This window comes from Stenotrophomonas sp. Ste86, assembly GCF_024519465.1.
In the GTDB taxonomy this organism is placed as follows: Bacteria; Pseudomonadota; Gammaproteobacteria; order Xanthomonadales; family Xanthomonadaceae; genus Stenotrophomonas.
Genome location: NZ_JALJRW010000004.1, coordinates 228,759 through 269,989 on the forward strand (window position 1 = coordinate 228,759; position 41,231 = coordinate 269,989).

The 41,231-nt window shown below is 67.0% G+C and carries 35 protein-coding genes and 1 tRNA gene (1 of these 36 only partly in view); 3 read left to right on the top strand and 33 right to left on the bottom strand.

What is annotated here, in order from left to right:
• The 16 genes from nuoL to NR101_RS06370 form a co-directional block, all read right to left on the bottom strand.
• Positions 1-990 carry the beginning of an NADH-quinone oxidoreductase subunit L gene (nuoL, locus tag NR101_RS06295; protein ID WP_256774640.1) on the bottom strand. 1,200 nt of this gene lie to the left of the window's left edge, so 990 of the gene's 2,190 nt are visible here — the first part of the coding sequence; the start codon lies at positions 988-990; the stop codon falls past the left edge of the window.
• A 7-nt stretch (positions 991-997) separates the two neighbouring features.
• Entirely contained in the window at positions 998-1,303 is a 306-nt protein-coding gene (gene nuoK, locus NR101_RS06300) for an NADH-quinone oxidoreductase subunit NuoK (RefSeq protein ID WP_256774639.1), read from the bottom strand.
• A complete protein-coding gene (locus NR101_RS06305) occupies positions 1,300-1,959 on the bottom strand; it encodes an NADH-quinone oxidoreductase subunit J (RefSeq protein ID WP_256774638.1) in 660 nt (219 codons plus the stop codon). The genes nuoK and NR101_RS06305 overlap by 4 nt, the downstream gene beginning before the upstream one ends.
• A gap of 6 nt (positions 1,960-1,965) precedes the next feature.
• Positions 1,966-2,454, bottom strand: coding sequence for an NADH-quinone oxidoreductase subunit NuoI (gene nuoI, locus NR101_RS06310; protein WP_038687244.1), 489 nt, complete (start codon positions 2,452-2,454; stop codon positions 1,966-1,968).
• A gap of 3 nt (positions 2,455-2,457) precedes the next feature.
• Entirely contained in the window at positions 2,458-3,549 is a 1,092-nt protein-coding gene (gene nuoH, locus NR101_RS06315) for an NADH-quinone oxidoreductase subunit NuoH (protein WP_256774637.1), read from the bottom strand.
• The gene (gene nuoG, locus NR101_RS06320) at positions 3,546-5,792 is read right to left on the bottom strand and encodes an NADH-quinone oxidoreductase subunit NuoG (RefSeq protein ID WP_256774636.1); all 2,247 of its coding nucleotides are present in this window, start codon (positions 5,790-5,792) and stop codon (positions 3,546-3,548) included. The genes nuoH and nuoG overlap by 4 nt, the downstream gene beginning before the upstream one ends.
• The gene (gene nuoF, locus NR101_RS06325; protein ID WP_123730636.1) at positions 5,789-7,129 is read right to left on the bottom strand and encodes an NADH-quinone oxidoreductase subunit NuoF; all 1,341 of its coding nucleotides are present in this window, start codon (positions 7,127-7,129) and stop codon (positions 5,789-5,791) included. Before nuoF ends, nuoG begins: the two co-directional genes overlap by 4 nt.
• A 3-nt stretch (positions 7,130-7,132) precedes the next feature.
• Entirely contained in the window at positions 7,133-7,660 is a 528-nt protein-coding gene (gene nuoE, locus NR101_RS06330; RefSeq protein WP_121038421.1) for an NADH-quinone oxidoreductase subunit NuoE, read from the bottom strand.
• A gap of 94 nt (positions 7,661-7,754) precedes the next feature.
• On the bottom strand, positions 7,755-9,062 hold the full coding sequence (locus NR101_RS06335; RefSeq protein ID WP_256774635.1) for an NADH-quinone oxidoreductase subunit D: 1,308 nt from the start codon (positions 9,060-9,062) through the stop codon (positions 7,755-7,757).
• Positions 9,059-9,811 (bottom strand): NADH-quinone oxidoreductase subunit C, encoded by a 753-nt coding sequence (locus NR101_RS06340; RefSeq protein WP_256774634.1) that lies wholly within the window; start codon positions 9,809-9,811, stop codon positions 9,059-9,061. Before NR101_RS06340 ends, NR101_RS06335 begins: the two co-directional genes overlap by 4 nt.
• Positions 9,812-9,843: 32 nt before the next feature.
• Entirely contained in the window at positions 9,844-10,398 is a 555-nt protein-coding gene (locus tag NR101_RS06345; RefSeq protein ID WP_038687233.1) for an NADH-quinone oxidoreductase subunit B, read from the bottom strand.
• Positions 10,389-10,745, bottom strand: coding sequence for an NADH-quinone oxidoreductase subunit A (locus NR101_RS06350; RefSeq protein WP_038691968.1), 357 nt, complete (start codon positions 10,743-10,745; stop codon positions 10,389-10,391). The genes NR101_RS06345 and NR101_RS06350 overlap by 10 nt, the downstream gene beginning before the upstream one ends.
• 112 nt (positions 10,746-10,857) lie before the next feature.
• A tRNA-Leu gene (locus NR101_RS06355) sits at positions 10,858-10,942 on the bottom strand.
• Positions 10,943-11,006: 64 nt separating this feature from the next.
• Positions 11,007-11,447 carry a preprotein translocase subunit SecG gene (secG, locus tag NR101_RS06360; RefSeq protein WP_256774730.1) on the bottom strand — a complete coding sequence of 147 codons (441 nt, stop codon included), beginning with the start codon at positions 11,445-11,447 and terminating at the stop codon, positions 11,007-11,009.
• A 54-nt stretch (positions 11,448-11,501) separates the two neighbouring features.
• Positions 11,502-12,257, bottom strand: a complete 756-nt coding sequence (tpiA, locus tag NR101_RS06365) for a triose-phosphate isomerase (RefSeq protein ID WP_256774633.1) — start codon at positions 12,255-12,257, stop codon at positions 11,502-11,504.
• A 701-nt stretch (positions 12,258-12,958) separates the two neighbouring features.
• Positions 12,959-13,894 carry a 2-oxoglutarate and iron-dependent oxygenase domain-containing protein gene (locus tag NR101_RS06370; RefSeq protein WP_256774632.1) on the bottom strand — a complete coding sequence of 312 codons (936 nt, stop codon included), beginning with the start codon at positions 13,892-13,894 and terminating at the stop codon, positions 12,959-12,961.
• A gap of 323 nt (positions 13,895-14,217) precedes the next feature.
• Here NR101_RS06370 and NR101_RS06375 point away from each other — a divergent pair, with 323 nt between their 5' ends.
• Together NR101_RS06375 and NR101_RS06380 are read left to right on the top strand one after the other, a co-directional pair.
• On the top strand, positions 14,218-15,384 hold the full coding sequence (locus NR101_RS06375) for a glycosyltransferase family 4 protein (RefSeq protein WP_256774631.1): 1,167 nt from the start codon (positions 14,218-14,220) through the stop codon (positions 15,382-15,384).
• Positions 15,371-16,225: a polysaccharide deacetylase family protein gene (locus NR101_RS06380; RefSeq protein ID WP_256774630.1), complete on the top strand. Its 855-nt coding sequence runs from the start codon at positions 15,371-15,373 to the stop codon at positions 16,223-16,225. The genes NR101_RS06375 and NR101_RS06380 overlap by 14 nt, the downstream gene beginning before the upstream one ends.
• 78 nt (positions 16,226-16,303) lie before the next feature.
• Here the strand turns inward: NR101_RS06380 and glmM are convergent, their stop codons facing one another.
• The 5 genes from glmM to trpB form a co-directional block, all read right to left on the bottom strand.
• Positions 16,304-17,671, bottom strand: coding sequence for a phosphoglucosamine mutase (glmM, locus tag NR101_RS06385; protein ID WP_256774629.1), 1,368 nt, complete (start codon positions 17,669-17,671; stop codon positions 16,304-16,306).
• Complete coding sequence (accD, locus tag NR101_RS06390; protein WP_256774628.1) at positions 17,671-18,555, bottom strand: acetyl-CoA carboxylase, carboxyltransferase subunit beta; 885 nt, start codon at positions 18,553-18,555, stop codon at positions 17,671-17,673. The genes glmM and accD overlap by 1 nt, the downstream gene beginning before the upstream one ends.
• A gap of 436 nt (positions 18,556-18,991) precedes the next feature.
• On the bottom strand, positions 18,992-19,798 hold the full coding sequence (gene trpA, locus NR101_RS06395) for a tryptophan synthase subunit alpha (RefSeq protein ID WP_256774729.1): 807 nt from the start codon (positions 19,796-19,798) through the stop codon (positions 18,992-18,994).
• A gap of 7 nt (positions 19,799-19,805) precedes the next feature.
• On the bottom strand, positions 19,806-20,495 hold the full coding sequence (locus NR101_RS06400; protein WP_256774627.1) for a hypothetical protein: 690 nt from the start codon (positions 20,493-20,495) through the stop codon (positions 19,806-19,808).
• Entirely contained in the window at positions 20,492-21,709 is a 1,218-nt protein-coding gene (gene trpB / locus NR101_RS06405) for a tryptophan synthase subunit beta (protein WP_256774626.1), read from the bottom strand. The genes NR101_RS06400 and trpB overlap by 4 nt, the downstream gene beginning before the upstream one ends.
• Before the next feature lie 95 nt (positions 21,710-21,804).
• On the opposite strand from trpB, the gene NR101_RS06410 reads away from it, so the two are divergent.
• Complete coding sequence (locus tag NR101_RS06410) at positions 21,805-22,698, top strand: LysR family transcriptional regulator (protein WP_256774625.1); 894 nt, start codon at positions 21,805-21,807, stop codon at positions 22,696-22,698.
• Between the two features lie 140 nt (positions 22,699-22,838).
• On the opposite strand, the gene NR101_RS06415 is transcribed toward NR101_RS06410, so the two are convergent.
• From NR101_RS06415 to prmB, 12 genes are all read right to left on the bottom strand, one after another.
• Positions 22,839-23,942 carry a toxic anion resistance protein gene (locus NR101_RS06415; RefSeq protein WP_256774624.1) on the bottom strand — a complete coding sequence of 368 codons (1,104 nt, stop codon included), beginning with the start codon at positions 23,940-23,942 and terminating at the stop codon, positions 22,839-22,841.
• 58 nt (positions 23,943-24,000) lie between these two features.
• Entirely contained in the window at positions 24,001-24,723 is a 723-nt protein-coding gene (locus NR101_RS06420) for a hypothetical protein (protein WP_256774623.1), read from the bottom strand.
• Positions 24,720-30,074, bottom strand: coding sequence for a DNA repair ATPase (locus NR101_RS06425; protein WP_256774622.1), 5,355 nt, complete (start codon positions 30,072-30,074; stop codon positions 24,720-24,722). The genes NR101_RS06420 and NR101_RS06425 overlap by 4 nt, the downstream gene beginning before the upstream one ends.
• Before the next feature lie 124 nt (positions 30,075-30,198).
• Entirely contained in the window at positions 30,199-32,220 is a 2,022-nt protein-coding gene (locus tag NR101_RS06430; protein ID WP_256774621.1) for a hypothetical protein, read from the bottom strand.
• Positions 32,217-32,897, bottom strand: a complete 681-nt coding sequence (locus NR101_RS06435; protein WP_256774620.1) for a hypothetical protein — start codon at positions 32,895-32,897, stop codon at positions 32,217-32,219. Before NR101_RS06435 ends, NR101_RS06430 begins: the two co-directional genes overlap by 4 nt.
• Positions 32,898-33,119: 222 nt before the next feature.
• Positions 33,120-33,776: a phosphoribosylanthranilate isomerase gene (locus tag NR101_RS06440; RefSeq protein WP_256774619.1), complete on the bottom strand. Its 657-nt coding sequence runs from the start codon at positions 33,774-33,776 to the stop codon at positions 33,120-33,122.
• On the bottom strand, positions 33,773-34,546 hold the full coding sequence (gene truA, locus NR101_RS06445) for a tRNA pseudouridine(38-40) synthase TruA (RefSeq protein WP_256774618.1): 774 nt from the start codon (positions 34,544-34,546) through the stop codon (positions 33,773-33,775). Before truA ends, NR101_RS06440 begins: the two co-directional genes overlap by 4 nt.
• A 103-nt stretch (positions 34,547-34,649) precedes the next feature.
• Positions 34,650-36,674: a FimV/HubP family polar landmark protein gene (locus NR101_RS06450; protein ID WP_256774617.1), complete on the bottom strand. Its 2,025-nt coding sequence runs from the start codon at positions 36,672-36,674 to the stop codon at positions 34,650-34,652.
• 87 nt (positions 36,675-36,761) lie between these two features.
• Positions 36,762-37,787: an aspartate-semialdehyde dehydrogenase gene (locus NR101_RS06455; RefSeq protein ID WP_256774616.1), complete on the bottom strand. Its 1,026-nt coding sequence runs from the start codon at positions 37,785-37,787 to the stop codon at positions 36,762-36,764.
• Between the two features lie 171 nt (positions 37,788-37,958).
• On the bottom strand, positions 37,959-39,014 hold the full coding sequence (locus tag NR101_RS06460; RefSeq protein ID WP_256774615.1) for a D-glycerate dehydrogenase: 1,056 nt from the start codon (positions 39,012-39,014) through the stop codon (positions 37,959-37,961).
• A complete protein-coding gene (gene aroC, locus NR101_RS06465; protein WP_256774614.1) occupies positions 39,007-40,110 on the bottom strand; it encodes a chorismate synthase in 1,104 nt (367 codons plus the stop codon). The genes NR101_RS06460 and aroC overlap by 8 nt, the downstream gene beginning before the upstream one ends.
• Positions 40,107-41,036, bottom strand: a complete 930-nt coding sequence (prmB, locus tag NR101_RS06470) for a 50S ribosomal protein L3 N(5)-glutamine methyltransferase (RefSeq protein ID WP_256774613.1) — start codon at positions 41,034-41,036, stop codon at positions 40,107-40,109. The genes aroC and prmB overlap by 4 nt, the downstream gene beginning before the upstream one ends.
• Positions 41,037-41,231: the final 195 nt, after the last annotated feature.

Sequence of the window (41,231 nt, forward strand, 5' to 3'; positions counted from 1 at the left end):
GATGCCGATCAGGCCGGTGAAGAACGCGGTGGTCGCACCGATGAACAGCACGAAGTTCAGGGCGGTCTGCGACAGCTCGAACAGCGGCGACATGCGGGTGACCATGAAGATGCCCGCGGTGACCATGGTCGCGGCGTGGATCAGGGCCGAGATCGGGGTCGGGCCTTCCATCGAGTCCGGCAGCCACACGTGCAGCGGGACCTGGGCGGACTTGCCCATGGCGCCGATGAACAGGCAGATGCAGATGATGGTGGCGATCGACCAGATCACCGGCTCGTTGAACACCTGGAAGGACGTGCCGAACAGGTTGATCGCACCGGACCAGACCTGCAGCTGTGCCTGCGGGCTGCCCAGGATCGGCGCATTGGCGAACACGGTGGCGTAGTCCAGGGTGCCGAACACCCACAACACGCCGGCGATGCCGAGGATGAAGCCGAAGTCGCCCACGCGGTTGACCAGGAAGGCCTTCATGTTGGCGAAGATCGCGGTCGGGCGCTTGAACCAGAAACCGATCAGCAGGTACGACACCAGGCCCACCGCTTCCCAGCCGAAGAACAGCTGCAGGAAGTTGTTGCTCATCACCAGCGTGAGCATGGAGAAGGTGAACAGCGAGATGTAGCTGAAGAACCGCTGGTAGCCCGGGTCATCCTGCATGTAGCCGATGGTGTACACGTGCACCAGGAACGACACGAAGGTGACCACGACCATCATCATCGCGGTGAGCTTGTCGATCATGAAACCGACATGCGCCGAGTACTGGCCGACTTCAAAGAACGTGTAGATGTTCTCGTTGTACGGCTGCGCGCCACCCCACAGCAGCATGTACAGCACGTAGCTGGACATGATGCAGCTGGCGGCGACGCCCAGGATGGTGACCGTCTGTGCGCCGATGCGACCGACCTGCCGGCCGAACAGCCCGGCAATGATGCTGCCGATCAGCGGTGCAAGCACCACTGCGATCAACAGACTCTTGGAGAGAGTGATTTCCATCTACGGATCAGCCCTTCAGCGAATCGATTTCGCCGACATTGATGGTGCGGCGGTTACGGAACAGGGTTACCAGGATCGCGAGGCCAATGGCGGCCTCGGCCGCGGCCACGGTCAGGATGAAGAAGACGAACAGCTGTCCGGCCGTATCACCCAGTTCACGCGAGAACCCGACGAAATTGATGTTGACCGACAGCAGCATCAACTCGACGGACATCAGCAGCACGATGATGTTCTTGCGGTTGAGGAAGATGCCGGCGAGGCTGATGCAGAACAGCAGCGCGCCCAGCGCCAGGATATGGCCGAGGGTGATCATGGCGTTGCCTCCTCGTCGGTGGACGGACGGGTACGGGTGTGGACCACCGGGGTTTCGGCATCCATCTTGACCACGCGCAGGCGATCGCTGCCCTTGACCATGGTCTGCTCGGACGGGTTCTGGGTCTTCAGGCCGGTGCGGCGACGCAGGGTCAGCATCACGGCGGCAACCACGGCCACGGTCAGGATGACGGCGGCGAACTCGAACGGCAGCAGGTATTCGGTGAACAGGCTGCGCGCCAGCCAGGTGATGTTGGAGCTGTCGGCGGCCAGCGCGGCGGCGTTGTCGGCCGGGAACGGATTGACCGCCCTGCCCTTCACCCCGATCAGCACCAGCATCTGGACCAGCATGGTGACGGCCACCACCAGCCCGACCGGCAGGTAGCGCACCCAGCCCTCGCGCAGGTTGGAGGCGTCGATGTCGAGCATCATCACCACGAACAGGAACAGCACCATGACCGCGCCCACGTACACCAGCACCAGGGCCACGCCGAGGAACTCAGCGCCGACCAGGATCCAGATGCAGGCCACGGAGAAGAAGGTCAGGATCAGGCACAACACGGCATAGACCGGATTGCGCACGCTGATCACCGCCGCGGCGGAAATGCCCGCCACGATGGAGAAGACCCAGAAACTGATATTTACCCAATCCATCATTGAACCTCAGCGGAAAGCGGCATCGGCGGCGCGACGCTCGGCGATTTCGGCTTCAAGCCGATCCCCGATGGCCAGCAGCTGCGGCTTGGTGACGATGTTCTCGCCACGATTCTCGAAGTGGTACTCGAGGATGTGGGTCTCCACGATCGAGTCCACCGGGCAGCTTTCTTCGCAGAAGCCGCAGAAGATGCACTTGAACAGATCGATGTCGTAACGGGTGGTACGACGGCTGCCGTCCTCGCGCTTGGCCGAATCGATGGTGATCGCCAGCGCCGGGCACACCGCTTCGCACAGTTTGCATGCGATGCAGCGTTCCTCGCCGTTGGGATACCGGCGAAGCGCATGCAGGCCGCGGAAACGCGGCGACTGCGGGAACTTCTCCATCGGGTACATCAGCGTGTACTTGGGCTTGAAGGCGTACTTCAGGGTCAGCCACAGACCGCCGAGCAGCTCAAGGAGCAGCAGGCTTTTGAAGTAATGGGTAATTCTGTTCATCACTTAGACGCCCTTCTGGATCACGCCGTAAAACACCATCACCGCCGTCACTGCAATCCAGAAGATGGTGAGCGGGATGAAGACCTTCCAGCCCAGACGCATGATCTGGTCGTAGCGGAAGCGCGGGAAGCTGGCACGGAACCAGATGTAGGAGCTGGCGAAGAAGAAGACCTTCAGCAGCAGCCACGGCCAGCCGCCCTTCCAGATCCAGTCGATCCACGGCGAGACATCGGCCGTGATCCAGCCCTGGAGCGGGCTCAGCCAGCCGCCGAGGAAGAAGATCGAGATCAGGAAGCTGATCAGGATCATGTTGGCGTATTCGGCCAGGAAGAACAGCGCGAACGCACCACCGGAGTATTCGACCATGTGGCCGGCAACGATTTCCGATTCACCTTCCACCACGTCGAACGGCGCGCGGTTGGTTTCGGCGACGCCGGACACCCAGTACACGATGAACAGCGGGAACAGCGGCAGCAGGAACCAGTCGAACAGACCGGAGTTGCCCGCCTGCGCCATCACGATGCTGCTCAGGTTGAGGCTGCCCGAGGCGATCATCACGCCGACCAGGGCAAAGCCCATCGCGATTTCGTAGCTGATCATCTGCGCCGAGGCGCGCATCGCACCGAGGAAGGCGTACTTGGAGTTGGAGGCCCAACCGGCCAGGATGATGCCGTACACGCCCAGCGAGGTCATCGCCAGCAGGTACAGCAGGCCAGCGTTGGCGTTGGACAGCACCAGCCGGGCATCGAAGGGAATCACCGACCAGGCCGCGAAGGCCGGGGCCAACGTGATCAGCGGCGCCAGGATGAACATCGCCTTGTGCGAGCTGCTGGGCTGGATGATTTCCTTGAACAACAGCTTGAAGACGTCGGCGAAGGCCTGGAAGATGCCCATGCCGACATACATCGGGCCGTGGCGGACGTGCATCCAGCCGATCAGCTTGCGCTCCCAGACCACGTAGAAGGCCACCGAGATGATCACCGGCATGGCGATCACCAGGATCTTCAGGATGATCCAGAGCAGCGCACCGATGTCGCCCAGTGACAGCAGCCACTGGTGCAGCGGGTCGACCGCGTTCAACAGCAATTCGTTCATGCAGCCACCACCGTTACGCGTGCGGCACCCAGCGGTGCGGTTGCACCGTGGCCCGATTCAATCCAGACCGAGCCCGCGGCGACGCGGGTGTCGACCACCACCGGCAGCGTGGCACGGCCGGCGTCGGTGCCGACCTTGGCCATCTGCCCTTCCACCAACTGCAGGCGGGCGGCATCGTCGGCATTGAGCACGATGCGCGGGGCGTTGTTGAGCGGATGCGACTGCAGCGCCTGGGCGCGGCGGACCACCGCATCGGTGCGGTAGATCGCGGCGGTGGAGGTCACTTCCAGGCCCTCGCCCGCGCCCGACACAGCCGCCGGCGCGGCCGCCGAGGACGAAACGGTGACGCTGACCGGGGCCAGGCTGGCACGCAGGCCGGCCAGGTCGGTGAACTCGAAACCGGCCAGCGACAGCTCGCCGCCCAGTGCACGCAGCACACGCCAGCCTTCACGCGCCTCGCCCGGCAGCTTGCCGCCGGCACGGGCCGACTGCTCGCGACCATCGAGGTTGGTCAGGGTGGCATCCACTTCCGGCAGTGCGCCGATCGGCAGGATCACGTCGGCGACGTCGCGGGTCGAGGCACAGGCGAACTGGCTGAAAGCCACCACCTGGGCACCGGCCAACGCCTTGCGGGCAGCGGCGGCGTCGGCGAAGTCCAGGCCCGGCTCGATGCCGTAGATGGCATAGGCCTTGCGCGGCTGGGCCAACATGGCATTGACGTCCTTGCCGGCCGGCAGCACGCCGGCACGGGTCAGGCCCACGGCATTGGCGCCCTGCGGGATGCGGCACAGCCTGGCACCGGTGGCGGCGGCGAAATCACGCGCGGCGGCGCGGATCGCGGCCGCCTGCGGGTGGTTTTCAGCGATGCCACCGACGATCAGCACGGCGTTGCTGGCGCCCTTGACCGCATCGCGCAGGTCGGCGTTGCCGAGCGCATCGATGAAGGCCGACGGAGCGACGATCTGCTTGCTGGCCAGCTTGAACGCGAAATCGAAGTCCACCGGGTTGACGGCGTGGATCTTCGCGTTGCGCGTGGTCTGCGCCTTGCGCAGGCGGGCGTGCAGCAGCGGCAGTTCGTGGCGGATGTTGCTGCCGAGCACGACGATGCTGTCGGCGCCTTCGATCTCGGCCAGCGGCAGGCCGAACACTTCGGCGGTGGCGGCGTCGGAGAAGTCGCGGTTGTAGATGCGGTGATCGATATTGGTGGTGCCCAGGCCGGCAGCAAGACGGGCCAGCAGCGCGCCCTCCTCGTTGGAGGCCGACGGGTGCACCAGCACGCCGAGGTCATCGCCCTGGTGGGCGGTCAGGATGTCCTTGGCCGCGGCCAGGCCTTCGGCCCAGCTCACTTCCCTCCACTCGCCATTGACCTTGCGCAGCGGCTTGACCGCGCGGTCTTCGCTGTACAGGCCCTGGTGCGAATAGCGGTCGCGATCGGACAGCCAGCATTCGTTGACCGCTTCGTTGTCGCGCGGCACCGCGCGCAGCACTTCGCCGCGACGCACGTGCAGGAACAGGTTCGAGCCCATCGCGTCGTGGTAACCCAGCGACTCGCGTGCGGTCAGTTCCCACGGACGGGCGCGGAACTGGAACACCTTGTTGGTCAACGCGCCGACCGGGCAGACGTCCACGACGTTGCCGGACAGTTCGGTGGTCAGCGGCTTGCCGTCGTAGGTGCCGATCTGCAGGTTTTCACCGCGGTACATGCCACCCAGCTCGTAGGTACCGGCGACGTCGGCGGTGAAGCGGACGCAGCGGGTGCACTGGATGCAGCGGGTCATTTCGGTGGCGACCAGCGGACCGATGTCCTCATCGGGCACCACGCGCTTGCGCTCGTTGAAACGGCTGACCGAACGGCCATAGCCCAGCGAGACGTCCTGCAGTTCGCACTCGCCGCCCTGATCGCAGATCGGGCAGTCCAGCGGGTGGTTGATCAGCAGGAATTCCATCACCGAGCGCTGGAACTTCAGCGCCTTTTCACTGCGGGTGGCGACCTTCATGCCATCCATGACCGGCGTGGCGCAGGCCGGTGCCGGCTTGGGCGACTTTTCCACGTCGACCAGGCACATGCGGCAGTTGGCGGCGATCGGCAGCTTCTCGTGGTAGCAGAAGCGCGGGATCGGAATGCCGGCCTTGTCGGCGGCCTGGATGATCATCGAGCCCTTCGGCACGACCAGCGACTGGCCGTCGATTTCGACGGTCACGTGGTCCGGTGGCACGCTCGGGTTCACGGGTTGCGCGCTCATGCGGCGGCTGCCTCCACCTTCTTGCCGTCAACCATCGAATGACCGTTGACGATGTAATACTCGAATTCGTCCCAGAACTGGCGCAGGAAGCCCTGGATGGGCCATGCCGCCGCTTCACCGAACGCGCAGATGGTGTGGCCTTCGATCTGGCCGGCCACCGTCTTCAACTGATGCAGGTCCTCCATCGTGGCCTTGCCGGCGACGATGCGCTCCAGCACGCGGTGCATCCAGCCGGTGCCTTCACGGCACGGGGTGCACTGCCCACAGGATTCCTTGTGGAAGAACTGGCTGATGCGGCAGGCGAACTTGACGCAGCAGACGCTGTCGTCGAGCACCACGATGGCCCCCGAGCCCAGACCGGTGCCCAGGGCACGCAGGGTGTCGTAGTCCATCTGCAGGCCCTTGAGCTCTTCGGCCTTCAGCACCGGCATCGAGACGCCGCCCGGGACTGCGCCCTTGAGGGTGCGGCCCGGCTTCAGACCACCGGCCATTTCCAGCAGGTCGTCGAAGGTGGTGCCCAGCGGCACTTCGAAGTTGCCGCCCTTCTGCACGCAGCCGGAGACCGAGAAGATCTTCGGGCCGCCGTTCTTGGTCAGGCTCAGGCCTGCAAACCATTCCGGGCCGTTGCGGATGATCGCCGGCACCGAGGCATAGGTCTCGGTGTTGTTGATCGTCGACGGCTTGCCGTACAGGCCGAAGTTGGCCGGGAACGGCGGCTTGTAGCGCGGCTGGCCCTTCTTGCCTTCCAGCGATTCCATCAGCGCGGTTTCTTCGCCGCAGATGTAGGCGCCGGCGCCCAGCGCACCGTAAATATCGATGTCCACGCCGCTGCCGAGGATGTCCTTGCCCAGCCAGCCGTTCGCGTACGCGTCGGCCAGGGCCTGTTCGAAGTTCTCGAACGGCTCGTGGTGGAACTCACCGCGCAGGTAGTTGTAGCCCACGGTCGAGCCGGTGGCGTAGCAGGCGATCGCCATGCCTTCCACGACCGAATGCGGGTTGTAGCGCAGGATGTCGCGGTCCTTGCAGGTCCCCGGCTCGGATTCATCCGAGTTGCACAGGATGTACTTCTGCATGGTGCCCTTGGGCATGAAGGACCACTTCAGGCCGGTCGGGAAGCCCGCGCCGCCACGGCCGCGCAGGTTGGACTGCTTGACCATCTCGATGACCTGCTCCGGCGAGATCTTCTCTTCGAGGATCTTGCGCAGCGCGGCATAGCCACCGGTCTTGAGGTAGCTCTCATACGACCACGGAGTGTCGTAATGCAGGGTGGTGTAGACCACCTGGTGCGGCAACGGTGCGGGACCGACCGGACCACTGGGTGCGTGATGATGTGCCATGTCTTACTCCAACCCGTCCAGCAGCTCGTCGACTTTCTCGACGGTCAGGCGCTCGTGGTAATGGCCATTGATGACCATCATCGGCGCACCGGCGCAACCGGCCAGGCATTCTTCTTCGCGCTTGAGGTAGATGCGGCCGTCGGCGGTGGACTGACCGGTCTTGCAGCCGAGCTTCTTTTCGGCGTGCGCGACCAGGTCTTCGGCGCCGTTCAACCAGCAGCTGATGTTGGTGCAGAAGGCAACGTTGTGGCGACCGACCTTCTCCAGCTCGAACATCGAGTAGAAGCTGGCCACTTCGTAGGCCCACACCGGCGGCAGGTCCAGGTACTTGGCGACGCCGGCGATCAACTCGTCGGTCAGCCAGCCTGCGTTCTGTTCCTGTGCGGCGTGCAGGCCCTGCAGGACAGCCGAGCGCTTGCGATCCGGCGGGAACTTGGCCAGCCAGTGATCGATGTGCGCACGGGTCTTGTCGTTCAAGACCACCATCGGGTCGACGTCGCGCGCCGCCTCGAAATTACCTGTCGCCTTCATCGGCCGACCTCAGCGAATACGAAATCGTTAAAAACCAGAACCTGCAGCGCCGGCAACAGCCGGCGGGTGTCAGGCATCGTGCAAGCGGATGCGATCACCGGTCCACCTCGCCGAACACCAGATCGTAGGTACCAATCATGGCGACCACGTCGGCGAGCATGTGCCCGCGCACGATCGAGTCGATCGAGGACAGATGGGCGAAGCCCGGCGCGCGCAGGTGCACGCGGAACGGCTTGTTGGCACCATCGGACATCAGGTAGCAGCCGAACTCGCCCTTGGGCGCTTCGACGGCGGCGTAGGTTTCGCCGGCCGGGACGCAATAGCCTTCACTGAACAGCTTGAAGTGATGGATCAGCGCTTCCATGTCGTCCTTCATGTCTTCGCGGCTGGGCGGCGCGACCTTGAAGTTCTTGACCATGACCGGGCCGGGGTTGGCCTTGAGCCAGGTGACGCACTGCTTGATGATGCGGTTGGACTCGCGCATCTCGGCCACGCGCACCAGGTAACGGTCGTAGCAGTCGCCTTCCTTGCCGAGCGGGATGTCGAAATCGACCGCGTCGTACTTGGCATACGGCTGCTTCTTGCGCAGATCCCAGGCAATGCCCGAGCCGCGCAGCATCACGCCGGTCATGCCCCAGGCGTGCGCCAGCTCGGGGGTCACCACGCCGATGCCGACGGTGCGCTGCTTCCAGATGCGATTGTCGGTGAGCAGGGTTTCGTACTCGTCCACGCGCTTGGGGAACTCAGCGGTGAAGTTTTCCAGGAAATCGAGCAGCGAACCTTCGCGCGAGGCGTTGAGGTTCTTCAGGGCGTTGCCCTTGTGCCAGCGCGATTCCTTGTACTTGGGCATGCGGTCCGGCAGGTCGCGGTAAACGCCGCCCGGACGGTAGTACGCCGCGTGCATGCGCGCGCCGGAGACCGCTTCATAGCAATCCATCAGCTCTTCGCGTTCACGGAAGGCGTACAGCATGACCGCCATCGCGCCCAGATCGAGCGCGTTGGAGCCCAGCCACATCAGGTGGTTCAGGATGCGGGTGATTTCGTCGAACATGGTGCGGATGTACTGCGCACGCTCAGGCGCTTCGATCCCCATCAGGGTTTCGATCGCGCGCACGTAGGCGTGCTCGTTGCACATCATCGACACGTAATCCAGGCGATCCATGTAACCGATCGACTGGTTGAACGGCTTGGACTCGGCCAGCTTTTCGGTACCACGGTGCAGCAGGCCCACGTGGGGGTCGGCACGCATGATGGTTTCGCCGTCCATTTCCAGGATCAGGCGCAGCACACCGTGCGCGGCCGGATGCTGGGGACCGAAGTTCATGGTGTAGTTGCGGATTTCCTGGCGCAGTTCGGCCGGGTTGCTCGCAAAGGCCTGGTGGGCCTGGGTGAATTCGCTCACTTGCTTGCCTCCGACTGCGCGGATTCACCGGCAGCGGTCTGGAAACGGGCGTCGTCACGGATCACGCGCGGCACGCCGACGCGCGGTTCGACCGAGGTGACCGGCTCGTAGATGACGCGCTGCTTTTCTTCGTCGTAGCGCACTTCGACGTTGCCGATCAGCGGGAAATCCTTGCGGAACGGATGGCCCACGAAACCGTAGTCGGTCAGGATCCGGCGCAGGTCCGGATGGCCTTCGAAAATCACGCCGAACAGGTCGAACGCTTCGCGCTCGAACCAGTTCAGGCCCGGCCATACGTTGGTCAGCGAGGCGACCACCGGCAGTTCCTCATTCGGCGCAAAGCAACGGATGCGCATGGTGAGGTTGTGCTGGTAGGAGCGCAGCTGGGCGACCACGGCGAAACGCTGCAGCGGAATCGGCTGCGGCTGGGCGCCATCGCTGGTTTCGCGGGTGGGGAATTCACCCCAGGCGAAACGACCGACAGACTTGCCCTCGACGCCACGGCTGAAGCCCTGGGACGACACATCGGCCGTATCCCATTCGTCGCTGCCGTAGCCGAGGTAGTCCAGGCCGCACAGGTCAACGGCCTGCTCGAAACCGAATTCGTCGCGCAGCGCCACAGCAGTGGCATGCCAGTCAGCGGCGGGCACTTCCAGCGTCACTTCGCCGCGGGGTTCGACCACGAAGACCTGCGCACCTGCGAAACGTGCGGAAAGTCGGTCGATGAAGGAAGGTGCTTGCTCTGCCATGGGGGCTTGGCGTGCTCTTGTCAGGAGGGATGTCAGCGGGCGATGGTCTGCGTACGCCAGATCTTCTTCTGCAATTGCAGGATCCCGTACACCAGCGCTTCGGCGGTAGGTGGGCAGCCGGGAACATAAATGTCCACCGGCACCACGCGGTCACAGCCACGCACTACTGCATACGAGTAGTGGTAGTAGCCGCCACCGTTGGCGCAGCTGCCCATCGAGATGACCCACTTCGGGTCCGGCATCTGGTCATAGACCTTGCGCAGCGCCGGGGCCATCTTGTTGACCAGGGTACCGGCGACGATCATCACGTCGGACTGACGCGGCGACGGGCGGAACACTACCCCGTAGCGGTCAAGGTCCAGGCGCGCGGCGCCGGCATGCATCATTTCCACGGCGCAGCACGCCAGACCAAAGGTCATCGGCCACATCGAGCCGGTGCGTGCCCAGTTGAGCAGCGCGTCGACACTGGTGGTCAGGTAACCCTTTTCCAGCAGCGGGTTGTCGCCTTCGGGACGCAGGATGTCATCGACCCGCCCTTCCGGGACCGGGTTGTTCATCAGGCCGTCGAGCGTCTGAATCACTCCCATTCCAGCGCTCCCTTCTTCCAGACGTAAATGAAACCGAGGAAAAGCATGCCCACGAACAGGCCCATCGTGACCAGCGAACGTGCGCCCAGCTCCATGAAGACCTGGGTCCACGGCACGATGAAGATGATTTCCAAGTCAAATACGATGAACTGGATCGCGATCAGGTAGTAGCGCACATCGAACTTCATGCGCGCGTCCTCGAAAGCCTCGAAGCCGCATTCGTACGGCGAGAGCTTTTTCAGATCAGGACGTCGTGGACCGAGGAATCGGCCAACCAGCATCAGCGAAACGCCGATACCGGTGGCAACGATCAGAAACAGCAGAGACGGCAAATATTCGGCCAGCACAGCGATTCTCTCTTGCCTCTGCCGCTGCGCCTGCAGGCGCTTTGGCATGGGGGAGTGGACGGATACCGCTACCTGGCGCTTTGCGCGCCAGACGAACCCGCTTACAAACAAATGGTGCCCAAGAGGGGACTCGAACCCCTACGACTCTCGTCGCTACCACCTCAAGGTAGTGCGTCTACCAATTCCGCCACCTGGGCTTACGTTTGCATTGACGGGATTCCCTATCGGACTCCCTCAATGCGCCGCATATTGTAACCGTCTTCAGCGAGTCTGGGAGCCTTCCGAAGGCTTTTCTTCACCCGATTTCGGCGTTTCCGCCTGAGCCGGCACAGTTGCCTGCGGAACCGGCTGCTGCACAGCGGTTTCCGGGGCCTTGGGCACGGCCGGCAGCTCGCCCGCCGGGGCGGCCGGGGTCGTTGCGACCGGGGCCGACATCAGACCGAGATCCTGGCCGCTGGTCGGACGCGAGCCATGGCTGGCGTACCAGGCCATGAAGAGGCTGATGCCGAAGAACACCACGGCCAGCCACTTGGTCGACTTGGACAGGAAGTTGGACGCGCCACGCGCGCCGAACACGGTCCCGGAGGCACCGGCACCGAAGCCCGAGCCTGCGGCCGCACCGGAACCACGCTGCATCAGAATGAGCGCGATCATGGCCACTGCCACCAGCACGTAGACCACATTGAGGATCAACATCAGCATTTCGAATCCGTCCTCGGACTGTAAATGCCGGCCAGCAGCCGGCAACATTATTCTTTATCGCCCGGCCGCCGCATCGACGATGGCCAGGAAGTCCGCGGCAACCAACGAGGCGCCGCCCACCAGCCCACCATCGACATCGGGCTGTGCGAACAGTTCCCCTGCGTTGTCGGGCTTCACGCTGCCGCCGTACAGGATCGGCAACGAATCGGCTATTCTAGCATCCAGCTTGGCCACTTCGCCACGGATGAACGCATGGACCTGCTGGGCCTGCTCCTTGGAAGCGGTGCGGCCGGTGCCGATTGCCCAGACCGGCTCATAGGCGACAACGGCGTGCTGGAAGCCGGCCGGGCCGACCAGGTCGAGGACCGGGGCCAGCTGGCCGGCAATGACCTGTTCGGTCTGGCCGGCCTCGCGCTGCTCCAGGGTTTCACCCACGCACAGCACCGGGACCAGGCCGGCATGCAGGGCGGCGGCGAACTTGCGCGCGACCAGCTCGCTGCTTTCGGCGTGGTACTGGCGCCGCTCGGAGTGGCCGACCAGGCCGTAGCGGGCGCCAACTTCGGCGAGCATGGCCGCAGAGACCTCACCGGTGTAGGCCCCCTTCTCATTGGAGCTGACGTCCTGGGAGCCGAAGGCGATGGCGCGGCCTTCGAACGCTTCGACCAGTTCGCCCAGATAGGGCAACGGGGGCAGGATCACCACCTCGACGCCGTCGGCCGGGACGCTGGCCACCAGGTCGCTGACCAGGTCCGTGGCGAATTGGCGGCTGCCGTGCAGCTTCCAGTTACCGGCGACGATCTTGCGACGCATGGCGATGCTCCTTTGGGTATCAGCCGCCCATGATAACGGATGTAACGAAATGGGGTGGCTGCGAAAACGCTTACATTTCAAATGGATATTGGGGGGCGAACGGCGGTGGCTGGGGGTTTCATCGTGCCGGGAGGGCGTAGGTGGGAGGGCGGGACGCGCCGTAAACCCGGCCTTGGAGGCTCGCAGGCGCCTTGCGCGCGTGCGCAGTCCTGCGCACGCGGCAAGACCGGGCGGGGCGTCCTGCCCAGCCCGTCCGACGCATGCGTCGGACCCAGGCCGCCTGACGGTCCCGCCCTCCCACCCACGCCTCCCCTGACAGTTGGCCGGCTCGCCCGGGGGCTGAAGAGCGTGCCGACCAGCGGTCGGCACCTACCCCGCCTGACAGCCCGCCTTTCCCGCTCTTCCTGCCCTTCCGACCGATCACGGCAATCCATCTGGGCGGGCGGTGCCATGCCCAGCCGGGACCGTCGGGCGCCATGGATGGCGCCCGCGAGCCCCCTGGGATGGGTTTACGGCGTGTCCCGGCTGGGCATGGCATCGCCCGCCCCAGCGATAGCCACGGCTCAGCCGGCTGTTAGCCCTTCACCTTCGCACCAGCCATCCCATATAAAGAAAGCCGCCCTTCGGCGGCCTTCACGGGGCATGCCGACCCAAAGGGCCGGCATCTACCGGGAGGGAATCGGCACAAGGCCGACGCCTCCTTATTTCAGCTTGATCTCGCGCAGACGCTCTTCCAGGAAACCGTGAGCGGTGATCGGCTCCGGGTAGCGGCTCGGGTTTTCCGGCGTGATGCAGGTCGGCAGCACGTCAATCAGGTAGTCCGGGTTCGGGTGCAGGAAGAACGGCACCGAATAGCGCGGCTGGCGCGCCTGCTCGCCCGGAGGATTGACCACGCGGTGGATGGTGGACGGATACACGTGATTGGTCAGGCGCTGCAGCATGTCGCCGATGTTCACCACGATCGTGTCCGCGTCCGAAGTGAACGGCACCCACTTGCCCTCGTGCGACTGCACCTCCAGGCCCGCTGCGCTGGCACCCACCAGCAGTGTGATGAAGTTGATATCGCCGTGTGCACCGGCGCGCACGTTGGGAATGTTCTCGGCGGTGATCGGCGGGTAGTGGATCGGCCGCAGGATCGAGTTGCCGTTGTTGGTCTTGTCGGCGAAGAAATCTTCCGGCAGGCCGATGTGAAGGGCCAAGGCCGACAGCACCCGCGAGCCCAGCGTGTCCAGCGCCTGGTACAGCGCATAGCCCCGCTCGCGGAAGTTCGGCACCTCGCTCGGCCACAGGTTCGGCGCCATCACGTCACGGTACCTGGAGTCGTCCGGGATCTCGCGACCGATGTGCCAGAACTCCTTCAGGTCGAAATGCGCCGAGCCCTTGGCCGTTTCCACGCCGAAGGCCGTGTAACCACGGGCGCCACCGCTGCCCGGCACGTGGTACGTGCGCTTGGTTTCTTCCGGCAGCGCGAAGAAGGCCTTGAAGACCTCATAGGCCGCGTCGATATCGGCCTGCGGGATGCCGTGGTTGCGGATGCCCGCGAATCCCCATTCGCGGTAGGCCGCGCCCAGCTCGGCGACGAACGCGTCGCGGTCACTGTCGAAACGGGTGATATCGAGGGTCGGGATCTGGCTCACAGCGGTTCCTGGCTAGTTCGGATGGGTCACGGGCCACCACTGTGGCCCGGCTGAACATTGTGCCAGATCCGACCATCGGCACTGCCGACACAAAGATACAAACCGATACAATGCGCCGCCCGCCTTCCTCTGGACGGGTCGCCGACGCAGCCGCCGCCGCCACGTCCCCTGCCCTCCTGCGCCACCCGAGCCGCTCCATGGATGCTTTCCACCCCAGCGTTCCCGCCCCATCCCTTCCCCCGCGCCAGACGTTGACGGCCGCTGGCGATGCATCGACCGCAGCGGCCCCCTGGCACGCCACCGCGCCCGCGGGCGCTGCATCGGTGAACGAGCCGCGCACGCTGGCGCCGCTCCGGATCCTGCACACCGAGGCCGCCAAGGGATTCGGCGGCCAGGAAATCTACATCTATCGCCACATGCTGGCGATGCGCGACCGTGGCCACGAGGTATCGCTGCTCTGCCAACCCGGCGCCCGCCTGGGCGAGATCGCGCGTGAGGCCGGCTTCACCGTGCACACGCTGAAGATGGGCGGGCTGCTGCGCCTGCTGCGCGGCATCTGGTCGGTCAGCCGGCTGGTGCGGCGCGGCGCCTTCGACGTGGTCAACACCACCAGCCGGCGCGACAGCCTGATCGCCGCGGCGGGCGCGCGCCTGGGCGGCACCCCGCTGGTAGTGCGCTCGCGCCACCTGATGAGCCCGGTCAACTCGCTGCTGACCTATACCGGCCTCCCGCACCGGGTGCTGACGGTGAGCAGCTACGTCAAGCAGTTGCTGGTGACGCGGGGGATCGAGGACGGCCGCATCGGCATCGTGCCACCGATCGCCGTGCCACCGCAGTGGTCGCAGATCGAGAGCGATAACCCCTGGCAGTGCGTGCAGGACACCCGCGCGGAGGTGCGCCGTGAACTGGGCTTCGATGAGGCCCATATCGTAGTCGGCTGCGTGGCCGTGCTGCGCGAGCCCAAGGGTCACCTGGACCTGCTGCGGGCGATCGCGCCGCTGTGCCGGCAGCATCCCAACCTGCAGCTGGTGATCGTCGGCGATGGCCAGCCGGTGATGGACAAGCTGGTGGCGCTGCGCCGCGAACTGGGCGTGGAGGCGCAGGTCCACCTGCTGGGGTATCGGCTGGGCGCCTGCCGGTTGATGGCAGGCTTCGACATCTTCGCCCTGGCCTCGCACAAGGAAGCGGCGGGCACGGTGTTCCTGGAGGCGGCGCACGTGGGCGTGCCGATCGTGGCCACGCGCGTGGGCGGCGTGCCGGAAATGGTGCTCGAAGGCAGCAATGCCCTGCTCGCCCCGCTGGGTGACCAGGCCGCCCTGACCGGCGCGTTGAAGACGCTGATCGAACAACCCGAACAGCGCCGACGCATGGGGCGCGCTGGCTGGGAATGGATGCGCACCGCACAGCGCTTCACCCCGTTGGGGCACACTGAAGCAACCGAACATTATTACCACCAGTGGTTGAAGGAACTGGGCCATGGCCAACGCTAGATCCGTGCCGGTATTGATGCACCACCACGTGTCGCCGTCGCCGGGCATGATCACGGTGTCGCCGGAGAATTTCGAAAGCCAGATCGCCTGGCTGGCCAGCAACGGCTGGACCTCGCTGACCCTGGACCAGTACGCCGACTTCCTGGCGGGCAAGCCGGTGCCGCGCAAGTCGATCGTGATCACCTTCGATGACGGTTACCTGGACAACTGGGTGTACGCGCATCCGATCCTGCAGAAGTACGGCATGCACGCAGTGGTGTTCGTGGTCACCGGCTGGATGGGCGAAGGCCCGGTGCGCCCGCATGCCGGCCAGCCCGGCGCCGTGCTGCCGGCCACGCCGGACCATCGCGGCTGTGAAGCGGCGATCCTGCGCGAGGACCGCACCGATGATGTGATGATGCGCTGGAGCGAGGCACGCGAGATGATCGCTGCGGGCACCTTCGAAGTGCATTGCCACACCCACACCCATACGCGCTGGCTGAAGCAGGACATCAGCCGCGAGCAGAAACGCGAAGGCATCACCCGCGATCTGTCGATGGCCCGGCAGGTGCTGCAGAAGCAGCTGGGCGAGGTGTCGGACACGCTGTGCTGGCCGTATGGCGACTTCGACGAGGACTACCTGCCGATCGCACGCGCGCAGGGCTTCCGCTACCTGCATACCACCCACCCGTTCGGGCGCAACGTAGTGGGCGGCGATCCGGAGCACATCTATCGTTTCGCTATCCGCAACCGCCCCGCCAGTTGGCTGCGCAAGCGCATCGCGTGGAGCTACAACCCGCTGATCGCGCCGCTGTTCAACCGCTTCAAAGCGAAGCAGAAGAAGATGGTGCCGGGGCCGTAACGCCGTGTGTGGCGCATCGCAGAATAAAAAACGCCCCGGCAAACCGGGGCGTTTTGCTGTCGCCTTGGCGACCGTGCCTCACGCCGCGGCGGCGGCCTTGACTGCGCTGGACAGGTTGTCGAGCGTGGCTTGCATCAGCTCGGCGGTATCGGCTTCCACCGTGACGCGCACCACCGGCTCGGTGCCAGACGGACGCAGGAAAGCGCGACCACGCCCCTTCACTGCCTCCTGAGCGGCGGCCAGTGCCGCCTGCACGCCCTGCGCCTGCACGATCGCCTTGGCCGAGACATTGGCCAGACGCACGTTGACGGTCTTCTGCGGCACCCGGTGCAGCCCAACCAGCGACTGACGCAGCGTGGTGCCTTCACGACGCAGCACTTCCAGCACCTGCAGCGCACTGACGATGGCATCGCCGGTGGTCGCACGGTCCAGGCACAGCAGGTGGCCGGAGGCTTCGCCGCCGAGCACGCCGCCACCCTCCACCAGTGCCTGGTGCACGTAGCGGTCGCCGACGTTGCTGCGCACGAACGGCAGGCCGAGGCGCTCCATGGCCTGTTCCAGCCCGAAATTGGTCATCAGCGTGCCCACCACCGGGCCGCGCAGGCGACCATTGCGCTGCCACGACGGCGCCAGCACATACAGCAGGTCGTCGCCGTCGACCGGGTTGCCCTGGTCGTCGGCCATCAGCACGCGGTCGCCATCGCCATCGAAGGCGATGCCAAGGTCGGCACCCACCTCGCGGACTTTGGCGGCAAGATTGTCGATGTGCATGGAGCCGACGCCATCGTTGATGTTCACGCCGTTGGGCTCGGCACCGATGGTGACCACGTCGGCGCCCAGTTCGCGGAACAGCAGCGGAGCGATGTGGTAAGTGGCGCCATGCGCGCAGTCGAGCACGATCTTCAGCCCGCGCAGGTCGAACGCGCGCGGCACGCTGGCCTTGCAGAATTCGATGTAGCGGCCCACCGCGTCGCGCGCGCGCATGGCCTTGCCCAGCCGATCGGATTCGGCGGTGGTGAAGGCGCTGTCCAGCGCCGCTTCCAGTGCAAGCTCGGTGGCATCGTCGAGCTTCTCGCCATCGGCGGAGAAGAACTTGATGCCGTTGTCGTAATGCGGATTGTGCGAGGCACTGATCACGATGCCGGCATCGGCGCCGAGTGTACGCGTGAGGAAGGCCACGGCCGGGGTCGGCATCGGGCCCAGCAGCTGCACGTCGGCGCCGGCGGCGACCAGCCCGGCTTCCAGTGCCGCTTCGAACATGTAGCCGGAGATGCGCGTGTCCTTGCCGATCACCACCACCGGGCGGTGCCCGGGGCGGTGGCCATTGCGTTCGGTCAGCACGCGGCCGAGCGCATTGCCCAGGCGCAGCACGAAATCAGCGGAAATCACGCCCTGCCCGACCCGACCGCGGATGCCGTCGGTGCCAAAATACTTGCGCGCCCCCATCAGGCGGCCTCGTCGGCGACCGGTGCCGGCTGGCGACCGAGCAACGCCAGCAGGTCGGCCAGGCGCTCGCGCAGTTCGCGGCGGTCGCAGATCTGGTCGATGGCGCCGTGTTCGAGCAGGAACTCCGAACGCTGGAACCCTTCCGGCAGCTTCTCGCGCACGGTCTGCTCGATCACGCGCGGGCCGGCGAAGCCGATCAGGGCGTGCGGTTCGGCGATGTTGATGTCGCCCAGCATCGCAAACGAGGCCGACACGCCGCCGGTGGTCGGGTGGGTGAGCACCGAGATATACGGCAACCCGGCCTCGCGCAGCTTGCCCAGCGCGGCGGACGTCTTGGCCATCTGCATCAGCGAGAACAGGCCTTCCTGCATGCGCGCGCCGCCGCTGGCGGAGAAGCACACGTAGGGTGCGCCGATGTCCAGCGCCTTTTCCGCGGCCAGCGAGAAGCGTTCGCCGACCACCGACCCCATCGAGCCACCCATGAAGGCGAAGTCGAAGGCCGACGCCACCAGCGGACGGCCCTTGAGCAGGCCCTGCATGGCGATCAGCGCGTCGTACTCGCCGGTGTTCTTCTGCGAGGCCTTGATGCGCTCGCTGTACTTCTTCTGGTCCTTGAACTTGAGCAGGTCGGTCGGTCCCAGGCGCGCGGCGATCTCGGTGGTGCTGTCGGCGTCGAACAGCGCGGCCAGGCGCGCACGGGCGCGGATGGCCATGTGGTGGCCACACTTGGGGCAGACTTCCAGGTTCTCTTCCAGCTCAGGGCCGTACAGCGCGCTGCCGCAATTGCTGCACTTCTCCCACAGGCCCTCGGGGACGCTGCGCTTCTTGCTGGGGACGTTGTCGGTGCGGATGCCCGACGGCATCAACTTGCTGAGCCAACTCATGCGGGATGCTACTTCCGTTCAGGGCGGCCCGAGGGCCGCAAAGGCGGACAGTCTAGCTCAGGCCCTCCCCGCCCGTGCACCCCCTGCGGGGTGCGGTGGGCCGGGGGAAAACCGTGCTGTGACGTATGTTTAGCAACGGGCGACGGCGGTCTCCGGCCGGGATTCCGATCCTCTCACGGCAACACCAGCGCCTTGGTCGTGTCGCGGGAGGCAGGCGGGCAGCCGCGCCCGGGACACGCACGTAAACCCGTCCATGGGGGCTCGTGGGCGCCTTGCTTGTTTGTGCAGTCCTGCACAAACGAGCAAGGCCGGGGTTGGGCGTCCTGCCCAACCCGTCCGGCGCATGCGCCGGACCCTTGGCGCCCACCGGTCCCGGGCGCGGCTGCCCGCCTGCCTCTGCACAGTATGCGGATCGGAGATCGAGGGCGCCGCTTGATCAGGCTTGGTCGAGCGCAGCACGCAGCGGCGCGAGGAAGGACTGTGCGGTCTGTGCGGCAGCACCTGCATCGGCACCTTCGGCAAGTGCGGCTACCAGGGCGCTGCCTACTACGACGCCGTCGGCTTCGACGGCCATGGCCGCGGCGCTGGCCGCATCCTTGATGCCGAAGCCGGCCACCACCGGTACCTGCGAGCGGCTGCGCAGGTCGCGCAGGCGGGCGCTGGCGGCGCTGCTGTCCAGACGGTCGGACGCACCGGTCACCCCGGCGAAGCTGACGTAGTAAAGGTAGCCCTGGGCCATTGCGGACAAGCTGTCCAGCCGCGCATCGGCGGTGGTCGGCGAGGCCAGCAGGATCAGCGCCAGGCCGGCGGCGGTGAAGATCTCACGGGTTTCAGCGGCCTCTTCCGGCGGCAGGTCGACCAGCAGCACGCCATCCACGCCGGCGGCGATCGCGGTCTGCGCGAAGCGCGCGGTGCCGTGGATCTCGACCGGATTCAGGTAGCCCATCAGCACCACCGGGGTGGTGGTGTCGTCGCGGCGGAAGGCGGCCACGGTTTCCAGCACGTAACGCAGCCCTGCCCCGCGCGCCAGCGCGCGCTCGGAGCTGCGCTGGATGGTGGGGCCATCGGCCATGGGGTCGGAAAACGGCACGCCGAGTTCGATCACGTCGGCGCCGGCGGCGGCCAGCGCATGCATCACCGGCACGGTGGCCTCCAGGCCCGGGTCGCCCGCGGTGATGAAAGGAATCAGCGCCTTGCGGCCGGAGGCGCGCAGGCGGGCGAAACAGGCATCGATACGGTCCACGGACATTTCAGGCACATCCTTCAATCAGTTCAACGGCGCCGCTGGCGCCCCAGTACAACTTCGAAATCACCCCGTCGACGATCTCCAGCCGGATCGCAAGATCCGAACCGGGGTCCTGCCAGGTGAGGTACTCGCCGGTTTCAGGATCGTAAGCGTGCGGCTGCGCGGTGCTGCCCCTGGGCAAGCGCTTGAGCGCTTCGGCACGCGACATGCCCAGGCGCAGCCCGAACGGACCGGACTGGGTGATGGTCTCGTCCGAACCGTCGAGCAGGGCCAGGTCGAAGCGCGCCACATGCCCGTCATCGACCATCATCGACACGCCTTCGGGCAGGCTGCCGCGCTCGTAATATTCGCAGCTGCCGAGCTGGCCGCCTTCGCTCAGGCCCGCCGAATGCCATTGCGCATCGGCATCCTCGGCGCTGAAACGCTGCCCGATCACCACGTCGCCGGCATGGTCCAGCGCTACCGAGACCACCGCGGGTGCGGCGTCGTTGTCGGTCGCTGTGGGCGCGGGCTCGGGATCGTCTTCGATCGGGCGGTTGGCGATGTCATCGTCGTTGCTGGCCGGCGCCCGCGCCGGTGCAATGGCCGCCGGTGACGCTGGCGCGGCAGCCAGCAGCGGCGGATCCGGCGGCGTGCAGCCGCTCAGGCCGACCACGATCAGCAGCGCACTTCCCTGGCGCAGCAGCGGATTCACAGCATCAGACCTTCGCGCGCGGCGATGGTGTGCACGTCCTTGTCGCCACGACCGGACAGGTTGCACAGCACCAGCTTGTCGCGGGGCAGTTCGCGCGCCAGCTTGATCGCCTGCGCCACCGCATGGCTGGATTCCAGCGCGGCCAGGATGCCTTCGCTGTGCGCCAGCTGGTGGAAGGCGGCCAGGGCTTCGTCGTCGGTGATGCCGACATACTCGGCCCGGCCGGCGTCAGCCAAAAACGCGTGCTCCGGGCCGACGCCGGGGTAATCCAGGCCGGCCGAGACCGAATGGGTCTCGGTGATCTGCCCGTCATCGTCGCAGATCACATACGTGCGGTTGCCGTGCAGCACGCCGGGGCGACCGGCGGCGATGGACGCGGCGTGGCGACCGGTGTCGATGCCATCACCGGCTGCTTCAGCGCCAACGATGCGCACCTGGCGATCGTTGAGGAAGGCATGGAACAGGCCGATCGCGTTGCTGCCGCCGCCGACGCAGGCGGTGATCGCGTCGGGCAGGCGGCCGTAATCGGTGAACATCTGCGCCCGGGCTTCACGGCCGACGATGGCGTTGAAGTCACGGACCATGCGCGGGTACGGGTCCGGGCCGGCCACGGTGCCGATGATGTAGAAGGTGTCGCGGACATTGGTGACCCAGTCGCGCATCGCTTCATTGAGCGCGTCCTTGAGCGTGGCCGAGCCGGAGGTCACCGGCACCACCGTCGCCCCGAGCAGCTTCATGCGGTAGACGTTGATCTTCTGCCGCTCGATGTCGGTGGCGCCCATGTACACCACGCATTCCAGGCCCAGACGCGCGGCCACGGTGGCGCTGGCCACGCCGTGCTGGCCAGCACCGGTCTCGGCGATGATGCGGGTCTTGCCCATCCGCGCGGCCAGCAGGGCCTGGCCGATGGTGTTGTTGATCTTGTGCGCGCCGGTGTGGTTCAGGTCTTCGCGCTTGAGCAGGATCTGCGCGCCGCCGACCTGTTTGCTGAGGCGTTCGGCGTGGTAGATCGGGCTGGGCCGGCCCACGTAGTGGGTGAGGTCCTTGTCGTAGGCGGCGATGAAGGCCGGATCGCGGCGCGCCTGGTCGTAGGCGGCAGCCAGCTCCTGCAGCGGCCCGATCAGCGTTTCGGCGACGAAACTGCCGCCGTAGCGGCCGAAATGGCCCTGGGCGTCGGGGTAGGCGTGGAAATCAACGATGGGGGATGCGGACATGTCGCGACAGCCGGTGGAGACAGGCTGCCAATTTAACGCACCTGTCATGACAGGAATATCGATAATATCTCCGACAACCTGTCAGGAAAACTCACATGAACGACAGCCCCCTGCCGCCGCTCAACGCCCTGCGCAGCTTTGAAGCGGCCGCCCGCCTGGGCGGAGTCGGCCGCGCCGCCGAAGCCCTGCACGTCACCCATGGCGCGATCAGCCGACAACTGCGCCTGCTGGAGGATCACCTGGGCGTGGCCCTGTTCGAGCGCGACGGCCGCGGCCTGCGCCTGACCCGCGCCGGCGACATCCTGCAGGCCGCCTGTGCGGGGGCTTTCGGACAGATCCGCGAGGCGGTCACGGTGCTGCAGCGCCAGCAACGCCCCGAGGCGCTGGTGCTGGGGTGCAGCGGCAGCATCCTGGCGCGCTGGATGATTCCCCGCCTGCAGACGCTGCAGGCCGACCTGCCCCAGCTGGCGCTGCATTGGTCGGCCCAGGACGGCAGTTTCACCGATGCACAACAGGCCCTGGACGCGGTACTGCTGCTGGCCCAGCCGCCGTGGCCGCGGCGGTGGCAGGTGCGTGAGCTGGCCCCGGAACGGGTCGGGGTGGTGGTCAGCCCGCAGCACCCGGCGGCGGCACGGCTGCGCCAGCACCCGCCCTCCGCACTGCTTGGCGAGCCGTTGCTGCACACCACCTCGCGGCCGCAGGCGTGGCCGGCCTGGGCGGACGCACACGGGGTGGACCCGGCCCGGTTGCAGCTGGGCAGTGGCTTTGACCATCTTTATTACCTGCTGGAGGCGGCGGTCGCCGGGCTGGGCGTGGCGATTGCGCCGGAGCCGTTGGTGGCCGACGAGCTGGCTGCCGGACGCCTGCTGGCGCCGTGGGGGTTTGGCGCCACCGGCGGGTTCTGGGTGCTGGCGACACCGGAGGGTGCACCGGATCCGCGGGTGGATGCATTGGCCGAGTGGCTGGCCGCGCAATTGGCGCGCGGCTGACGAGAGCCCGCGATTGCCGACCGTAGATCCACGCCATGCGGGGATGCCGGGCGGCGCGTGGCGCGTTTTCCTGAAGGGCCATGCTGCTGCACAGAGAGCAGCCACGCATGGCGTGGCTCTACCTTAGTGCGCGGCGGGCGTCAGCCGGCGGTCGGGGCGGCCAGGCGCTGTTGCACGTCTTCGCGCAGCCGCGCGAGTTCGACTTCGGCCTGCTGGCGCTGCTGCATGCCGTCGCGGTGGATGCTGCGCACCTCTTCGACCGTGGCGATCAGCTGCTCGTGCACGTGGCGCAGCGTGGCCACGTCGATCACCGCACGCTGGTTGGCCTTGGCGGTGTCCACCGTGGTCTGGCGCAGCAGGTCGGCGTTGCGGCGCATCAGGTCGTTGGTGGCATCGTCGATGGCATTGGACAGCGCCACCGCGCTCTTCTGCTCGCTCAGCGACAGCTGGATCGCGAACTGGCGCTTCCACGACGGGATGGTGATGTCACGGACCGTGTTGAACTTCTCGATCAGCAGGATGGCGTTGGCCTGGATCAGGCGGATCATCGGCAACGATTGATCGGCCGCGTGCTGCATCACCACCAGGTCGCCAATGCGCTTGTCGAGCAGGCGGATCGCGTTGTCCAGTTCGCCCTGGCGGATGCGTACCTGCGGATCGTCCTGGCCAAGCGTGGCCTGCTGCTCGCTGCGCAGCTCGCTGATCCGACGCTTGCCGGCGGCGATGTGCAGGCCCAGCGCATGGCGCTCCTCGCGCACGATGTCGTGCATGCGGTCGAATTCGCCCACGCGCTGCGCCATCAGGGTCTGCTGGCTGCCCACATCACCCATCAGCTGCTCGATCTGGCGATTGGTATCGCTGAACTTCTGCACCAGCTCGCCCTTGGAGGCGCGCAGCTTGTCGATCAGCCCGCCGATCACCGGCACCTTCGAGCGTTCGGCCAGGCCATCGAGCTTGAGCGAACGCGCGATGCGCACCACCTCGCCCAGCTTGTCGCCGCTGGCATCCAGGTCGCGGTTGCGCACCTGGTCGAGCAGCTGGCTGGAAAACGCGGCGGTCTTGGCGGCCGCATCGCGACCGAAGACCTGCAGGTTGCCGGGACGGATATCTTCCAGGCCACGGCCGATCGCGTCGATCTTCGGCAGGTCGTCACGACCCAGGCCGAGCGCCTGCAGCGCGGCATCGTCCAGCGCATCGACGGGGGTGACAGACAGCGCCTGGGTGTCCTGCGGGTCCTGGGTCATCGGTGGATCTCCATGCTGGGCGGCGGCCGTCGGTGGCACACCGGTAAGAACAGGGGGTTCATCGGAGTCTAGCCTGCGCCGAGGCGACCTCGGCGGCGATCTGCGCCTGCAGCGCCGCGGCCTGCTGGTTGTGCCGGGTCTGATCCTGCGCCTGCCGCGCCAGGGCGGCTTGTCTCCACGCCGGCAGCAGCACATCGGCGATGCGCCGGAAGCGCGCCAGCAGCGCGTCGTCCTGCGCCTGCAGCAGCTGCCATTGCCCCCCTTCGCTGCGCTGCAGTGCCGCCAGCCGGCGCAGGTGATCCAGACGCTGGGCGAACACGGCGTGCTGTTCGGTATCGGGCAGGCTGGGCAACTGCAGGCTGCCAGCGTCGATCCAGTGCTCCAGCGCGACGGCGGCCTGTTCGGCGGCCGCGATCGCGCTCTGGCGCTGCATGGCGCGGGCCTGCAGCGCACGTGCGCGGTCTTCGGCCTGCACCAGCAGCACGCCCAGCTGCGGTTGCAGCGCATCGGCATCGCGCTGGCGCTCAACGTCGCGACCCAGCAGCCGTCCCCACCAGCCGGCCCGGCGACGCAGCTGCGCCGGATCGGCCGATTGCAGCGCCAGCGCGATCCGCGCCAGCACCTCGATCAATCCAGCGGCGCTGCCGTCCTCGCTACCGCTGCCCTGCCCCTGCGCATGCCGTGCGATGGCATCGAGCAGCGGCTGCGCATACGCCGCCAATGCCGCCACCGTCCGAGTGTCGCCATCGAGCTGCGCGGGCGCGGGCAAGGGCACGGTCATGCGTGGGCGTCATCCACCGAGGTGTCGTCGCGCGGCGGCACCGCCGATTCGCCGTAAAAGTGGCGCATCAAGGCTTCATCCAGCGCGCGCTCTTCCGGCGTGCTGGCCCGGCGCGGTCGCAGCCGCTGGCGTGGTGCCGGCTCGGCGTCCATCTGCTGGCGTACCCAGCCGGCCAACAGGGCCAGCGTCTCGCCGGTGCGCACCTGCTGTTGGTGCGATTGCCCAAGCAGCTGCAGCAGCGGTGCCAACCCGGCCTGCAGGCCATCGGCGAGCGGTTCGGCCAGCGGCGGCGCGGGGGTGGGTGACGCGGCAGCGACCGGTTCTGCGCGCGCGACTGACAGCCGTTCCAGCGCCGACAGCAACGCCGGCCACGGCGCCGGTTCCACCTCGGCCTGCGGTATCGGCGGCGGCAACTGCAGTGCGCTGGCGATGTCGGCCAACTGCGCCACCATGCGTCCCCCGACGTCGCTGTCGCCGGCCCCCATGGCCTTGTTACGCAGGAAATCGCGCTTGATCTGCTGCCAGCGCGCCAGGTCTTCCCCCTGCAGCAGGCCACGCAGTTCAGCGAGCTTGAGCAGGTTCTCCTCGGCGCCGGTGGTGAGCAGCTGGGCTTCGCCCAGGTAATGATCGGAGACCAGCTGCTGGAGCTCGGCCTCGTTCATCACCGGGGAGATCTTCTCCGACAGCTTGTTCATGTTGCGGTAGCTGCCCTGCAGCCGGAACGGTGGTTCCGTGCGGTAGCGGTCGTCCTGCGCAGCGCTGGCGATGTACTGCTGATTGACCCGGTAGACCACGTCGCGCACGCGCAGCATGCGCTGCAACGTGGCCACGATCTCATTGACCTCCGCGCCACTGTAGGCATGGCTCAGCGCGTTGGTGGATACCTCCTTGCCCATCGCACGTTCCACCAGCAGGTACAGGTCGGCCATGTCACGGGTAGCCAGCGGCGCCAGCACCGGATTGGAAGTGAGGCTGTTTTCGATATAGCTCAGGGTGAAGGCATCTTCCATGCCGCCGAGCACATCGCCGAGGTTGTAGATGTCGGCACGGTTGGCGAGCATGTCTGGAATCTTGAACACCTCGCCGGACTCGGTATACGGGTTGCCGGCCATGACCACGCAGAACTTCTTGCCGCGCATGTCGTAGGTCCGGGTACGCCCGCGCCACACGCCCTCGATGCGGCGGGTGCCGTCGCACAGTGAAATGAACTTCTGCAGGAACTCCGGGTGGGTGTGCTGGATGTCATCGACATACAGCATGGTGTTGTTGCCCATCTCCAGCGCCAGGTTGAGCTTTTCCAGTTCCTGCCGCGAGGTGGCGTCCGGCGCCTGCGCCGAGTCCAGCGAGCGTACCTCGTGGCCGAGCGCCGGGCCGTTGATCTTCATGAAGACCAGGCCAAGCCGGTGCGCCACGTATTCCATCAGCGTGGTTTTGCCGTAGCCCGGCGGGGAGATCATCATCAGCAGCCCCATCAGGTCGCTGCGCTTGTTCTCCCCGACCGTGCCCATCTGCTTGGCTAGGTTGTCGCCGATCACGCCCAGGTAGACATCGTTGATCAGCTTGTTGCGCACGAACGAAGACAACGGCCGTGCCTTGAACTCGGACAGGCGCAGGGTATCTCGTTCGCGCGCGACGATGCGCTGGCGTACCGCCTGGTAGGCGTGGAACGCCGGGACGAACACGTCGTTGTGGTGCTGCAGGCGGGCCAGGAAGTCATCCAGCGACAGGTTCATGCGCCCCTGCACGATGCGCGGATGCTCGCCCAGCAGCCCGTCAACGCTGACCAGCAGGGCCGTCTCGCTGGCGCGGGTGCGCAGTGCCCGCTGGACCAGCAGCAGTGCTGCCGCTTCGTCGGCGTAGCCGGCATGGTCGGTGAAGGCCGCAGTGCGGCACAGCGCGCGCAGCCACTGCCCGGCCAAGGCCAAGCGCGTGGTCAGCCCATCCTGCTCGCGCTGCAGCGCGCGCTCCACGCTTTCGCGTTGGCCCGCGGCCTGCAGCTGCTGCCCGAGCGCCTCCAGCAACGCCAGCGCGTAACGGCTGCTGGCAAAGACCGGCTCGCCGGCAGACAGTTCATCGCCCAGGTACGCCGCCGCGGCGAGGTGCTCGGCAGCGTTGAACGGCAAGCCCTGCTCATCATTGAACGCGGCCAACGCGTGGGCCATCTCCGCACGCAAGGCGAGCTGGCCTTCATCGGACCCGAACAGACGTGCGATCGCGTCTGCGCCGGCCTGCCGTGCCGGCCACTGCGCCACGTCCTCGCGACGCTGCTGCGCCGCCCAGAACAGCATCGCCAGTGCGCGCACGCGTGGGGCATGCCGCAAGGTCCCCGCCGCCTGCTGCAGGGGCAGCAGCGCGCGCAGGATGGTGGCGGCATCGTGGTCGTGGATACCGCGTTCGTAGCCTTCCCGATAACGCGGTGCGGCGAAATCACGCACGCTGCGGTCCAGCGCGTCCGGCTCGGCCGCGCTGTGCTGCAGCGTGGCCAGGTCCAGCCCCTCGCGCCCCTCCATCGCCGCGCGCAACACGCTGCCGGCCAGGTACTCGCCGCGGTACAGCGTGGCCGATTCCGAATCCAGGCTGAGCTGCCAGTACGGCTTGAGTTCGGCCAGTTCCGGGTCGTGCAGGGTCTCCAGGAAATCGGTGCCGGTCAGGTGGATGGCCAGTTCGTCGCCACGCGGCAGGATGGTCAGGTCCAGGGCCTGGGTGTTGACGCTGAAACGATGGCGCGGGCCCAGCCGCACCACGTTGCCACCGGCTTCGAACAGATCGCTGCGGTCGCGCAGCGCGCGCACGGCCTGGTCACGCACACCCTTCAGGCGCGACTCGATGTCGTCGGCCTTGACGCTGTCGCGCAGGCTGCGCAGGCGCTCGGCCAGTTCACGCAGCTTGAGGATCAGCGGATCGCCGGCGAAGAACGCGTTGAGCTCGTCGGTGGTGGCGAAGCGCTCGGTGCGTTTGGCCAGCCCGTCGAGGATGCGGTTGGCCGCGTCCAGCACCGAGCGCGCCTTGCGCTGGCGTTCGTCCTGCAACGCCTGCTTGTGCGCTTCGAAGGCCTCGATCAGTTCTTCGCGTTTGGCCAGGATGTCGCCGAGGAACTGCTCATGCTCACCGAACTGGCTTTCCAGCTCCTCCAGCTGGACCAGCAGGCGCGACATCTGCTCGTCGGCACGCTCCGGATCGGTGGCCATCGCCAGGGCACTGGTGATGGCCTGGGAGAACAGCGCGAACTGCGCGGCGAACTGCGCCACCGCTTCGGCCGAGCCGAGGCTGCGGCGGCGTTGCTCGGCACGTGCACGGGTCTGGTTGAGGCGTGCGTAGATTGCCGAGATCGCCTCGACCACGCGGGTGCGTGCGGTGGCGTCATCGACCTTCAGGCCGGCCATCAGCTCGGACAGCATGTCCAGGTCGGCCGACATCGCGCGCAGCCCGGCCAGCTGCTCATCCAGTACGCGCGCGCTCTCAGCCTGTTGCGCGGCCGCGTCCAGCACCTGCAGGCGTTCGCCCAGCGGCGCCAGCGCGGCGTCGCCGGCGAGGAACTCCCCGGTGGCCGCCCCGATGCTGTCCTGGGCCTGCTGCAGGGCGGCGGTCATCGCATCGATCAGGTCGGTGTCGATGTAGCGGTAATCGCGGATGGTAAGCAGGTGGCCGCGTTGGGCCGAGATCGCATTGAGCGCCTCGACGAAGGCCTGCACCTCCGTCCAGTTCTCCGGCTGCAGGCGCGCGAGCAGGGCCTTCTGCGCACTCTGCGCCTGGGCCATGGCCTGCGCGGACTGCGCACGGATCGACTGCACCTTTTCGTACTCGTCCAGCACCGACTCGCCGGTGCTGCTGACGTCGCGCAGCAGGCTGGCGGCGCCGCTGCACTGTTCATCGTCCAGCCAATGGTGGGCATCGAACAGGCGCCGGGTGTCCTGCACCAGGCGCTGGTAGCGCTGCACCGAGGCGTCCCCGCCCTCGATGGTCCGGGCCAGGTCGAAGAGATTGGAGATGCCGCGCACCAGTTCGGCATTGCCGATGCGGCCCATGAAGGTGTTGCCGGGCGGCCGGCTGGCGGCGAACTCATCGCTGCTGAAGGGCGTCTGCCAGACCTGCATGGCGTGGATCCGGGTGGGCTCGCTGCCCTCGGCGTGGAACAGCACCATGCGCCCATCGTGCATGAACGCGTAGCCGTGGCCGAACACCGGGTTCTGCAGCACGCGCTGGATGGTGTTGTAGACGAACAACGCCGAGCGGCCGCCTTCGCGCTCGTAGAAGATGTACAGCACGTCTTCGCCGTTGGGCGAGCGGATCGCACGCTTGAACTGCATGCCGTCCATCGCCGCGTCGAAGGCCTTGTGCTCGCCGTTCTGCAGGTAATAGCCGCCGGGGAAGATGATGCCGTGGTCTTCAGGCAGCTGCACGCAGGCCTGCACAATGGCATCGTTGCGGGTGATGTTGCCGGTGAGGGTGTTGTAGATCAGGCCGCGCCATACGGTCTCGCGGTACGGCAATACCTTGAGCAGGATCAGCGACCCGACCCGGGCGAAATCGAACTGGGCATCGTCCAGCGACTGGGTGCTGTCCTCGACCGGTTCGCTGTAGACGCCCTGCCCGCTTTCGGTGTTGTTCTCGACCTTGATCGTCAGGTCGCCACCGGTGGTTTCCACGAAGAGGGTGTCGAGGATGTTCAGATGCGCGTGGCGACCGGTGACGGCCATGTCGCGGGTGGCGCGGGTCCACTCGAAATCGAACGGTGGCGGCAGCGCGATATCGCGCTCGCCACGGGCATCGAGGTAGGTCAATTCGCCATCGCGGGCCAGCGCCCAGCGGAACACGCGTACGTCGCTGCTGCGTTCGCCGATCTGGAAGGCGGCGAGCAGCTTGTCGCCGATCACGATCAGCTGCAGCAGGCGCGCGTGCTTGTAGTAGGCGTAGAGCTCGGCGAAATCGTGCACGAAGCCGGGCTGGGCCAGGAAACTGCCCTTGGCCTCCACCGGTACGACGTCGTAGCCGTCGTTGGCCTGCACCAGCCGGTACAGCCCGAACACGTCCTCGACCCGGGTCTGGGTCTTGAGGCCGATGAAGACGTTGTAGCCGAACAGCAGCAGGTCCGGGCCGACCTGGACGATGTCGCGGCCGACGCAGTTGTTCTCGCTGCGGATGCGGAAGCGCCCGGTGACCTCCAGCCGGCTGTCGCCGAACTCGGCCAGGCGCTGCCGGTTCAGGGCATCGGCGACCGTGCGCAGGCGGCTGCCCTGCTCGTCCAGGCGGCGGCGCAGCACTTCATAGGCGCCGCCTTGGGCGACGGCCTGGTCGACGCTGGCGGTGGCGTCCGGCACGGACGGCTCGGGACGGTTGGCGGTATCGGACATCGGCTTCCTTCCGGCTCACGGACAACCGGCCGGGCGAGCCGGCCGGGGATGGCGTGGCGGCGGCATCAACGCCACCGCCGGGGGCGGAGCGCGCCTTCTCGGGCGACGCTCCGATACCGCTGACTCAGCGGGTTTCGACCACGTCTGCGGTCACGACCGTGGGCGTCGCGTCGACCACCTCTTCAGGGATCTGCCGCGGCGCTTGTTCGCGCGGGGTCACGCCGAGGTAGCGCTGCATCAGGTCCTGCACGATCGGGCTCTTGCCGGCCAGGCCTTCGATGGACTTGCCCAGCGAGACGGCCTTGATCAGGTTCTCGAACATGCCGCCGTCGCCGCCGACCAGGTCGATGTCGGCATTGCGCAGCGCGCTGGCGATGACGCCGGCGTTTTCGCGCGAGACTTCCTTGCCGGCTTCGATGGACGCCAGGGCCTGGGTGAGGCTGTTGTCGAGCATCATGCGGAACTCTTCATGACCGCGCGCGGTGTCGCTGAGCGAGGCGATCGCCTCGAACTTGCGGACCAGGCCCTCGGCCTCGGCGAGCAGCTTCTTCTGCACCACGCCGGCTTCGGCGCCACCGAGCGACTCGGTCGCGCTGGCACGGGCGCGGCCCATCTGCTCTTCACCCTGGGCCTGGGCCTGCAGGTTCTCGGCGAGCACGCGGGCCTCGTTGGTGCCCTGCTTGAGGTTGGCATCGGCCTTGGCTTCGATCACGCGGGCCTCGGCGATGCCGACCTTTTCGATGGCCAGTGCCGACGCTTCGCGCACCTGTGCCTCGGCCAGTCCGGGGGCGGCCTGTTCGGCGCGGGTACCGTCGGCCAGCAGGCGCTTGGCTTCGGCCTGCTTGCCGGCCGCCTCGTGCTCGGCCTGGGCCAGCGTGGTGATTTCCACCGCGCGGTGCTTGGCGGCGGTCTCGCCAGCCTGCGCTTCCTTGACCTGGCGCACCAGCAGTTCCTGGGCCTTGCCTTCGGCTTCAAGGATCAGCACCTGCTTCTGGCGGTCGGCCTCGGAAACTTCACGCACTTCCTTGATGCGCTCTTCTTCCTGCGCCACGGTCTTGTCGATGGCGATGCGCTCGCGGGTGATGTTGGCCACGTCCATCTTGCCGGACTCGACCACCTTGTCGCGCTCCACGCCCTGCAGCTGCACTTCGCGCTGGGTGGTGACCTGCTCCAGCTGACGCGCGCGCTCGACCCGCTCGGATTCGATGGCCACCGCGCGCTGGCGGTTCTGCTCGGCCACTTCGACTTCACGCATGCGGTTCTGCTCGCGGATTTCGATCACTTCCTGCGCTTCGATGCGGGCCTGTTCGGACAGCTGGCGCTGTTCTTCCTGGACCTTGGCGGTCTCGGCTTCCTCGCGGGCGCGGATGGTATCGATCTCGCGCTTCTGCCGTGCTTCGGCCTCGGCCTGCTGGCGCTCCAGCGCCAGCAGCGCTTCGCGCGCCTCGACGTTCTTCTTGGTAATGGCCAGCTTTTCGTTCTGTTCGAGCTCGTTGGTCACCACGTTGTGGGTGGCGGTGAGTTCGGTGATCTTGCGGATGCCCTGGGCGTCGAGGATGTTGTTCTGGTCCAGCAGCAGCTTCGGGGTCTGCTCCAGGTAATCGATGGCCACGTCTTCCAGCGCGTAGCCGTTGAGGTCGTTGCCGATCACCGCGATGATCTCGTCGCGGAATTCCTGGCGCTTCTCGAACAGTTCGGTGAACTCGAATTTCTTGCCGACCGTCTTCAGCGCTTCGGAGAACTTGGCGTTGAACAGCTCATCGACCGCGTGCTTGTCCGAGGCGCGATCGGCGCCGATGGCCTTGGCCACGCGCAGCACGTCGGCCTGGGTTTCGTTGACGCGCAGGTAGAAGGCCACGGCGATGTCGGCGCGCATGTTGTCGCGGCAGATCAGGCCTTCCTTGCCGCGGCGGTCGATCTGCAGGGTGATCAGGCTGATCCGCATCAGCTCGGCGCGGTACAACACCGGTATGATCAGCGCACCGGTGAAGTGCACCTTCGGCTGGGAACTCATGTCGTTGACGATCAGGGCCACGCCCTGGTCCACCTTGCGATAGAACGCCTTGAACAGCCCGGCGAGGCCAAGCAGGAGGACCAGCAGGATGCCGACCCCGATCACGAACGGGGCCAAGGTCGCAAAACTCATCGGTGGATCTCCTTATCGCCCGGGATCAGGCTGTCTTGGATGGAAAGCGCGGGGTGGTCGTTTTCACGCACCACCAGGTAATGGTTGTGTTCGGCCACGTAGTCCAGCAGCACCACGCGCTCGCCGCGCGCCAGGGTGGCGCCCTCACGCGAACGCACCTGCAGGATGAGGCCGGCGCCGCCGTCATCGACGTTGGCGTAGCCGCTGCCGGCAGTGACCTGCGGCGAGGCAACCACGCCGACACGGCCCAGCAGCGAGGCCTGCGCGACCGGGCGCAGGCGCAGCAGCAGGCGTCGGATCGGGCGCAGCACGATCACGCTGAGCGGCACGGCGGGAATCAGCGCAAGTACGGCGGTAACGCTGCCCGCCAGCCACCGCAACGGCGTCGGCAATGACTGCAGCAGGAACAGATGCACGAAATAGGTGGCGGTCCACCCGAAGAAGGCCAGCAGCGCGATCACCAGCATCACCGGCGCGCCGCCGAGGCCGAGCCGCGAAAACATGCCGGAGATACCGTGCAGGCCGTCATCGCCCAGGTGTAGGTCCATGCCGTCGTGGGCGATGGCGTCATCGACCATGCCGCACGCGGCCAGCAGCCAGTACAGCACGGCGAACGCCAGCACGATGCTGTAAGGCAGCGTGGGGAACGTCAACGCGACAGTGAGGAACTCGTTCATTCCGTGTCTTCCTTGCGATGGCGGCCGACCTTTCCCCCGGCTGCCTCCTGTGGGCGCGCGCTCCGGCGTGCCCGTCTACGCGCCGTCCCAGCCGCGCCATGTCCTGTCGATGCTACGTGAAATTTGGCGGTGCGCCCATAGCAACGCCGCTACGCGTTGCGCAGCAGGTAAAAAGGGTGTCGGCAAAGGCCCCCGGGCCGACGACAGGTCGGCCGGTACGGCTCAATCAGCTTCGTGGCAGTCCGCGCGGCGGACTTCCTCGACGAACTTGCGCATCTTGTAGCCGTCCTTGATGCCCGGCTCGGACTCGATGCCGCTGGATACGTCCACGCCCCACGGCAGGGTCGCCACGATCGCGTCGAACACGTTGTCCGGGGTGATCCCGCCGGCGAGCAGGAACGGCCGGTGCAGGCCGGTGGGCAGGCGGGTCCAGTCGAAGGCCACGCCCGTACCGCCGCCGCCGCCGGGCGCGTGGCTGTCGAACAGGAAGCCGGCCGCGCTCGGGTAACGCAGTTGCAGCTGGCGCGCGTTGACCTCATCGCGGCCGCCCATCGCCACGGCCTTCAGGTAGGGCATGTTGAAGCTGCGGCAGAACGACTCGTCTTCCTCGCCATGGAACTGCAGCAGGGTCGGACGCACGGTACGCAGCACTTCGCGCACCTCTTCCTTGCTGTTGTCGCGGAACAACGCCACCACATCGACCATCGGCGCGATCGCCTGCCGCATCGCCCGCGCCTCGGCCGGGGCGACCCGGCGCTTGCTCTCACGGGCGAAAATGAAGCCGACCGCGTCCACGCCCAGCTCCCCCGCCAGGCGAACATCGCCAGCGCGGGTCATGCCGCAGAACTTGATACGGGTGCGATAGAAAGAGCGGCTCATAAAGTGACCTCGGCGGGCAGTTGCCAGTTGTCGGGGTACAAGGGTCCAACGAACACCAATCCCTGCGGCGGTGCAGTCGGCCCGGCCACGGTGCGGTCCTGGCCAGCCAGCAGCTCGCCCATCCACGACACCGGTTTGTCCCCGGATCCGACCAGGATCAGTGAACCGACGATATTGCGCACCATGTGATGAAGGAATGCATTGGCCTGAACGCAGACCTCCACCACCTCGTCCTCGCGCCGGACGCTGATCGCCTGCAGCTCGCGGCGGGCATGCAGGGCCTCGCACTGGATGCTGCGGAAGGCGCTGAAGTCGTTTTCGCCCAGCAGCGCCTGCGCCGCCGCATGCATCCGCCCGGCGTCCAGCGGCCGTCGCTCCCAGCTCAGGGTCTGCCGGTGCAGCGCCGGGCGTACCTGGCGGTTGAGCAGGCGGTAGCGGTAGCGCCGGGCCCGCGCTGAGAAACGCGCGTGGAAATCCTCGGCCACCGGCACGCACCAGCGCACCGCGATCGAACGCGGCAGGCGGGTGGTGGTGCCCAAGGTCCATCCGCGTGGATCACGGGCGACGTCGGTGTCGAAGTGCACCACCTGGCATTGCCCATGCACGCCGGCATCGGTACGGCCGGCGCAGGTGACCTTGATCGGGGCGTCGGCCACCGATGACAACGCCTCCTGCAGGCTGGCCTGCACGCTGGGGCAACCGCTTTCGCCCAGCTGCTGCCAGCCCTTGTATTCACTGCCGTCGTACTCCACGCCCAGTGCGTAACGCATGCTCAACCTCTGTTGCATCGGGGACCGGCGCGGGAGCGACCGGTCGTAATCTCAGGCCGGGTCGCGTGCGGCCCACACCGCCAGCGACCTCAACCGGTCGCGCTCATCCCAGCCGCGCCAGCAGCTCGCGCGCCTGCGCCTGGCTGTGCGGATCGGCTGCGGCGACCACGTCCTGCAGCAGGGTGCGCGCGGTTTCGGCATCGCCCAGGTCCAGGTAGGCGATCGCCAGTTCCAGGCGATCGCGACCGGCGGCCGGTACGCCGTGGCTGCTGTCGAGGTCGCTGCCGGTGCCGACGTCGAACGGTGCGAGGGCATCGTGAGCGGTGTCGGTGTCGGTGTCAGGGTGGGTGTCGACACGGGCGTCGGCGGCCGCGTTGCCGTCGTCGGGGAATTCGAACACGCCGCGGAACGCGGGCTGCGCGGCGGCCTCCAGCGCGTGCACCGGCGTCGGATCGACCGGACTATCGAGATCGGCGGCAGCGTAGCTGCGGGGGTCCGGGTCGGTGATGACGTCATCGACGACGGTGATATCGCGGTCCACGCCGTCCACCGTATCAACGGCGGCGGCGCGGTAACCCGGCTCAGGCTCGAGACTGAACACCGGCTCGCGGCGTCCACCATCAAGCACATACCCCGGCGGCGTTGCGTAGTCCTCGGTGACGTCCTCGACCGGATCGGCATCGTGCGGCTCCTGCTGCGCAGCCAGTTCGTCGACGTAATCGGTCGCGGGCACCGCCGCCGCCAAGGCGGTGGCATCCAGTCCGTCGCGACGCAACGGCGGCAAGGGTGACGGCTTGCGGCGACGGGCCACGGCCCAGCCGGCTACGACCAGCAACAGCACCGCCAACCCCAGCCAGTACCAGCCCGCACCGCCGGCCTCGCGCGCAGCCGGGGCCTGGCCCAGGCGCTGCTGGGCCGCGGCCAGGTCGCTGTCCTTCATCGCGATCAGCGACTGCTGCTGCTTCTCCAGTTTTTCGAGTTCGGCCACGCGGCCGCGCAGCTCCTGGATTTCGGCATCGCGGGTGGCGACATCTTCCTTGGCCTGACGCAGTTGTTCGTTGCCCAGCATGTCACCCTCACTACCGGCAGCGGTGCCGGTGGTTGTCCCTGCATTGTTGTCGGTGGCGGCGACCGCCGGGGCGATCTCCAGCCGTGCACCGCCGGCAGCGGCCGGCGCCGTGGCCGGGCCGGGGCTGGCGGCCACGCCGCTGCTGGCCGGCTGCGGGATCGCTGCACGCGACTGGCGCCATTGCGCGGCATGCTCGCGCACGATCGCCGCCGCTTCATTGGCGTCGATCGGCGCGGCGTTGTCACCGGCGGGGCTGCGCAGCACCGCGCCCTGCTTGAGCAGGTTCACGTTGCCACGGATGAAGGCATCGGGATTGGCGCGCAGCAGCGCAATCATCGCCTGGTTGCGGTTGATGCCCTGCCCGCGCGCCACGCTGTCGGCAATCTGCGACAGCGTCTGGCCGCGCTGCACGGTGATGCTGCCATCGGCGGCCACGCTTGCGGGCGCGGGTGCCGGTGCGGGTGCAGGCGCGCGCGGGGCGCTGTTGCGCGGCGGCACCGGCACGGCGCGCGACGGGGTGGGGGCGGCTGCAACCGGTGTGGCCGGCTCAGCCGTCGGCACCGGATCGGGCTCGCGCACGATGGCGTTGGACATCGCGCCGGCCGGGGCGACGATCTCCGGTTCGGCCACGGCCAACGCGCTGTTGGGCGCATCGACCAGGGCGGAGTATTCGCGGACCAGGCGGCCCTGGCCCCAATCGGCTTCGATCAGGAAGTTCAGCGAGGGCGTGGTGACCGGGGCCTGCGTGCTGACCCGCACCACCGCCCGCCCCTGCGCGTTCTGGGTGAGCTCGAACTGCAGCTCACTGACCAGCCCGGCCGGGCGTTCCAGCCCGACCCGCGCGAAGGTGACCGGCGAGGCCAGGGCCACGCGCAGGTTCTGCAGCTCGGCCGGATCGGCCGAAATCACCGGAATTTCGGCCAGCAACGGCTGGCCGGGCTTGGACAGCACCCGGATATCGCCCAGCCCCAGGGCCATGGCGGAGCTACTGGCCAGGGCCAGCAGCAGCGTGGACACATACTTGAGCGGGCGCAATGCGCCCGGAGCCCGGTTGTTCATGGCGGCCAATATAACGGCTCCCCCCGTGATCGGCGATGGTTCAATTGCAGCGGCCGATGGCATCCCCATGCCATCGGCACTGCGCGATCAGCCTTCGGCGGCGACCAGTTCGGCCAACTGCACGGCGTTGAGGGCGGCGCCCTTGCGGATGTTGTCCGACACGATCCACAGGTTCAGGCCGCGCGGGTGCGAGAGATCCTCGCGAATCCGGCCGACATATACCGCATCGTTGCCCGAGGCGTGGGTGACCGGGGTCGGGTAACCGCCGGCTTCGTGCTTGTCGACCACTTCCACGCCGGGCGAGCGCGACAGCAGTTCGCGCGCGGCTTCCGGGGTGACCTTGTCGCGGGTTTCGATGGTGACCGCTTCGGAGTGGCCGTAGAACACCGGCACGCGCACCGCGGTGGGGTTCACCAGGATGCTGTCATCGCCAAGGATCTTGCGGGTTTCCCAGACCAGCTTCATCTCTTCCTTGGTGAAGCCGTTGTCCAGGAAGTCGTCGATGTGCGGGATCAGGTTGAAGGCGATCTGCACCGGGAAGCGCTGCGGGTCGATCTGCTGGAAGCTGAGCAGCTGGCCGGTCTGCTTGCCGAGTTCTTCCAGCGCCGAACGCCCGCCACCGGACACCGACTGGTAGGTGGCCACGTTGATGCGCATGATGCCGTACTGGCGGTGCAGCGGGGCGAGCGCGACCAGCATCTGCATGGTCGAGCAGTTCGGGTTGGCGATGATCCCGCGCGGGCGGTGCTTCAGCGCATCGGGGTTCACTTCGGAGACCACCAGCGGCACGTCATCGTCGTAACGGAACGCCGAGGAGTTGTCGATCACCACCGCACCGGCGGCGGCGAACTTCGGGCCGAACTCCTTGGACACGCTGCCACCTGCGGAGAACAGCGCGATGTCCACGCCGGTCGGGTCGAAGTCGGCCAGGTCCTGGACCTTGATCTTGTCGCCCTGGAAGTCGATTTCGCCACCGGCCGAACGCGAGGACGCGAGCAGGCTCAGCGTGGCGATCGGGAAGTTGCGCTCGGCCAGGATGGCCAGCATGGTTTCGCCGACAGCACCGGTGGCACCGACGACGGCGACGTGGAAACGACGATCTGGATTGTTCATGAGAACCTCTTGTTGGGGTGCCGACCTGCGGTCGGCAGCTACCGTGCTTTGGGGATGTGTACCAACCAACGGTTGATACCTACCGGAATTTGAAAGGGGTGTGCCAACCGACGGTTGGTACCTGCCACGCGCTGGGTTCGGGGAACCTCGCCTGCTGGTCGCGGAGGTTCCCTATCGTTTTGCGTCGTCGATGTTTTTGGCGCCCACGGTCGCGCCGCCGGCAACGGCGGCTTTCACGGCGTCGGCGTTGATCGCGCTCGGCGGGTTGCCGGCATGCGGGCCGAGGCCCAGCGCGGCGGTCAGGTTGTCCACCGCCAGCTGCACCATCGCCCGGCGCGTGGCCCGGCTGGCACTGCCGATATGCGGGGTCAGCACGATGTTGTGCAGGGCCAGCAGTTCCGGGCGTACCGTGGGCTCGCCTTCGAACACGTCCAGCCCGGCCGCTGCCAGGCGACCGTTGGCCAGGGCATTGGCCAGCGCGAGCTCGTCGACGATGCCACCGCGGGCGATGTTGACCAGGGTGGCGCTCGGCTTCATTTTCGCCAGCGCGTCCGCATCGATGATGTGGTGCGAGGAGGCGTTGTAGGGCAGCACCAGTACCAGGTGGTCGACCTGGGTGAGCAGGGTCTCCAGGTCCACGTACTGCGCGCCGACCTCGGCCTCGGTGGCCTCGGGCAGCCGCGAGCGGTTGTGGTACAGCACGCGCATGCCGAAGCCGAGCGCACCGCGCCGGGCGATGCCCTGCCCGATCCGGCCCATGCCCAGGATGCCCAACGTGCTGCCGTGGATGTCGGCGCCGAGCATGGTCTGGAACGACCACTGGCCCCACTGGCCCTCGCGCAGCCAGCGTTCGGACTCGGTGATGCGCCGGGCGGTGGCCATCAGCAGCGCGAAGCCGAGGTCGGCGGTGGTTTCGGTCAACACGTCCGGGGTATTGCTGGCGAGGATACCGGCGGCACTGAGCGCCTCGACATCCAGGTTGTTGTAGCCGACGCCGACGTTGGCGATCGCGCGCAGCTGCGGCGCATTGGCAATCTCGGCCGCGCCGATGCGTTCGTTGAGGGTGATCAGCGCGCCGTCCACGCCTGCCAGCCGCTCGGCCAGCTGCTGCGGCGTGTAGCGGGTGACCTCGGCGGCCATGTCCAGGTCGACATGCTGCCCGAGCTGTTCGACGACGTCATCGAACAGCGGCTGGCTGACCCAGACCCGGGGACGCCGATCAACCATCGACCGTGCCCGGAATGCGCGGGGTGATGTCGCCGACATCGCCACACTGGGCGCGGTGGCGCAGCGCCTGGTCCATCAGCACCAGCGCCATCATCGCCTCGGCGATGGGCGTGGCGCGGATGCCCACGCAGGGATCGTGGCGACCGGTGGTGATCACCTCGACCGCGTTGCCGTCGGCGTCCACGGTCGCGCCGGGCAGGCGCAGGCTGGAGGTCGGCTTGAGCACGATCGAGGCGGTGACCTGCTGGCCGGTGGAGATGCCACCGAGGATGCCACCGGCATGGTTGCTGGCAAAGCCCTCGGGGGTGATCAGGTCGCGGTGTTCGGTGCCCCGCTGGGTGACGCTGGCAAAGCCGTCGCCGATCTCCACGCCCTTGACCGCGTTGATGCTCATCAGCGCGGCGGCCAGTTCGCCGTCTAGCTTGCCGTAGATCGGCTCGCCCCAGCCCGGCGGCACGCCATCGGCGACCACGTTGACGCGCGCGCCAACCGAGTCACCGGACTTGCGCAGCGCATCCATGTAGCTCTCCAGCGCCGGCACCTGTTCGGCGACCGGCCAGAAGAACGGGTTGTCTTCCACCGCCGACCAGTCGTGCCCGGTCGGGGTGATCTCGCCCAGCTGCGAAAGGTAGCCGCGCACGGTCACACCGAAGCGCTGCTGCAGCCACTTCTTGGCAATGACGCCCGCAGCCACGCGCATGGTGGTTTCGCGCGCGGACGAGCGGCCGCCACCGCGCGGGTCGCGGATGCCGTACTTCTGCCAGTAGCTGTAGTCGGCGTGGCCCGGGCGGAACTGCTGGGCGATGTTGGTGTAGTCCTTGCTGCGCTGGTCGGTGTTGCAGATCAGCAGCGCGATCGGGGTGCCGGTGGTACGCCCTTCGTACACGCCGGACAGGATCTCGATATCGTCGGTCTCGCGTCGCGCCGAGGTGTGCCGGCTCTTGCCGGTGGCGCGGCGCTGCAGGTCGTGGGCGAATTCGTCGGCAGTGATGTCCAGCCCCGGCGGGCAGCCATCGATCACGCAGCCGATCGCCGGACCGTGCGATTCGCCGAAGGTGGTGACGGTCAGCAGTCTGCCGAAGCTGTTGGAACTCACGGCCGCTGCGCTGCCAGTTCGGTGATGCGGGCGCTGTGGGCGATCAGTTCACGGCATTCGACGGCGAAGATGCCCATCTGGCCAACCTTGAATTCGACCCAGGCAAAATCGACTTCCGGCAGCAGCTTGATCAGGTGCTGCTCGGATTCGCCCACTTCGCAGATCAGCAGACCGTCTTCGCTGAGGTGCAGCGGGGCGTCGCGCAGGATCTTGAGCACCAGGTCCAGGCCATCATCACCCGCACGCAGGCCCATTTCCGGCTCGTAGGAGTATTCCTTCGGCAGGGCATCGGTTTCGTCATTGGTGACGTAGGGCGGGTTGGTGACGATGAGGTCGTAATGGCGGCCGGTGAGGCCGTTGAACAGGTCGGACTTGAGCAGGGTGACGTTGTGCGCCTGCAGGCGTTCCTTGTTCTCATGCGCCAGCGCCAGGGCGTCGTCGCTGAGGTCCACGCCGTCCACTTCCCAGTTGGGGTAGTAGTGGCCCATGGCGATGGCGATGCAGCCCGAGCCGGTGCACAGGTCGAGGGCGCGATGGACATCGCGGCCGGCGAGCCACGGCTCGAAACCGGTTTCGATGAGTTCGGCGATGGGCGAGCGCGGCACGAGGGCGCGGCTGTCGCTCTTGAAGCTGAGGCCGGCGAACCAGGCTTCACCGGTGAGGTAGGCGGCCGGGAGGCGTTCGGTGATGCGGCGTTCGAACAGGGCCAGGACCTCGGCCTTCTCCGGGGTGGTCACGCGCGCGGCGCCGTAGGCCGGGCCGAGGTCGTGCGGCAGGTGCAGGCTGTGCAGGACCAGCTGGGTGGCTTCGTCCAGGGCGTTGTCGTAGCTGTGCCCGAAGGTCAGCCCGGCGGCGTTGAAACGGCTGGTGCCGTAGCGGATCAGGTCGATGATCGTATGGAGTTCGGCGGCCGTTTCGGCAGTCATGGCAAGGCAACAGACAAAGTGGCCCCCGATTATAGGCGACCCCATGCCCCCCGGCATCCGTTGCAGTCGAAAGTGGTTGTGTTGGGGGTTGGGGCATTGGAGACCTGAAGCAGGGTCAAGGTCAACGTCCACGGCGGTGCCGTGTTGTCTGCTGGCCGGGTCGGTGGGGGTGGGTTGGCGGGGCACGCTGCAAGT

Excerpts from the sequence above, each read along its gene's own strand:
- nuoK (WP_256774639.1), bottom strand. The coding sequence starts at position 1,303 with ATGATCACCCTCGGCCATATCCTGGCGCTGGGCGCGCTGCTGTTCTGC.
- NR101_RS06305 (WP_256774638.1), bottom strand. The coding sequence starts at position 1,959 with ATGATGGATTGGGTAAATATCAGTTTCTGGGTCTTCTCCATCGTGGCG.
- nuoI (WP_038687244.1), bottom strand. The coding sequence starts at position 2,454 with ATGAACAGAATTACCCATTACTTCAAAAGCCTGCTGCTCCTTGAGCTG.
- nuoH (WP_256774637.1), bottom strand. The coding sequence starts at position 3,549 with ATGAACGAATTGCTGTTGAACGCGGTCGACCCGCTGCACCAGTGGCTG.
- nuoG (WP_256774636.1), bottom strand. The coding sequence starts at position 5,792 with ATGAGCGCGCAACCCGTGAACCCGAGCGTGCCACCGGACCACGTGACC.
- nuoF (WP_123730636.1), bottom strand. The coding sequence starts at position 7,129 with ATGGCACATCATCACGCACCCAGTGGTCCGGTCGGTCCCGCACCGTTG.
- nuoE (WP_121038421.1), bottom strand. The coding sequence starts at position 7,660 with ATGAAGGCGACAGGTAATTTCGAGGCGGCGCGCGACGTCGACCCGATG.
- NR101_RS06340 (WP_256774634.1), bottom strand. The coding sequence starts at position 9,811 with ATGGCAGAGCAAGCACCTTCCTTCATCGACCGACTTTCCGCACGTTTC.
- NR101_RS06345 (WP_038687233.1), bottom strand. The coding sequence starts at position 10,398 with ATGGGAGTGATTCAGACGCTCGACGGCCTGATGAACAACCCGGTCCCG.
- secG (WP_256774730.1), bottom strand. The coding sequence starts at position 11,447 with ATGCTGATGTTGATCCTCAATGTGGTCTACGTGCTGGTGGCAGTGGCC.
- tpiA (WP_256774633.1), bottom strand. The coding sequence starts at position 12,257 with ATGCGTCGCAAGATCGTCGCCGGTAACTGGAAGCTGCACGGCAGCCGC.
- NR101_RS06380 (WP_256774630.1), top strand. The coding sequence starts at position 15,371 with ATGGCCAACGCTAGATCCGTGCCGGTATTGATGCACCACCACGTGTCG.
- glmM (WP_256774629.1), bottom strand. The coding sequence starts at position 17,671 with ATGGGGGCGCGCAAGTATTTTGGCACCGACGGCATCCGCGGTCGGGTC.
- accD (WP_256774628.1), bottom strand. The coding sequence starts at position 18,555 with ATGAGTTGGCTCAGCAAGTTGATGCCGTCGGGCATCCGCACCGACAAC.
- trpB (WP_256774626.1), bottom strand. The coding sequence starts at position 21,709 with ATGTCCGCATCCCCCATCGTTGATTTCCACGCCTACCCCGACGCCCAG.
- NR101_RS06410 (WP_256774625.1), top strand. The coding sequence starts at position 21,805 with ATGAACGACAGCCCCCTGCCGCCGCTCAACGCCCTGCGCAGCTTTGAA.
- NR101_RS06415 (WP_256774624.1), bottom strand. The coding sequence starts at position 23,942 with ATGACCCAGGACCCGCAGGACACCCAGGCGCTGTCTGTCACCCCCGTC.
- NR101_RS06420 (WP_256774623.1), bottom strand. The coding sequence starts at position 24,723 with ATGACCGTGCCCTTGCCCGCGCCCGCGCAGCTCGATGGCGACACTCGG.
- NR101_RS06425 (WP_256774622.1), bottom strand. The coding sequence starts at position 30,074 with ATGTCCGATACCGCCAACCGTCCCGAGCCGTCCGTGCCGGACGCCACC.
- NR101_RS06430 (WP_256774621.1), bottom strand. The coding sequence starts at position 32,220 with ATGAGTTTTGCGACCTTGGCCCCGTTCGTGATCGGGGTCGGCATCCTG.
- NR101_RS06435 (WP_256774620.1), bottom strand. The coding sequence starts at position 32,897 with ATGAACGAGTTCCTCACTGTCGCGTTGACGTTCCCCACGCTGCCTTAC.
- NR101_RS06440 (WP_256774619.1), bottom strand. The coding sequence starts at position 33,776 with ATGAGCCGCTCTTTCTATCGCACCCGTATCAAGTTCTGCGGCATGACC.
- truA (WP_256774618.1), bottom strand. The coding sequence starts at position 34,546 with ATGCGTTACGCACTGGGCGTGGAGTACGACGGCAGTGAATACAAGGGC.
- NR101_RS06450 (WP_256774617.1), bottom strand. The coding sequence starts at position 36,674 with ATGAACAACCGGGCTCCGGGCGCATTGCGCCCGCTCAAGTATGTGTCC.
- NR101_RS06455 (WP_256774616.1), bottom strand. The coding sequence starts at position 37,787 with ATGAACAATCCAGATCGTCGTTTCCACGTCGCCGTCGTCGGTGCCACC.
- NR101_RS06460 (WP_256774615.1), bottom strand. The coding sequence starts at position 39,014 with ATGGTTGATCGGCGTCCCCGGGTCTGGGTCAGCCAGCCGCTGTTCGAT.
- prmB (WP_256774613.1), bottom strand. The coding sequence starts at position 41,036 with ATGACTGCCGAAACGGCCGCCGAACTCCATACGATCATCGACCTGATC.